Here is a 56,702-nt window from a genome sequence, read left to right on the forward strand (position 1 = left end):
CCAACGACGATACGCCGCCATCCATGTCCAGCAGCACCGCATCGCCCCGCCGCTTCCGCTCCAAGACGCTCACCGCCGCCCTCGCGTTCCTGCTCGGATCGCTCGGCGCGCACCGCTTCTATCTGTACGGTTTTCGCGACGTGTACGGCTGGGCCCACCTGCTCGCGACGATCGTCGGCATCCCGGGCTTCCTCCTGCTCGCCGCAACCCAGCGCAGCGCCGGCCTCGGCTGGTGGCTCGCGCTCCCCGGCGCCATCTCGCTGCTGGCGGCGTTCCTCGCCGCACTCGTCTACGGGCTGCGCCCCGACGAAAAATGGGATGCGCAATTCAACGCGGACACCGGCAAGCACAGCCAGTCGGGCTGGACCGTGATCTTCGTCGTGATCTTCTCGCTGCTGATCGGCGCGTTCCTGTTGATGACCGCACTCGCGCTGTCGTTCCAGACGTACTTCGAATCGCAGGTCGAGGCAGCCAAGCAGATTTCGCAGTAAGCACGACCCATACGGTCGATACGGCATACCGGCGACTGCATGGCTCGCCGGTCAGAACAGGTTCAACTGCATGTCGTCGCGCGGCTTCGCGCCGGCGGCACGAACCGCAACACGCGGCGCCGGCACCGCAGCGGCAGGCGCACCGCTGAACCGCGACAGATCGAGGATGCCGTTCGTGCGTTCGTTCAACCCGAGCCGCTTGACGGCCTGACGGAAGCGCTGCCGCAACAGGTCGGCCCAGATCCCCTCGCCCTTCATCCGTTTCGAGAAATCCGAGTCGTAATCCTTGCCGCCGCGCATGTCGCGCACGCGGTTCATCACGCGCTCCGCACGGTCGGGAAAATGCGCGGCAAGCCAGTGCTTGAACAACGGTGCGACCTCCCACGGCAACCTCAGGATGATGTAGCTCGCGTGCGTCGCCCCGGCTTCCGCGCAGGCCTCCAGCACGCGCTCCATGTCGGGCTCGGTCACGAACGGAATCACCGGTGCAATGCTCACGCCGACCGGCACGCCCGCATCCCGCAGCGCGCGGATCGTGCGCAACCGCCGCGCCGGCGTGGCCGCACGCGGCTCGAGCGTGCGCGCGAGCTCGGCATCGAGCGTCGTGATCGTGACCGCCGCCATCACCTGCCCGCGTTCGGCCATCGGCGCGAGCAGGTCGAGATCGCGCTCGATCAGCGACGATTTCGTGATCGCCGCGAACGGCAGCCCGCGATCGTGCATCACCTGGATCACGCTGCGCGTAATGCGCAGGTCGCGCTCGACCGGCTGGTACGCGTCGGTATTGACGCCGAGCGCGATCGGCTCCGGCACGTAGCGCTTGCGCGAAATCTCGCGCTCGAGCAGTTCGGCTGCGTTCACCTTCGCGTAGATGCGGCTTTCGAAATCGAGCCCCGGCGACAGCCCGAGGTAGCTGTGCGTCGGCCGCGCGAAGCAGTAGATGCAACCGTGCTCGCAGCCGCGATACGGATTGAGCGACACGCTGAACGGAATATCGGGCGACTGATTGTGCGTCAGGATGCTCTTTGCCCGCTCCTCGAAGACCTGCGTACGCAGCGGCGCCGGGAAATCGGCATCGTCGGACTCGTGCGTCCAGCCGTCGTCCACCGCTTCGCGCTGCGCGAGTTCATACCGCCCCTGCAGATTGTCGACCGCGCCGCGCCCCTTGCGGGGCACGGGCGGCGCTACCGGAAATTCGTTGTCGGACCGATCGTCCATGTGCCCACCCATTCGCCTGCACCCAATACTGTACATTTATACAGTATTGGGTGCAGCATGCCAAGGGCGGGATAAAGGGCCCGACAACGGGCGCCGGCGCGTCAGTCGCCGACGGCGATCGTCAGCGTTTCCTTGATTTCTTCCATCACGACATAGCTCTTCGACTGCACGGCGCCGGGCAACTGCAGCAGGATGTCGCCGAGCAGCTTCCGGTAGTCGGCCATCTCGCCGATCCGCGCCTTGATCAGGTAGTCGAAATCGCCGGAGACGAGATGGCATTCGAGCACCTCGTCGATCTTCATCACTTCCCGGCGGAATTGCTCGAACATGTTGCCGCCCTTGTGGCCGAGCGTGATCTCGACGAACACCAGCAGCGCGGCCCCCAATTGCCCCGGGTCGACCCGCGCGTGATAGCCGGTGATCACGCCGTCGCGCTCCATGCGCCGCACGCGCTCGATGCACGGCGTGACAGTCAGCCCGACCTGTTCCGCGAGGTCCTTCATCGCCATCCGGCCGTCGTCCTGGAGCAGTTTCAGGATGCGCCGGTCGAGCTTGTCGAGCGAGCGTACTGGCTGACGTTGCGTTCTCATTTGTTTATGCTGAAAACCAGAAAAATACGATAACAAAAACTGCACATTCGACAATACCATAGCTCAAAAAACTAGATCAGCTAGAGGTTACACGGAGCCGCGGGTGCGCCGGCCTCGACCTGGTCCCTTCCATCTGGAGCAGCTATGCGAGTCGTCATTCTGGGCAGCGGTGTAGTGGGCGTGGCAAGCGCGTATTACCTTGCGCGCGCCGGCCATGAAGTCACTGTGATCGACCGGGAAGCCGGCCCGGCGCAGGAGACGAGCTTCGCGAACGCAGGCCAGATCTCGCCCGGCTATGCCGCGCCGTGGGCCGCGCCCGGCGTGCCGCTGAAGGCCGTCAAGTGGATGTTCGAAAAGCACGCGCCGCTCGCGATTCGCCTCGACGGCACGCGCTTCCAGCTCCAGTGGATGTATCAGATGCTGCGCAACTGCACGGCCGAGCGCTATGCGATCAACAAGGGCCGCATGGTCCGTCTCGCCGAATACAGCCGCGACTGCCTGCAGGCGCTGCGTGCCGATACCGGCATCCAGTACGAAGGCCGCACGGGCGGCACGCTGCAACTGTTCCGCACGCAGCAGCAGCTCGACGGCGCGGCGAAGGACATCGCCGTGCTGCGGGAAGCGAACGTGCCGTTCGAACTGCTGTCGCCGGCCGAACTGAAAAATGCCGAACCGGCGCTCGCCGCCGTCTCGCACAAGCTGACGGGCGGCCTGCGCCTGCCGGGCGACGAAACGGGCGATTGCCAGCTGTTCACGACGCGCCTCGCCGCGCTTGCCGAATCGCTCGGCGTCAAGTTCCGCTACAACACGCCGATCGATGCGCTCGCGATCGCGGGCGGCAAGATCGCCGGCGTGCAGTGCGGCAGCGAGACGGTGCGTGCCGACGCGTACGTCGTCGCGCTCGGCTCGTACTCGACCGGCTTCATCTCGAACCTGATGAAGATTCCCGTCTATCCGCTCAAGGGCTATTCGATCACCGCGCCGATCGTCAACGAAGCCGCCGCGCCCGTGTCGACCGTGCTCGACGAGACCTACAAGATCGCGATCACGCGCTTCGACCAGCGCATCCGCGTCGGCGGCATGGCGGAAATCGTCGGTTTCGACAAGAAGCTGCGCGCGGCGCGTCGCGAAACGCTCGAGATGTGCGTGAACGATCTGTTCCCGGGCGGCGGCGACACGTCGAAGGCCACGTTCTGGACGGGCCTGCGCCCGATGACGCCGGACGGCACGCCGATCGTCGGCCGCACGCCGGTGTCGAACCTGTTCCTGAACACCGGCCACGGCACGCTCGGCTGGACGATGTCGTGCGGCTCGGGCCAACTGCTCGCGGATCTGATCTCGGGCAAGATGCCCGCGATCCAGGCCGACGACCTGTCGGTGCATCGTTACCTGAAGGACGTGCCCGGCCAGACGCGCCCGGCATACGCGTAAATGGGAGCGGCCCGCAGCGATGCGGGCCGCTTGCATCAGCGAGAAAGGCGCCCGAGGGCGCCTTTCTCGTTTCGGCGACTGCGACTGCGAGTGTCGACTCGGCTGGAGGCTTCAGTCGACGTGCGCGTCCTGTCGTCGCGCGGCGGTCAAAATCGACGTTCCTAGTCGTGCATGCGCGACGATACGTTTCGCACGGCACGGTACGATCCGGCCTCTTCCAGACGAACGACGCTCGCTCCTCTTCCGCGACGACACAACAAAAAAGGGGCGCTCGTCGCGCCCCTCTTCTCGTGTGCTTACCGCTGAAGCGTCACGCCGCGTCAGCCGAGCTCGGTCACGAGTTCCGGCACGAGCGCGAACAGGTCGCCGACGAGGCCGTAATCGGCCACGCTGAAGATCGGCGCTTCCGGATCCTTGTTGATCGCGACGATCACCTTCGAATCCTTCATGCCGGCCAGATGCTGGATCGCACCCGAGATGCCGACCGCGATGTACAGCTGCGGCGCGACGATCTTGCCGGTCTGGCCGACCTGGTAGTCGTTCGGCACGTAGCCGGCGTCGACTGCCGCGCGCGATGCGCCGAGCGCCGCCGACAGCTTGTCCGCCAGCGGCTCCAGCACCTTCGTGTAGTTCTCGCCGCTACCCAGACCGCGGCCGCCCGACACGATGATCTTCGCGCTGGTCAGCTCCGGACGGTCCAGCTTCGTCACCTCGCGGCTCACGAACTGCGACTTGCCTGCGTCGGCTGCCGCTTCGATCTTCTCGACCGCCGCGCTGCCGCCTTCGGCCGCAACCGGATCGAAGCCCGTCGCACGCACCGTGATGACCTTGATCGGGTCGCTCGACTGCACCGTCGCGATCGCGTTGCCCGCGTAGATCGGGCGCTCGAACGTGTCGGCCGAATCGACCGCCGTGATGTCCGAAATCTGCGCGACGTCCAGCTTCGCGGCGATACGCGGCGCGATGTTCTTGCCGTACGCGGTGGCCGGCGCGAGGATGTGCGAGTAATCCTTCGCGATGTTCAGCGCGGTCGCCTCGACGTTTTCCGCCAGGCCTTCGGCCAGTTGCGGCGCGTCGGCCAGCAGCACCTTCGACACACCCGCGATCTTCGCTGCCGCGTCGGCCGCCGCTTGCGCGTTGTGGCCCGCGACCAGCACGTGGATGTCGCCGCCAATCTTCGCAGCCGCCGCCACCGTGTTCAGCGTCGCGGCCTTGACCGACGCGTTGTCGTGTTCTGCAATCACCAGAATCGTCATTTCTTTGCGCTCCTTCTTACAGCACCTTGGCTTCGGTCTTCAGCTTCTCGACCAGCGTCTTCACGTCCGGCACCTTCACACCGGCCGCGCGCTTCGGCGGCTCGACCACCTTCAGCGTCTTCAGACGCGGCGCGACGTCCACGCCGAGGTCTTCCGGCTTCACGGTTTCCAGCGGCTTCTTCTTCGCCTTCATGATGTTCGGCAGCGTCACGTAGCGCGGCTCGTTCAGGCGCAGGTCGGTCGTGACCACCGCCGGCAGCGTCAGCGACAGCGTTTCCGCGCCGCCGTCGACTTCACGCGCAACGGTTGCCTTGCCGTCGGCCACCGTCACCTTCGACGCGAACGTCGCTTGCGGCAGACCGGCCAGCGCGGCCAGCATCTGGCCCGTCTGGTTCGAATCGTCGTCGATCGCCTGCTTGCCGAGGATCACCAGTTGCGGCTGCTCCTTGTCGACCAGCGCCTTCAGGATCTTCGCGACGGCCAGCGGCTCGACGCTGTCGTTCGACTCGACGAGGATCGCGCGGTCCGCGCCGATCGCCAGCGCCGTGCGCAGCGTTTCCTGCGCTTGCGTGACGCCCACCGACACCGCGATCACTTCGGTCGCGACGCCTGCTTCCTTCAGCCGCACGGCTTCTTCCACCGCGATTTCGTCGAACGGGTTCATCGACATCTTCACGTTCGCGATGTCGACGCCCGTGTTGTCCGACTTCACGCGGACCTTCACGTTGTAATCGACCACTCTTTTCACTGGCACCAGGATTTTCATGCACACGCTCCAAAGTTACGAATACGACCAGAGGCCATTTTATAGTGAGGCCTCGTGACTGCGCGGCCAGGCGGACCCAACCATCATGGTTGTCGAGGATACCGCTTCTTGGCGACGCGCCAATGATAGCGAACGGTCGTTCTATTTTAAAAGAGAAAAAACCCGGACGCAAAGCCCGGGTTTTCGATCATCGACTCTAATCCCGCCGGGCGTCCGTGCTGCGCCCGTTACCAGGCAGCAATGACCGCGCCGCCGAACTTGCCTTCGATGAACTGCTTCACGTCGGCCGAGTGATACGCGGCAATCAGCTTGGCGACCCACGGCTTGTTCCGGTCCGCTTCGCGGATCGCGAGGATGTTCGCGTACGGGCCGTTCGGGCCCTCGATCGCGATCGCGTCCTGCTTCGGTTTCAACCCCGCTTCCATCGCGTAGTTGGTATTGATCGCGGCCGCGTCGACGTCGCCGAGCGAGCGCGGGATCTGCGCCGCGTCGAGCTCGACGATCTTCAGCTTGCGCGGATTGTCGACGATATCGAGCGGCGTCGCCTTCAGCCCCGCGTCTGCGCGCAGTTTCAGCAGCTCCTGCTTCTGCAGCAACAGCAGCGCGCGGCCGCCGTTGGTCGGATCGTTCGGCACCGCGACGCGCGCGCCCGGCTTCAGTTCGGCGAGCGACTTCAGGCGCTTCGAATAGATGCCCATCGGGAACGTGACGGTGTCCGCGACCTTGATCAGCTTGTAGCCGCGATCCTTCACCTGCGCCTGCAGATACGGATCGTGCTGGTAGCTGTTCGCGTCGAGGTCGCCCGACGCGAGCGCGGCGTTCGGCTGCACGTAATCGGAGAATTCGACGATGCGAATCTCCAGGCCGTTCTTCGCCGCGACCTTCTTCACCACTTCCATGATCTGCGCGTGCGGGCCGCCCGTCACACCCACCTTGATGGTTTCGGCCTGGGCATGCGCGCCCGCGAACAGCGCGGCCGCACCCAGCGCCGCCGCAAACTTCAGCATGAAGCGTCGTTGCATCGTGTCTTCCCCTGTCGAATCGGTTTGGTCTTATTTGTGGCTCAGCCGGCGCACCAGCCAGTCGCCGAACGATTGCACGATCTGCACGAACACGATCAGGATCGCGACGACCGTCCACATCACTTCCGGCAGATAGCGCTGGTAGCCGTAGCGGATCCCGAGATCGCCGAGCCCGCCGCCGCCGATCGCGCCCGCCATCGCCGAATAACCGACCAGCGACACGAACGTGATCGTCAGGCCCGCGACGACGCCCGGCAGCGATTCGGGCAACAGCACCTTGAATACGATCTGCGACGTGGTCGCGCCCATCGACTGCGCGGCCTCGATCAGCCCGCGGTCGACCTCGCGCAGCGCCGTTTCGACGAGACGTGCGATGAACGGCGCGGCCGCGAGCGTCAGCGGCACGACCGCCGCGGCCGTGCCGATCGACGAACCGGTGACGAGCCGCGTGAACGGAATCACCGCGACCAGCAGGATGATGAACGGCGTCGAGCGGACCGCGTTCACGATGCCGCCGAGCACGCGATTCACCGCCAGGTTCTGCAGCACGCCCTGGCGGTCGGTCAGGTAGAGCAGCACGCCGAGCGGCAGGCCGACGAGCGCGCCGACCGCCCCGGAGATGCCGACCATGATCAGCGTCTCCCAGAACGACTGCACGAACATATCGAACATCTCACTCAACATACGAAAGCTCCTCTACCACCACACCTTGCTCGCGCAGGAACGCGAGCGCCTGCCCGACCTTGCCCGGCTCGCCGCCCGCGAGCACCGCGAGCGAACCGAATGCCTGCCCCTGGATCTCGTCGATCTGGCCGTGCAGGATGTTGAAATCGAGTTCGTACCGGCGGATCGTCTCCGACAGGATCGGCTGGTCGACACCCGAGCCCGTGAACGCGAGCCGCAGCAGATGCCCGCTGCCCGTCTTCAGCCGCTCGGCCACGCGCGCCTTCATGGCAGGCGGCAGTTCCTGCGCGATCACGTCGCCGATCAGCGCGCGCGTCACTTCGTGATGCGGCTGCAGGAATACGTCGATCACGCGGCCTTCCTCGACCACGCGCCCCGCGTCGAGCACCGCGACGCGATCGCAGACCTGCTTGATCACTTCCATCTGGTGCGTGATCAGCACGATCGTCAGGCCGAGCTCGCGGTTGATGCGCTTCAGCAGATCGAGGATCGAACGCGTGGTTTCGGGATCGAGCGCGGACGTCGCTTCGTCCGACAGCAGCACCTTCGGCTGGCTCGCCAGCGCGCGGGCGATGCCGACGCGCTGCTTCTGGCCACCGCTGATCTGCGCCGGATAGCGATCCTTCTGCGCGGACAGCCCGACCAGGTCGAGCAGCGGCAACACGGCGGCCTCGATCTCGGCACGGCTCGCGCCGGCCAGCTCGAGCGGCAGCGCGACGTTGTCGAACACCGTGCGCGACGACAGCAGGTTGAAGTGCTGGAAGATCATGCCGATCTCGCGGCGTGCCTCGCGCAGCGCACCGGCCGACAGCAGCATCAGATCGCGCCCGCCGACGACGACGTTGCCTTCGGTCGGCCGCGTGAGCAGGTTGATGGTGCGCACGAGCGTGCTCTTGCCGGCGCCGCTTCGGCCGATGATGCCGAACACCTCGCCTTGCGGGATCGTCAGGTTGACGTTGCGCAACGCTTCGACCCAGCCGCCCGGGCCGGGGAAACGCTGCGAAAGATTGCGTAATTCGATCATGTAAACAAAACGGCGGCCGGCCGGCGAGTTGGCCCGCCAGTCGGCCGCCGATGCATCTGGAATAGCCGGCGATTTTACCGCAAACCCCTCATTCCCCTTAATAATCGATTTCGATCTTTTCATAACCAGACGAAATTAGAGGAGCGCCGCTTCGCCCGCGCGGGAAGGCCGCGACTATGATCGGGAACACACTTGCCAACGAACCGGAGACACGCCCGATGAGCGCCACCACCACGCCGGCCGCCGTACCCGCCGCCACCGCCGGATCGGCGCCGCACATGGGCCGGCTGCGTACCGCGGACGGGCTCGAACTGGCGTCGTACCGCTGGCCGGCCGGCGACGGCAGCGCGCCGCCGCGCGCGACGATCGCGCTGGTGCACGGCCTCGCCGAACACGCGGGCCGCTATGCCGCGCTCGCCGGTCGGCTGAACGCAGCCGGCGTCGACGTGCTTGCGATCGATCTGCGCGGGCATGGCCAGTCGCCCGGCAAACGCGTATGGGTCGAGCGTTTCGACGGCTACCTGAACGATGCGGATGCACTGGTCGCCGAAGCCGCGCGCGGCGATGCGCCGCTGTTCCTGATGGGGCACAGCATGGGCGGCGCGGTCGCGGCGCTCTATGCGATCGAGCGTGCACCGGCTCGCGGCCACGCACTGGCCGGCCTCGTGCTGTCGAGCCCGGCGCTTGCACCGGGGCGCGACGTGCCGCGCTGGATGCTTGCGGTCAGCCGCCTCATCAGCCGTGCGTGGCCCACTTTCCCCGCGATCAAGATCGATGCGGCCCTGCTGTCGCGCGATCCGGCCGTCGTCGCGGCCAATCGCGCCGACCCGCTCGTGCATCACGGCGCCGTGCCCGCACGCACTGGCGCGGAAATCCTCGATGCGATGGCGCGCATCGAGAACGGCCGCGGCGCGCTACGCGTGCCGGTGCTCGTCTATCACGGCACCGAGGACGAGCTGACCGAACCCGATGGCAGCCGCGCGTTCGGCGCGCGTGTGGGCTCGCCCGATCGTACGCTGACGCTGTACGAAGGCGGCTTCCATGAAACGATGAACGATCTCGAACGCGACCGCGTGATCGACGCGCTGATCGCCTGGATTCATGCGCGCGTGCCGGCGCGTTGAGCGCGCCCGGCCCGGCCGGTCAAGCGGAAATCAGATACCGGCCAGCACGCGCAGGTGCGCGACGACGCTGCGCCCGAGCGCGGACAGGTTGTAGCCGCCCTCGAGGCAGCTGACGATACGGCCCAGCGCATGCCGGCGCGCCACGTCGACGATCCGCGCGGTCAGCCATTCGAAGTCGGCTTCGACGAGGCCGAGATTGCCGATGTCGTCCTCGCGATGCGCATCGAAGCCGGCCGACACGAACAGCATCTGCGGCTTGAACGCGTCGAGGCGCGGCAGCCAGAACATGTCGACGGCTTCGCGGATCGCCATGCCGTTGCTGCGTGCCGGCATCGGCAGATTGACCATGTTCGGCGCCTGATGATCGACGCCCGAGAACGGATACAGCGGATGCTGGAAGAAGCTGCACATCAGCACGCGCTCGTCATTCGCGAACGCCGCCTCGGTGCCGTTGCCGTGATGCACGTCGAAATCGATGATCGCGACACGCTCGATGCCATGCACGTCGAGCGCGTGCCGTGCGGCGATCGCGACGTTGTTGAAGAAGCAGAAGCCCATCGCGCGCGCAGGCTCCGCATGGTGGCCGGGCGGACGGACGCCGCAGAACGCATTCGCATAGCGGCCTTCGATCACCGCGTCGGTCGCCGCGATCGCGGCGCCGGCCGCACGCAGTGCCGCGCGCCACGTGTCGCGATTCATCAGCGTGTCGGGATCGATCTCGACGTAACCGTCGACCGGCGTCATGCTCCGGATGTAGTCGATGTGCGCCTGCGTGTGCACACGGCCCAGCGCGACCTCGCTCGCGAACGGCGCGGTTTCGTGCACGATCAGGTCGTCGATGCGGCTCGCAATCAGTTGATCCTGGATCGCCGACAGGCGCGCCGGACATTCCGGATGCCATTCCCCCATCTCGTGCAGCATGCAGTCGGGGTGCGTATAGAAAGCGGTTGCCATAAGCTGTCATCCGCGGCGCACGGTGCGTCGCAGGTCTCCCTCAATGATGTCCATCGTCTGCCGCGAATTCGCCGCTAACTTACCACAACGAGGGCCGACATCGGCCCGGCGCGCCGGATGCGTCGGGTATACTGCGCCGAACACAATCGCCCTGTCCGCCCGCTTCGACATGAATCCCAGCAAGCCTGCCGTCCTTCTCTCCGCGCTGTTTCGCGTTCGCGCTCCGCTCGTCGCCGCTGCCCTCGCCGCGGCCCTCGGCACCGCGCCGGCCGTGGCGCAGACGCAGCCCGCGAAGCCCGCCGGCACGCTCGTCGCCCAGGCCCAGCCGCAGCAGCCGACGCCGCAAGGCCAGACCTTCGAAGAGGAAATCGTTCCGCAGCGTTATGCGAACAACGCGAAGGTCGACGCGTTCATCGACGAGATGGTGAGCCGCAACGGCTTCGATTCGGCGAGCCTGCATGCGCTGTTCTCGCGCATCAGCTACTCGGCGACGGCCGTCAAGCTCGTGAGGCCGGCCCCGTCGCCGACGGTCAAGAACTGGCGCGTCTATCGCTCGCGCTTCATCGAGCCGATCCGCATCAACGCGGGCGTGAAGTTCTGGAAGGCGAACCAGGCCACCCTGCAGCGCGCGTCCGAGCAGTTCGGCGTGCCGCCCGAGGTGATCGTCGGCATCATCGGCGTCGAGACCATCTACGGCCGCTACATGGGCAATTTCCGCGTGCTCGACGCGCTGACGACGCTCACGTTCGACTACCCGGACACGCCGAATCGCGACAGCCGCCAGGCCACGTTCCGCAAGAACCTCGAAGACTTCCTGGTCTGGACCCGCGACAACCAGCTCGACCCCACCACCGTGCTCGGCTCGTACACCGGCGCGATCGGGATTCCGCAGTTCCTGCCGAGCAGCATCCGCGAATATGCGGTCGACTTCGACGGCACGGGTCACGTCGATCTGCGCAGCAGTCCTGTCGATGCGATCGGCAGCGTCGCGAACTACCTGAAGCAGCACGGCTGGGAAACCGACCGCCCGGTGGTCTGGCAGATCACGCCCGATACAGGCAGCCTGGGCATCGCACAGGCCGCCGCCGACGGCCAGCCCGAACCGCACTGGGCGCTGTCGCAACTGCTGCGCGCGGGCATGACGTTGAACGAGCCGACGGTCAACATCACGACCGAAGCCGGCACGCCGGTAACCGTGGTCGATCTGCCGACGCCGGGGCGCGCGACCGAATACATGATTGGCCTGAAGAACTTCTACGTGCTGACGCGCTACAACCGCAGTTTCTTCTACGCGCTCACCGTGTACCAGCTCGGCGAGGCCGTGAAAGCGCAGATGGAAGCGAGCGGTGCGCTGCCACCCGCCGCTGCCCAGACGCAGCCGCAGTAAGCACGGGCCGCCCAAAGAAAAAACGCCGCGGAAGCGGCGTTTTTTATCGATGCGCGAATCGCGCACCCTCTCGCTCAGGCGGGAAACACGCCCGTGGACAGGTAGCGGTCGCCGCGATCGCAGACGATGAACACGATCGTCGCGTTCTCGACCTGACGCGCGATGCGCATCGCGACTTCGCATGCGCCGCCCGACGAAATGCCCGCGAAGATGCCTTCGACCGCCGCGAGCCGGCGCGTCATCGTTTCCGACGCGGCCTGACTCACGTTCTCGACGCGGTCGATGCGGCTGCGATCGAAGATGGTCGGCATGTACGCTTCCGGCCACTTGCGGATGCCGGGAATACGCGAGCCGTCTTCCGGCTGCGCACCGACGATCTCGACCGCCGGATTCTGTTCCTTCAGGTAGCGCGACGTGCCCATGATCGTGCCCGTCGTGCCCATGGCGGACACGAAGTGCGTGATGCGCCCTTCGGTATCGCGCCAGATCTCCGGCCCCGTTCCTTCGTAGTGCGCGACGGGATTGTCGGGGTTGCCGAACTGATCGAGGATCACGCCCTTGCCTTCGCGCTGCATCTGCTCCGCGAGGTCGCGCGCCAGCTCCATCCCGCCCTTCACCGGCGTCAGGATGATTTCGGCGCCATAAGCCGCCATGCTCTGGCGGCGCTCGACCGACAGATCCTCCGGCATGACCAGCACCATCTTGTAGCCGCGGATCGCCGCGGCCATCGCGAGCGCGATGCCCGTGTTGCCGCTCGTCGCCTCGATCAGCGTATCGCCCGGCTTGATGCGCCCGCGCGCCTCGGCCTTGCTGATCATCGACAGCGCCGGGCGATCCTTCACGGAACCGGCCGGATTGTTGCCCTCGAGCTTCGCGAGCACCACGTTGTTGCGGGCACGAATCTCGTCGTCCGGCAGGCGGACCAGTTGCACGAGCGGCGTATTGCCGATCGTGTCTTCGATAGTTTTGTAAGCCATGGATATACCGTGAGTACGAGGCCGATCAATCGGTCGATTGTAAACCAGCACCGGCACGCGCGCCGGCAACCCCATTGCAACGATGGAATACGCGTGCCGCGCGGGTCGCGATCGCCGCGCATGCCGCCCCACGCAAAAAACCCGCGGCATGCCGCGGGAAGCCGTCGCAACGACGGCGACTGAAGGAGCCGTTTGTCGGGTACGCGCGACCCGTTACTTCTGCGCGGTGCGAGCCGGTGCGGCGGCAGGTTTCGCTGCCGCCGGCTTGCCTGCGGCCGACGGCGTCGTGCCCGCGGCGGCCGCCGCCGCGCCGATCGTCAACCCTTCCTGCTGAAGCCGCTCGACGGTATGCCCGCCCATGCCCTTCACGCGCGTGGCGAGATCGTCCGCATTCCTGAACGGCCCGTGTGCGCCGCGCTCGTCGAGAATCGCCTTCGCCCGCGCCGGACCGATGCCCTTGATGCCGACGAGCGCATCCTCGTTCGCCGTGTTGACGTCGACGGCAGCCCAGGCCGACGCCACTGCGCCGAGCATGACCGCTGCGGCAAACCATTTCCTGATCATGTGCTGGATCTCCGAAGTAAAACGGCCGGCGGCTGCCGACCGTGAGACCCAGTCTATCGATGCAACGCGCCGGTTTAAACCTGGCCGGATAGCCAACGGACGTAGCGGTCGACGCCTTCCTGCACGGTCAGGAACGGTGCGTCGTAGCCGGCCGCGCGCAGTTTCGTCTGGTCGGCCTGGGTGAAGCACTGGTACTTGCCGCGCAGCGCATCGGGGAACGGCACGTATTCGATCAACCCCTGCTCGACCTGCTGCGCGAGCGTCAGCGGCGGCTGGTTGTCGAGCGCGCGCAGCGTGTTCACGACCGTCGACGCGATATCGTTGAACGGTTGCGCCCGGCCCGTGCCGAGATTGAAGATGCCCGACTTCTCCGGATGATCGAAGAAGAACAGGTTCACCTTGGTCACGTCCTCGACGGACACGAAATCGCGCGTCTGCTCGCCCGGCGCATAACCGTTGTACTCGCCGAACAGCTTCACCTTGCCTTCGGCGCGGAACTGGTTGAAGTTGTGGAAGGCGACCGACGCCATGCGGCCCTTGTGCGTCTCGCGCGGGCCGTACACGTTGAAATAGCGGAAGCCCGCGATCTGGCTCTTCGCGCTCGGCAGCACGCGGCGGATCACCTGGTCGAACAGGAACTTCGAATAGCCGTACACGTTCAGCGGCGCCTCGACGTCGCGCTCCTCGACGAAACGCGTCGAGCCGCCGTAGATCGCGGCCGACGATGCATACAGGAACTGCGTGCCCCGCGCGAGGCAGGTATCGAGCACCGCGCGGCTGTAGCGGAAGTTGTTGTCCATCATGTAGCGGCCGTCGGTTTCCATCGTGTCCGAACAGGCGCCTTCATGAAATACCGCGCGTACCTTGCCGAAATCGCCGCGCGCGAAGCGTTCGACGAATTCGGTCTTGTCGAGATAATCGTCGATCTCGCAGTCGACGAGATTGCGGAACTTGTCCGCGCGCGTCAGGTTGTCGACCGCGATGATGCGCGTCTCGCCGCGCTCGTTGAGCGCCTTGACGATGTTCGCGCCGATAAAACCGGCCGCGCCGGTGACGATGAGGGTCATGATCGTCCTGCCTGAAAAGTGCGAGCCACTCGTGCGGCGCGCTCGTCGCGCCGCCGAATGCACTCAGTGAAACAGTTCGTCGTAGTCCACCGTGGCCGTGCCGAGCTTGCCGACCACGATGCCTGCCGCGCGATTCGCGAGCACCACGGCGTCGACGAGCGGTACCCCGGCGCCGAGCATCGTCGCGACCGTCGCGATCACGGTGTCACCCGCGCCCGACACGTCGAACACTTCGCGCGCGAGCGCCGGCGCATGCAGTTCGCCGCCCGCGGAAAAGAGCGTCATGCCCTCTTCCGAACGCGTGAGCAGCAACGCGTCGATGCCGAGCTCCGCACGCAGATTCGCGACGCGCGCGCGCAGGTCGTCTTCCGATTTCCACTGCCCGATCACCTCGCGCAGTTCGGCGCGATTCGGCGTGATCAGCGATGCGCCGCGATAGCGTGCCCAGTCGTCGCCCTTCGGGTCGACCAGAACCGCCTTGCCGGCCGCACGCGCCTTCTCGATCATCGTCGTGACGTGGGTGAGGCCGCCTTTCGCGTAATCCGACATCAGCACGACGTCGTGCTGCGGCAGCAGCGCATCGAAGCGCGCGAGCCCCGCGAGCAGCACCTCGTGCGTCGGCATCGCCTCGAAGTCGACGCGCAGCAGCTGCTGCTGGCGCGCGAGCACGCGCAGCTTGATCGTGGTCGGCAAGGCCGGATCGCGCTCGAGATGGGGTGTCACGCCGCTGCTGCCGAGCAGCTCGACGATCCGCTCGCCGGGCTCGTCGCAACCGACCACGCACAGCAGCCCAGCCTGGCCGCCGAGCGTCACGGCATTGCGCGCGACGTTGGCCGCGCCGCCGAGCCGCTCCTCCTGACGCTGCACGTGCACGACCGGCACCGGCGCTTCAGGCGAAATGCGATCGACGTTGCCGAACCAGTAGCGGTCGAGCATCACGTCGCCGACGACGAGCACACGCGAGCGCGCAAGTTGCTCGCGCGGCACCGGAACGATTTCGCGAAGAGTATTCATCGTACGTTAGCCACGGGAGAACGACTGGGGATCGACATACGGCCGGCCGATCGCGTAGTAGTCGATGCCCAGTTCGGCCATCGCGTCCGGCTCGTACAGGTTGCGCCCGTCGAAGATCACCGGCGCCTTGAGTTCGGCCTTCAGGCGCGTGAAATCGGGGCTGCGGAATTCCTTCCACTCGGTCACGATCACGAGTGCGTCCGCGCCCGTGACCGCGACGTCCTGCGTGTCGACGAGATGCAGTCGCGCCAGCACGTCCGCATCGTCGCCGAAATCCAGCGCGAACACGCGCCGCGCTTCGTCGACGGCGACCGGATCGTAGGCGCGCACGGTCGCACCGCGTGCGAGCAGCGCGGCGATCAGGCGGCGGCTGGGCGCCTCGCGCATGTCGTCGGTGTTCGGCTTGAACGCCAGGCCCCAGACCGCGAACTCGCGCCCGGTCAGGTCGGCGCCGAAGCGCTGCTCGATCTTGCCGATCAGCACGTCCTTCTGGGCATGGTTGGCGGCCTCGACGGCCTCCAGGATGCGCAGCGGCTGGCCGTTCTCGCCCGCGGTGCGGATCAGCGCCTGCACGTCCTTCGGGAAGCACGAGCCGCCGTAGCCGACGCCGGCGTACAGGAAGTGATAGCCGATGCGCGGATCGGAGCCGATTCCGCGGCGCACGGCCTCGATGTCGGCGCCGACCTTGTCGGCGAGATTCGACATCTCGTTCATGAACGAGATGCGCGTCGCGAGCATCGCGTTCGCCGCATATTTCGCGAATTCGGCCGAACGCACGTCCATGTAGATCGTGCGCTCGTGGTTGCGGTTGAACGGCGCATAGAGCTTCTTCATCTTCTCGCGCGCGATCGTGCCCGTCTCGTCGTCGTCGACGCCGATGATGATCCGGTCCGGGCGCATGAAGTCCTCGACCGCCGCGCCTTCCTTCAGGAATTCCGGGTTCGACACGACCGAGAAGCGATGCGCGACGCTGCCCGCGAGCCCGCGTGCGGCAAGCGCCTCGTCGACCACGCCGTGCACGCGCCGCGCGGTGCCGACCGGCACCGTCGACTTGTCGACGATCACCTTGAAGCCCGTCATGTGGCGGCCGATGTTGCGCGCGGCCTCGAGCACGTACTGCAGGTCGGCCGAGCCGTCCTCGTCGGGCGGCGTGCCGACCGCGATGAACTGGATCTCGCCGTGCGCGACGCTCGCCTCGATGTCGGTCGAGAAGCGCAGGCGCCCCGCCGTGCGGTTGCGCGCGATGATGTCGAGCAGCCCCGGTTCGTGAATCGGCATCCCGCCGTTGTTCAGGATGTCGATCTTGCGCGGATCGACGTCGAGACAAAAGACGTCGTGACCGATCTCCGCGAGGCAGGCGCCCGTGACGAGGCCGACATAGCCGGTGCCGATGATGGTGATTTTCATAGATGTTCCGGTACTTCCCGGTAATTGACTAACTTGGCCGCCGGGACGAGCCCGGCGGCAACCGCGGCGCGTCGGCTCCGCGTGCCGGGATCAGCCCGGCATCGCAGGTTCGACGCGGCGCGGCGCATAGGTTTCCCAGCCGCTGCATCCGGGGCACTGCCAGTAGAAGAGCCGTGCCCGGAAACCGCAATTCTGGCACGTATACCGTGGCAGATTTTTCGTGCGCTGCTTGATCAGCGCAAGCATCATTTCAAGTTCCTTACGGCGCGGTTCCTCGGCCGCCGCGATCTGCGCATCGAGCAGGTGCAGCATCCCCGACAGGTTCGGCGACTTTTCCATCTGCGTGCGCGCGAGCGTGTGCGCCGCATCCTGGCCGCGCAGCCCCGCGATATGCTGATAGGCGATGTCGAGCAGGTCGTTCGACGGATAACGATCGACGTACCCCATCAGCAGCTCGGCGCCTTCGACGTTCCTGCCGAGCGCGACGTACGCCTTCATCAGCTTGTCGGCCACGAGCGGCAGATAGGCCGGATTCTGCGCTTCGACGCGCTTCCAGTGCTCGATCGCGGCCGCGTGGTCGCCCGCCGCTTCCGCCGCGTCGCCGGACAGAATCGTCGCACGGACGTTCTGCGGATTCACGGTCAGCGCGAGCCGCAGTTGCTCCGCGGCCGCGGCTGCATTCTTGCGCTGCAGTGCGTCCTGCGCGAGTTCGCAGTGAAACTGCGCGATTTCGATGCCGAGCGGCTTGTCGCTCATCGACTCGATACGCTTCGCCGTATCGATCGACTTGTTCCAGTCCTTCTCGATCTCGTAGATCGTCAGCAGCGCCCGCTGTGCGCCGAGCGCGTAGTCGCCGTCCGCGAGCTTGTGGAATGCTTCTTCCGCGCGATCCAGCAAGCCGGCTTTCAGGAAATCCTGGCCCAGTTCGTACAGCGCGTGGTCGCGCTCGTTGACCGGCAGGTCGGTGCGGCTCAGCAGGTTCTGGTGCACGCGGATCGCGCGGTCGGTCTCGCCGCGACGGCGAAACAGGTTGCCGAGCGCGAAGTGCAGCTCGACCGTTTCGGGATCGAGCTTGGCCACCTCGATGAACGCATCGATCGCCTTGTCGGGTTGTTCGTTCAACAGAAAATTCAGGCCGCGAAAATACGAACGCGGCAGGTTGGCACTCTCCGACAGGAGATTCTTCAGGTCATAGCGTGACGCCGCCCAACCGAGCGCGAATGCGACCGGAATCGCGAGCAACCACCAGAAATCCAGATCCATGCGAAATATCGAAGCAGAGACGAAAACCGCGCGATGATCGCGCGGCGTCCGGGTTAAATGACGGGCGGCATCGGCGGCTGGTCGATGACGGCAGGCGTTTCACGCGCCGCGCGCAGATCGCGCTTCAAACGCCCGTTTTCGAGGCGCAGACGAAAGATCGAAGGCAGCGCGGACAGCAGGCCGGCCAGCAGCCCCACGGCGAAGAATGCCAGGCCGATCAGGATCAGCGGCGCTTGCCATGCGTAGCCGGCAACGAAATTCAGCGTCGCGGTTTGCGTATTGGCCAGCGCAAGCACCAGCAGCAGGACGAACACCAATACCCGGATCAGCCAGACGATAAACTTCATGAAGCCCTCTCTTTGTTGAGGTTTGCCGCGGCGCGCGACTCCCCTTCGTCGCACCGAATCGACCCGTATTGTAAAGGAAGCGTTTCCGCGGCTGCGCACATCCTGTGCGCGGCGTTGCGCATCGGTTGCCGGAAATGAAAAAAGCGCCCGCAAGGGGCGCTTTTCTTTTCAGCCTTCGCCGGACAGGTTCCGGGCACACCGAACGACGCTCAACGCTCGTCGTCCGGATCGTCAGCCTTCAGCGGTTCACCGGCGCGGCCGTCGACGCGTTCACGCAATTCCTTGCCAGGTTTGAAGTGCGGCACGAACTTCTCGGGCACCTGCACTTTCTCCCCCGACTTCGGGTTGCGTCCGACGCGCGCCGGGCGACGATTGAGGCCAAAGCTGCCGAAACCCCGAATTTCAATGCGATGCCCTTTCGCCAGGGCGTCGGACATCGCATCGAGCATCGTTTTCACCGCGAAATCCGCATCCTTGAGGACAAGTTGCGGAAATCGCGATGCCAGCTGCGCGACCAACTCGGATTTGGTCATACTTCAGCAGACCTCGTAAGGCTTACTGGTTCTGGCCGTCGAGCTTCGCCTTCAGCAGCGCGCCGAGGTTGGTCGTACCGGTCGCAGCAGCGCTGGAGTCCGACTGCAGGCCACGGATCGCTTCCTGTTGTTCGGCCGAATCCTTCGCCTTGATCGACAGGTTGATGCCGCGCGACTTGCGATCGATGTTGATCACCATCGCGTTGACCTTGTCGCCTTCCTTCAGCACGTTGCGTGCGTCTTCGACGCGATCCTGCGAGATTTCCGACGCGCGCAGGTAGCCTTCGATGTCGCCCGTCAGCGTGATGACCGCACCCTTCGCATCGACCGTCTTCACGACGCCGTCGACGAGCGAGCCCTTGTCGTTCATTGCAACGTAGTTGCTGAACGGGTCGCCTTCGAGCTGCTTGATGCCGAGCGAAATACGCTCCTTCTCGACGTCGATACCGAGCACGATTGCTTCGACTTCGTCGCCCTTCTTGTACTTGCGAACGGCTTCTTCGCCGGCTTCGCTCCACGACAGGTCCGACAGGTGGACCAGGCCGTCGATGCCGCCCGGCAGACCGATGAACACGCCGAAGTCGGTGATCGACTTGATTGCGCCCGTGATCTTGTCGCCCTTCTTGAAGTTGCGGCTGAAGTCATCCCACGGATTCGGCTTGCACTGCTTCATGCCGAGGCTGATACGGCGGCGGTCTTCGTCGATCTCGAGGACCATGACTTCGACTTCGTCGCCCAGCTGGACAACCTTCGACGGCGCGACGTTCTTGTTGGTCCAGTCCATTTCCGACACGTGGACGAGGCCTTCGATGCCCGATTCCACTTCGACGAATGCGCCGTAGTCGGTGATGTTCGTGACCTTGCCGAACAGGCGCGTGCCCGACGGGTAACGGCGCGAGATGCCTTCCCACGGATCGTCGCCCAGTTGCTTGATGCCCAGCGAGACGCGGTTCTTCTCTTGGTCGAACTTGAGGATCTTCGCGGTGACTTCCTGGCCAACCGACAGGACTTCGCTCGGGTGACGCACACGACGCCATGCGATGTCGGTGATGTGCAGCAGGCCGTCGATGCCGCCGAGGTCGACGAACGCGCCGTAATCGGTGATGTTCTTGACCACGCCGTTGACGATCGCGCCTTCCTTCAGCGTCTCGAGCAGCTTCGCGCGCTCTTCGCCTTGCGTTGCTTCGATCACTGCACGACGCGACAGCACGACGTTGTTACGCTTGCGATCGAGCTTGATCACGCGGAACTCGAGCGTCTTGCCTTCGTACGGGGTCGTGTCCTTGACCGGACGCGTGTCGACCAGCGAACCCGGCAGGAACGCGCGGATGCCGTTGACCATCACGGTCATGCCGCCCTTCACCTTGCCGGTGATCGTGCCGGTGACGAGCTCGTTGTTGTCGAGCGCCTTTTCCAGCGACAGCCACGATGCAAGGCGCTTCGCCTTGTCGCGCGACAGGATCGTGTCGCCGTAGCCGTTTTCGAGTGCGTCGATCGCGACGGACACGAAATCGCCCGACTGCACCTCAACCTCGCCCTGATCGTTCAGGAATTCCTCGATCGGAATGTAAGCCTCGGACTTCAGGCCTGCATTGACGACCACGAAGTTGTGGTCGACGCGCACGACTTCGGCGGAAATCACTTCGCCGGCGCGCATGTCTTGGCGGGTCAGCGACTCTTCGAACAGAGCCGCAAAGGATTCGGTATTCGGGGTGGAGGTTTGCAGGTCGGACATAAAAATCTGATTGTGCATGGCTCGCTGTGCCACGCCGGCCGGAATGGCAGGCTGAAAGGGCCAGATCGAAGACCACACGGGGTTAAGGGTTCGAAACACGCTCCGCGCTCAGACGCGGAGCACCTACCGCTGCCCGCCTTCTCAGGCAGGCTGGCCGAGCGCCCGGTACCACTGCAGCACCTGATCGACGGCTTCATCGACCGAAAGTGCCGACGTATCGAGCAGCTTGGCATCTGCCGCAGGCTTCAGCGGCGCGGCCGCGCGATTGCTGTCGCGCGCGTCACGTTCACGAAGATCCCGGAGCAAGTCATCTATATTAGCAGAAAAACCTTTTTGCATCAATTGCTTATGCCGCCTGGTCGCGCGTGCCTCGGCGCTGGCCGTCAGGAACACCTTCAGCACGGCGTCCGGGAAGATCACGGTGCCCATGTCGCGCCCGTCCGCCACGAGGCCCGGCGTCTTGCGGAACGCGCGCTGACGCGCGACGAGCGCGGTGCGCACGGGGCCGTGCACGGCAATGGCCGACGCGCGGTTACCGACCGCTTCGGCACGAATGTCGTTCGACACGTCGACGCCGTCGAGCTGCGCGCAACCTTCGCGGAACGTGATGTGCAGATCGTCGATCAGCTTCACCAGCGCGTCGATGTCCTCCGCCGCGATGCCGTAGCGCACGCTCGCGAGCGCCGCGAGCCGGTACAGCGCGCCGCTGTCGAGCAGGTGGAAGCCGAGGTGGGCGGCGACGAGCGCCGCGACGGTGCCCTTGCCGGAAGCGGTCGGGCCGTCGATCGTGATGACGGGAGTCGGGTGAAAGGGTCGGGTCGATTTCATCGGAACAGTCGGCTCAGGCCTTGGCGAGCGCGGCGAAGCGGTCGAAATAGTCGGGGAACGTCTTGCCGACGCACTTCGGATCGTTGATCCGCACGGGCACGCCGCCCAGACTGACGAGCGAGAAGCACATCGCCATCCGGTGATCGTCGTACGTATCGATCGCCGCGTTCGGCGTGAGCGTTTCCGGCGGCGTGACGACGAGATAGTCGGGGCCTTCCTCGACGATCGCGCCGACCTTGCGCAGCTCGGTCGCCATCGCGGCGATGCGGTCCGTTTCCTTCACGCGCCAGCTCGCGATGTTGCGCAGCGTGCTCGTGCCGCTCGCGAACAGCGCCGCGACCGCGATGGTCATCGCCGCGTCGGGAATCAGGTTGAAGTCCATGTCGATCGGCTCGAGCTTGCCGTGATCGTGGCCGATGCCGCGCACGTCGATCCAGTCGTCGCCCATCGTCACGTTCGCGCCCATCTGCATCAGCGCGTTCGCGAAGCCGACGTCGCCCTGGATGCTCGCCCGTCCCACGCCCTCGACCCGCAGCGGGCCGCCGCCCAGCGCGCCGGCCGCGAGGAAGTACGACGCGGACGACGCGTCGCCCTCGACCATGATCCGCCCCGGCGAGCGGTAGCGGACGCCGGCCGGCACGACGAAGCGCTGCCAGCCGTCGCGCTCGACGGTCACGCCGAAGCGCTCCATCAGCCGGATCGTGATGTCGATGTACGGCTTCGAGATCAGCTCGCCGTCGACTTCGACAACGGTCCGGCCGTCCTTCGCCTTCACGAGCGGCAGCGTCATCAGCAGCGCGGTGAGGAACTGGCTCGACACGTCGCCGCGCACGCGGATCGGCGCATCGACCGAGATCGTCGCGGGCTTGATCCGCAGCGGCGGGTAGCCTTCGTTCAGCTCGTAGTCGATCTGCGCGCCGATCTGGCGCAAGCCGTCGACGAGATCGCCGATCGGCCGCTCGTGCATGCGCGGCACGCCGTGCACGCGGTAGTCGCCGCCGTTCACCGCGAGCGCGGCGGTCAGCGGCCGAACCGCCGTGCCGGCGTTGCCGAGGAACAGGTCGGCCGTCTTCGCGGTGAACGCGCCGCGCGTGCCGGCGACGACACAGGTGTCGCCGTCGCGCGCGAGCTTCACGCCGAGCTTGTCGAGTGCGTCGAGCATCACGCGCGTGTCGTCGGAGTCGAGCAGGTTGGTGATCGTCGTTTCGCCTTCGGCGAGCGCCGCGAGCAGCAGCACGCGGTTCGAAATGCTCTTCGAGCCGGGCAGGCGCACGGTGCCCGATGCGCTGGAGTACGGGCCGAGATCGAGGTAGTCCATGGGAATCGTCCTGTTATTTCTTGACCGGTTCGGCAGCGGGCGTGCCGCCGCGTTCCTGCCATGCCTTGCGCGCGGCGCGCGAGCGCGTGAATACGGCCTCGAGCGCCGCGCCGTCGCCGGCGTCGATCGCTGCGCGCAACCGCGTGAGCACGCGCGTGTAGCCGTCGAGTTCGTCGAGCAGCGCCGCGCGGTTCGCGACGCACACGTCGCGCCACATTTCCGGGTTCGACGCTGCGATGCGCGTGAAATCGCGAAAACCGCCGGCCGCGTACGAGAATTTCAGTTCCGCGTCGGCCTCGCCGAGAATCTGCTCGACGAGCGCGAACGACAGCACGTGCGGCAGATGGCTGATCGACGCGAATACGCGATCGTGCTGTTCGGTGCTCATCGTGCGCACGTCGGCGCCGGTCGCGCGCCACATCGCGTCGATCCGGGCCGCCGCTTCGGGTGCGTTCTCCGGCAGCGGGCACAGCACGACGTTGCGGCCGACGTAGAGGTCGGGCAACGCGGCCTCGACGCCGCTCGACTCGCGCCCGGCGATCGGATGACCGGGCACGAACTGCGCGATCCGCGCGCCGAGCGCGTCGCGCGCAGCCGCGACGACATCGGACTTGGTGCTGCCCGCATCGGTGACGATCGTCGCGCCGTCGAGCCACGGCGCGATGCGCGCGAGCAACGGGCCCGTCTGTGCGACGGGCGCGGCCAGCAAGACGAGATCGGCGCCGGCAAGGGCGTCGCGCACCTGCGCGTCGTCGTCGAGCGCCGCCGCGCGGTCGATCACGCCGAGCGCGCGCGCGCGCTCGACCGACGCACGCGAACGGCCCACGCCGACGATCTCGCCCGCGCCGCCCGGCGCGCGCTCGCGCAGCGCGCGGGCCAGCGATCCGCCGATCAGGCCGACGCCGAAGATGACCAGTTTGTTGAATGCAAAGCCTGACACGACAAGAGCCAAGTTACGCATGCGGAACGATGCCCCGCATGCGGAATTCCAGATTCCGGGCAACGGGCCCGCACCCGGCGCCACCTGCACCGGATACCGCCCGCACCCGCCTTCGGCAGCGCCGACCGGCCTGCCCTGCCCGCCCGGCCGCCACGCCTGCGCAAGCAGGCGATGGGCCGCCGCCCGTCAGCGTGCGCGTGGATACGAACCGAGTATCTTCAGGAACGCGGCCTTCTGGCCGAGTTCCGCCAGCGCGGCCGCCACCGCCGCATCGTCGCGATGCCCTTCGATGTCGATGTAGAAGTAGTACTCCCACGTGCCGACGCGCGCCGGACGCGACTCGAAGCGCGTCATCGACACGCCGTGCCGCGCGAGCGGCTCGAGCAGCTTGAACACGGCGCCCGGCTCGTTCTTCACCGACACGATCAGCGACGTCTGGTCGTGACCGCTCTGGCCGGCCGGCTGCTTGCCGACGATCACGAAGCGCGTGCGGTTGTGCGGATCGTCCTGGATCAGCGAGAACGCGATCTGCAGGCCGTAATGCGCGGCCGCGCGGTCGCCCGCGATCGCGGCGACGGTCGGATCGGCCGCTGCAAGGCGCGCGGCTTCCGCGTTGCTCGCCACGGCCTGCCGCTCGAGCTGCGGCGCATTCGCCGCGAGCCACTGCTGGCATTGCGCGAGCGCCTGCGCATGCGCGCAGACACGCTTCACGCCGTCGAGCGTACCGCTCTGCGTGAGCAGGTTGTGATGGATGGGTAGCGCGAGCTCGCCGCTGATCACCAGTTGGGTCTGCAGCAGCAGGTCGAGCGTGCGCGATACGGCGCCTTCGGTCGAATTCTCGACCGGCGCGATACCGAATGCGGACGCCCCGGCTTCGACCGAGCGGAACACCTCGTCGATCGACGGGCACGGCAGCCCTTCGATCGACTGGCCGAAATACTCGAGCATCGCCTGTTCGCTATACGTGCCGACCGGCCCGAGGAACGCGACGTGGATCGTCTGCTCGAGCGCGCGGCTCGCCGCCATGATCTCGCGCCAGATGGCGCTGATGTGCTCGCCCGCGAGCGGCCCGGCGCTCATGTCCTGCAGCCGCGCGATCACCTGCAGCTCGCGCTCCGGCCGGAACACCGGCGCATTGAAATGCTTCTTGACCTCGCCCACCTCCAGCGCCACCGCGGCGCGCTGGTTCAGGAGCGCGATCAGCTGCGCGTCGATCGCGTCGATGCGGTCGCGCAGCGGTTTCAGGCGGGAATTCAGTTCGTCGTCCATGCGTTTTGCCGTGCTGTTTGAACAGCGCCGCCGTCAGGCGCCGCGCTGCTCGAAATCCTTCATGTACTCGACCAGCGCCTTCACGCCCTCGAGCGGCACCGCGTTGTAGATCGACGCCCGCATGCCGCCGACGGACTTGTGGCCCTTCAGCTGCAGCAGCCCGCGCGCCTTTGCGCCGGCAAGGAAGTCTTCGTTGCGCGTTTCGTCGGCCAGGAAAAACGGCACGTTCATCCGCGAACGTGCTGCCGGCTCGACCTTGTTCAGATAGAAACTGCTCGCGTCGATCGTGTCGTAGAGCAGCTTCGATTTTTCGATATTGCGGGCCTCGATCGCTTCGAGGCCGCCCTGCCGCTTCAGCCACTGGAACACGAGGCCCGCGATGTAGATCGCGTAGGTGGGCGGCGTGTTGTACAGCGAGTTGTTCGCGGCGATGGTCTTCCATTCGAACGCGGACGGGCAGATCGACAGCGCGCGATCGAGCAGATCCTCGCGCACGATCACGACCGTCACGCCGGCCATCCCGATGTTCTTCTGCGCGCCGCCGAACAGCACGCCGTACTTCGCGACGTCCATCGGGCGCGACAGGATGTGCGACGAGACATCGGCGACCAGCGGCACGTCGCCGAGATCGGGGATCTCGAACGTCTCGACACCGTCGATCGTCTCGTTGGTGCACAGATGCACGTAGGCGGGATCGTCCGACAGTTGCCATTCGGCGTGCGCGGGCGCACGCGTGAAGCCGTCCTCCGTCTTGCCGGTCGCGGCCAGATGCGGCGTGCAGAACTTCTTCGCCTCGCCGAACGATTTCTGCGACCACGAACCCGTCACGACGAAGTCGGCCGTCTTGCGCGAGCCGAGCAGGTTCATCGGCACGATCGCGTTTTCCGCGATGCCGCCGCCCTGCAGGAACAGGATCCGGTGGCTCGCCGGCACGCCGAGCAGGTCGCGCAGGTCGGTCAGCGCGGCCTCGTGGATCGACATGAACTCCTTGCCGCGATGGCTCATCTCCATCACGCTCATGCCGCTGCCGTGCCAGTCGAGCATTTCGTCGGCGGCCTGCCGCAGCACTTCCTCGGGCATCGCCGCGGGGCCGGCGGAGAAATTAAAGACGCGCATCGTGAAAACCTCGGGAGGGACGCGACCGGCTCGCCGCCGGCAAAACGCGCCAGAAAAGAAATGGCCGCTTGCGCTCGCGCGCAAACGGCCATTATCGCACTGTCGTCAGGCTCCCGCCAAACCCGGCCGAACGGCCGGGGGCGTGCCCGGACAGCTTACTTGCCCGGCTTGACTGCTGCGACTTCCTTGTCAGCCTGCGTACGCGTTGCCTGGATCGCTTGCGGCATGTACTTCTGCATCAGGCCGTTGACCACGTCGCGGCCGACCTGATCCTGAACCTGGATGAACTTGCGGCCCGTCGGGCTCTTGTAGAACGTCGTCAGATCCTTGATCTCCGACGTGCTGTAGTACTTCGCGTATGCGTCGTACTGAGCCGACATCGCGTCGCTCTGGAACTGTTGCGTGCCGAACACCTTGCCTGCGCCGTCGACCAGCTTCGGCACCGCGTTCTTCTGCAGCGTCGGAACGGCAGCCTGCTTCTGCTTGTCGTTCAGCGACTTGTTTTCCGACAGCGCGTCCGACAGGATCGCCGGCACGAGCTGCTTGGCCTGCATTTCGGCGCTGTTGCCGATTGCCGACACGAGCTTCGGCGCGTCGATCGCGTCGAGCAGATCCTTGATCGCTGCCTTCTTGTCGGCGTCGATCGGCGCAGCTGCCGCCGGAGCAGCCGGTGCGGAATTCGACAGCGCCTGCGCCATCGCGAACGTCGGCACCAGTGCAGCCAGCAGAACCAGTTGCTTGAATTGCTTTTGCATCATCACTCCCTTTTGGAAATATGAATGGTTGCTCGCCGGCCGCGGCGCTTTTCGCCCGCGGCGGCCAGAGTCTCATCCGTTCTTCAGGCTTCGCCGTCCGACGCCTCGTCGGCTTCGCCCTCTCCCTCTTCGGCCTCCGCGACCTGCTGCAGGCCAGAGAGCTTGGTACCCTCATCGAGACTGATGAGTGTAACACCTTGCGTGGCGCGCCCCATCTCGCGTATCTCGGAAACACGGGTGCGAATCAACACACCAGCCGTGGTGATCAGCATGATCTGATCCTCGGCGTCGACGAGCGTGGCAGCCACGACCTTGCCGTTGCGCTCGGACGTCTGGATCGCGATCATGCCCTTCGTGCCGCGGCCGTGACGCGTGTACTCGGTGATCGGCGTGCGCTTGCCGTAGCCGTTCTCGGTCGCGGTGAGCACGGTCTGCTCCTCGCTGCCCGCGACCAGCATCGCGATGACCTGCTGCCCCTCCTCGAGCTGCATGCCGCGCACGCCGCGCGCCTCGCGCCCCATCGGACGCACGTCGTTCTCGTCGAAACGCACGGCCTTGCCGGAGTCGGAGAACAGCATCACGTCGTGCGCGCCGTCGGTGATCGACGCACCGATCAGGTAATCGCCATCGTCGAGGCCGACCGCGATGATGCCCTTCTTCAGCGGGCGGCTGAATGCCTCGAGCGGCGTCTTCTTCACGGTGCCGAGCGACGTCGCCATGAAGATGAACTTGTCGGCCGAGAATTCCTTGACCGGCAGCACGACGTTGATCTTCTCGCCTTCCTGCAGCGGGAACATGTTGACGATCGGGCGGCCTCGCGAGTTGCGCGAGCCCTGCGGCACTTCATAGACCTTGACCCAGTACACGCGGCCGCGGTTCGAGAAGCAGAGGATGTAGTCGTGCGTGTTCGCGATGAAGAGCGTCTCGATCCAGTCGTCTTCCTTCATCTGCGTGGCCTGCTTGCCACGACCGCCGCGCTTCTGCGCGCGGTACTCGGACAGCGGCTGCGACTTCACGTAGCCCGCATGCGACATCGTGACGACCATGTCCTGCGGCGTGATCAGATCCTCGGTGTTCAGCTCGGTCGCGTTCAGCTCGATCTTCGAGCGGCGCGCGTCGCCGAACTCGGCCTTCACCGAGGTCAGCTCCTCGCCGATCATCGTCGTGATCCGCTCGGGGCGCGCGAGGATGTCCAGCAGGTCGGCGATCTGTGCCATCACTTCGCGGTACTCGCCGATGATCTTGTCCTGCTCGAGGCCGGTCAGGCGCTGCAGACGCATCTGCAGGATTTCCTGCGCCTGCGTGTCGGACAGACGGTACAGCCCGTCGGTCTGCATCCCGAACGCCGGGTTCAGGCCTTCCGGACGGTACGCGGAACGGCCGCCGGCCGCCGCGTTCTCGCTCTCGGCGCGCGTCAGCATCTCGCGCACGAGCGACGAATCCCATGGCTTCGCCATCAATTCCTGCTTCGCGATCGGCGGCGTCGGCGCGGCCTTGATGATCGCGATGAACTCGTCGATGTTCGCGAGCGCGACCGCGAGACCTTCGAGCACGTGGCCGCGTTCGCGGGCCTTGCGCAGTTCGTAGATCGTGCGGCGCGTCAGCACTTCGCGTCGATGCGACAGGAAGCACTGCAGGATTTCCTTCAGGTTCAGCAGCTTCGGCTGGCCGTCGACGAGCGCGACCATGTTCATGCCGAACGTGTCCTGAAGCTGCGTCGCCTTGTACAGGTTGTTCAGCACCACTTCCGGCACTTCGCCGCGCTTGAGCTCGATCACGACGCGCATGCCGCTCTTGTCGGACTCGTCGCGGATGTCGGAAATGCCTTCGAGCTTCTTCTCGTTGACGAGCTCGGCGATCCGCTCGAGCAGCGAGCGCTTGTTCACCTGGTACGGCAGCTCGTCGACGATGATCGCCATCCGCTGGCCGCGGTCGATCTCCTCGAAGTGCGTGGCCGCGCGCATCACGACGCGGCCGCGCCCGGTGCGGTAGCCGTCGCGCACGCCGGCGACGCCGTAGATGATGCCGGCCGTCGGGAAGTCCGGCGCCGGGATGATCTCGATCAGCTCGTCGATCGTCGCCTCCGGGTTGCCGAGCAGATGCTGGCACGCGTCGACGACTTCGTTCAGGTTGTGCGGCGGGATGTTGGTCGCCATGCCGACCGCGATGCCGGACGAGCCGTTGATCAGCAGGTTCGGAATACGCGACGGCAGGACCGACGGCTGCGTTTCGTTGCCGTCGTAGTTCGGCTCGAAATCGACCGTTTCCTTGTCGATGTCGGCGAGCAGTTCGTGACCGATCTTCGCCATGCGAATTTCGGTGTAACGCATCGCCGCGGCATTGTCGCCGTCGATCGAGCCGAAGTTGCCCTGCCCGTCGATCAGCATGTAGCGCAGCGAGAAGTCCTGCGCCATCCGCACGATCGTGTCGTAGACCGCGGTATCGCCGTGAGGGTGATATTTACCGATCACGTCACCGACGATACGCGCCGATTTCTTGTACGCGCGGTTCCAGTCGTTGTTCAGTTCGTGCATCGCGAACAATACGCGTCGGTGCACGGGCTTCAGGCCATCGCGGACATCCGGAAGGGCACGTCCGACGATCACGCTCATCGCGTAATCGAGATACGAACGGCGCATTTCCTCCTCGAGGGAGGTGGGCAGGGTCTCTTTGGCGAATTGATCCATGTATCCGTATCGTTTCGGAGCGAAGACGGCGAACGCCTTTCGCGTGGGCGCTGCAAGCGCAACGCAACGCGAGATTCTAACATGCGCCCATCAGCCGCCAATCCGCTCCCCCTCTATATGTGAACAGCAAAAATCGCGGCCGCGGCGAATCGGCCGAAATCGCACGCGATCCCATCCGCCCTCCTTCATGCGCGCGAGTAAACGACGGCGTGCATTTCGTGCGATTTCCCGGCCACGCTCTTGACAATTTCTAAAAGTTACGGCAGGGCGGTGTTGCGCATGCACCACAAAGTTGAAGCGATCTTGGGGTGGGGAGGATTTTTTTTCGTAGGAAGGGAACGATATGGCAAAATGCCAACGCACTGAAAGTTAGACGCTGCTCGAAGTCTACACAGAGCGGTGCCGCGTTTTTTGTGCCGCACCAATGTTATACTTCGAGCAATGTATGACTTGTCACCGTCAACAGGCTCGCAGTAAACCTGCGGTAATCTCAATTTCGAGAGGAGAAATATGAATAAACTTTCAAAGCTCGCGTTCATTGCAGCTACCGCAGTTATGGCTGCATCCGCTTCGGCACAGTCGGTGCCGGCGTCGCGTCAAGCCGTCAATGACAACTGGGTGAACGGCACGGGCGAATGGGTGTGGATGAACGGCACGAACGAGCTCTGCTGGCGTGACGCGTTCTGGACGCCGGCCACCGCCAACGCCAAGTGCGATGGCGCACTGGTCGCCCAGGCACCGCAGCCGCCGGTCGCTCCGGTCGCTCCGGCCATCACGAGCCAGAAGATCACGTATCAAGCCGACGCACTGTTCGACTTCGACAAGGCAACGCTCAAGCCGCTGGGCAAGCAAAAGCTGGACGAACTGGCTTCGAAGATCGAAGGCATGAACACGGAAGTGGTCGTCGCAACGGGCTACACGGACCGTATCGGTTCGGACAAGTACAACGACCGTCTGTCGCTGCGCCGCGCGCAAGCCGTGAAGTCGTACCTGGTCAGCAAGGGTGTGCCGGCCAACAAGATCTACACGGAAGGCAAGGGCAAGCGCAACCCGGTTACGACTGGCTGCAACCAGAAGAACCGCAAGCAACTCATCGCCTGCCTCGCACCGGATCGCCGCGTGGAAGTCGAAGTGGTTGGTACGCAGCAAGTGCAGAAGACGACCGTTCCGGCAAACTAAGCCGCGGTTCTCGACTGCTTCAAAGCCCCGCCCCGGCGGGGCTTTTTCATTGACGCGCCGTCCAGGCGCTCGCTGGCCTCGCCGTCCGCCCGCTTATATACTCGGGGCTGACGCACCGAAGCATCGCCCTCCTCTCGTAGCCCGTTTGCCGACATGACCAACGCCGATCCGCACGAACTCCAGAAATTCAGCGACCTCGCCCACCGGTGGTGGGATCCGAATGCCGAATTCAAACCGCTGCACGACCTGAACCCGGTCCGGCTCGGCTGGATCGACGCGCATGCGCACCTGGCCGGCAAGCGCGCACTCGACATCGGCTGCGGCGGCGGCATCCTGTCCGAATCGATGGCCGGGCTCGGCGCCCAGGTGAAAGGCATCGACCTGTCGACCGAAGCGCTCGGCGTTGCCGACCTGCACAGCCTCGAAAGCGGCATTTCGGTCGATTACGAGGCGATCGCCGCCGAAGCGATCGCCGCGCGCGAACCGGGCACCTACGACGTCGTCACGTGCATGGAAATGCTCGAGCACGTGCCGTCGCCCGGCGACATCGTGGCCGCGTGCGCGACGCTCGTGAAGCCGGGCGGCTGGGTGTTCTTCTCGACGCTGAACCGCAACCTGAAGTCTTACCTGTTCGCGGTGATCGGCGCGGAATACATCGCACAAATGCTGCCGAAGGGCACGCACGATTACGCGCGCTTCATCCGCCCGTCGGAACTGGCTAGCTTCGTGCGTGCAACGGATCTGCACATCGTCGAGCTCAAGGGCATCACGTATCACCCGATCGGCAAGCGCTTCGCGCTGTCGAACGACACCGACATCAACTACCTCGTCGCGTGCCGCCGCGGCGCGTGACCTTCCGACCGGCATGACGACTCCCCTTTCGACCGCGCGGATCCCAGACGAACCGCGCCTGCTGCACTGCGATGCGGTCCTGTTCGATCTGGACGGCACGCTCGCCGACACGGCACCCGATCTCGCGGCAGCCGTCAACAAGATGCAGCGCGAGCGCGGCCTGCCCGAAACGTCGCTCGACGTGTTGCGGCCGCTGGCCTCGGCGGGCGCCCGCGGCCTGCTCGGCGGCGCGTTCGGCATCGATCCGCACACGCCCGGCTACGAAGCGATGCGCGACGAATTTCTGGTCAACTACGCGACCGATCTCTGCGTGCAGACGACGCTGTTTCCCGGCATCGGCGACGTGCTCGACGAACTCGATGCGCGCGGCGTGCGCTGGGGCATCGTCACGAACAAGGCGATGCGGCTCACGGCGCCGCTCGTCGAGCTGCTCGGTCTCGCGCCGCGCGCCGCCTGCGTCGTCGGGGGCGACACAACGCCGCACTCGAAGCCGCATCCGGCCCCACTGCTGCATGCGGCCGGCCAGTTGACGCTCGCGCCCGCGCGCATCGTCTACGTCGGCGACGACCTGCGCGACATTCAGGCCGGCAGCGCCGCCGGCATGGCCACCGTGGCAGCCGCGTACGGCTATTGCGGCGACGGCATCGCGCCGGCCGACTGGCAGGCCCAGCACCTCGTCGACACGACGCAGGAACTGCGGGACCTGCTGCGCGATGTTGGGCTATAATGGTCGATCTTACCGCGGGGGCGACCTGGTTTCGACAGGGGTTGTGAAGCGGCTAGGGCATGTCGAGGACCCGTCACCTCGTTAATCAATGGGAAAATCGTAACTGCAAACGACGAAACGTTCGCACTGGCAGCCTAAGGGCCGCCGTCCTCTGCCTAGTTCACTGACGGGCTAGTGTCGCAAGACCGGTAGCAATACCGCCAGAGGTCATTTACGTCAGTTAAGCTCTGTCGGCGTCGCGACGCCAGGGTCGAAAATCTAGCGAATCGCCGTAGTGCAGCGTGTTCGTCCGCGTCGCTGCGGTTAAATCAAAAGACTGGACTAAACATGTAGAACTAGTCGTGGAGCGCTTCTGGACGCGGGTTCGATTCCCGCCGCCTCCACCAAATTCCGCGCTCGTCGCACGAACCCCGCATGACGCAAGTCTGCGGGGTTTTTTGTTGCCGGCGAAACGCACGCCCGGCGCCTTCCGAAAAAGCGCCCAGCCACGGATGGGTCGTGCGGAATGCCGCCGATGTTCGGCGGCAGGAGGTGACGGATGTTCTGCTACGCGCGCTCCATCCGTGACGGATGTTCGGCCGCGCCCGCGCCATCATCGGCTGCGCCGGGCAGCGACCGGCCCGACGGCTGGCGTCGGGCACGACGCAGCGCAGCGCCCGCGCCGGCCCACACCGGGCGATATGCGGCTTAGCTGCCGCGATACAGCGACTTCATTTCTTCCGCGCTGGCCGGGCGCACGCCCATTGCGCGCGAACCCGACGCCGATGCGCCCTGTGCCTGCGCACCGTAGCCGCTGGCGTCGGCGCCTTGAGCTTGCGCCAACGCACTGCGCTGCTGCTCCGCGATACGGGCCGTTGCGGCCTGGATCGCTTCCGGATAGTGCGGATCTTCGCCGCGGGCGGAGTTGTAACCGGCCTGCTGGAGTTGAACCAGTTCGGCACGGACCTGCGCTCGCGTGATCGTCGAACCCGACTGGGCGAACGAAACGACCGGAGCAACGAGAGCGGCAGCAACGACAACGGCTTGAACGAGCGACTTCATGATGACCTACCTCCAGATTTGTCTGATTCGGCGGTGAACACCCTTGATCAGCGCCGACAAATCGAAGTTTATGTAGGTGGATGCTTAAGAATAAGGCAGGTTTCAGGAAGACATCCTTCCTGATTTACGGGTTAACCCTAGATTTCTGTCGGGACGGGAATGCGGGCGAACGGCCGCTTCGCCCGTCCCGTCTTGCGTGAAGAGCCGCCGAAAAGCACGAGCCCCGCGAAGCGGGAGGCTTCGCGGGGCTCGAATAGAGGTGCGGAATCAGACGGAACGTCTGCTGCAGTCCGTCAGTTGCTCAAACCGCCGCACAAAAGGCAAGCGCCCCACCCGGGCGCAGACATGCCGCCGGCCCGTTACCGGGTATCCAGCGGGCACTTCAGGTTGCAGCCGTTCGGATCGCCCAGATCACCCTTGCGACGCAATGCCGACTTCTTGCCGCTCTGGTATTTCTCCGACGGCGTCGATGCCGCGAACGGCATCTGCGGATGTTCGTTCAGGCGGAACTGTTCGCTCAGGATGCCGCCGGGCACCCCCGGGGAATTCTGCGCGAACGCAAACGGCGAAGCGACGGCCAGCAGCCCCGCGGTCAACGCTGCCGCGGCAAGGGGAACGGAAAATTTCATGGCGGGATGACGCCTGAACGGCGTGCTTGTTGGAACGTTGATCAAGCGGCAAGCGTAGCGCAATTCCCCCACTGCTGCAGCGCGGCGCGATCGCATCTTCGTTACCGGGAATTGCCGTCCGGGCCGCTCGCGTCGTCGCTGCCGGCCAGCCCGGTCGCGATGCGCTCCAGCGCGCCGCACGCGGCCGGATCGTAGCCGTCGAGATGCGCGACGCGCTCGACGAAGCGTGCGTCACGCAGGAGTGCCAGCACATCGGCGAGCGGCCGCACATCGAGCCGAGCGCGTTCGCATGCGAAGTAATAGTCCTCGTCGACGACCGGGATGAAGTCGAGCCCGAAATGATGGGCGGCCGGCTCGACGCCGAAACCGAGATCGGCCATTCCGCTCGCGACGAACGCCGCGATCGCCGAATGCGTGAGTTCGGCCGACGCATAGCCGTCGATACGCTCCGGATCGATGCCGATCGCGCGCAATGCGAGATCCAGCAACATGCGCGTGCCCGATCCCGGCTGGCGGTTGACGAAGCGGATGTCGTTGCGTGCCAGATCCGCCAGCCCGCGTACCTGCTTCGGGTTGCCGCGCGGGACGAACAGCCCCTGCTGGCGGCGCGTCAGGTGGATCAGCACGTGGCGCGTGTCGTCGAGCCACGGCCGGTAGATTTGCGCGCACTGCGCGCGAAACGCGCCGCGCGGCAAATGGAAGCCGGCGAGGTCGCATTCGCCGCGCGCGAGCGCCTGCACGGCCTCGACGCTCTCGCGATACTTGATGTCGACGGCCGCCTGCGCATCGACGAGCGCGGAAACGAGCGTCGCGACCGCGTAACCGTGCGACGCATGGATGCGCACGGCGCCGTCGCGCTGCGCGAGCCGCCGGTTCAGTTCACTGGCCACCTCGGCCGCCAGCGTGCGCAGGTTCCCGTCGAGGCGGCTGCGCGCCAGACGCTGCGCATCGACGACCGCCTGCCCGAGCGCCGACAACGTCGACCCCTTGCCGCGCGCGGTTTCGATCAATTCCCCGCCGATGCACGACTCCAGCGCGCGCAGCATGCCCCACGCGTGCCGGTACGACAGCCCCTTGGCTTGCGCGGCCTGCGCGATGCTGCCCGTATCGGCCACGAGCTCCAGCAGCGGAGCGACGTCGGAGAGGCTGGCCGAACGGCCTTCCGTGTCGCGTACGGTCAGATACGCGTCGCATTCGATTCGAATCAATTATGCACTCCGATTTCCTATTGCGACCACGAAATCTTCCGCTTATCGTTGGTCAAAATCAATCAGAACGAAGTCCCACGTGCGCACTATATGAATTTCGAGCGCATATGAGACTTTGGAGGAGCATAACCGATGTCCCCGAATTCCCCTGCGCCCGATGCGCTCGTCGAGCGCCATGCGCGCGCCGGCCGGTCGCTCGTCGCGATCCTGCACGCGATCCAGGACGACGCGGGCTACGTGCCGCAGGGCTGCGTCGCGCCGCTCGCCAAAGCGCTGAACCTGTCGCGCGCGGAAGTGCACGGCGTCCTGACCTACTACCATCATTTCCGCACCGCGCCGCCCGCCCGCGTGACGATCCAGATGTGCCGCGCCGAAGCGTGCCGCAGCATGGGCTGCGAAACGCTCGCCGCCCACGCGGAAGCCCGCACGGGCTGCCGGTTCGACGCCGCGCACGGCGATGCCGCCGCCGCAACCCACACGCCGGACGACGTCGCGCTCGAATCGGTTTACTGCCTCGGGCTGTGCGCGCAATCGCCGTCGATGACGGTCAACGGGGTGCTCCACGCAAAGGTCACGCCGGAGAAGTTCGACGCACTGCTGGCCGACGCGGTCGCCCACACGCCGGAGGCCGCATGACGACCCGCATCTACGTACCGCGCGATTCGTCCGCGCTGGCACTCGGCGCCGACGCGCTCGCCGCCGCGATCATGGCCGAGGCCGAACGGCGCGGCGTCGCGATCGAGATGGTTCGCAACGGTTCGCGCGGGCTGCTGTGGCTCGAGCCGCTCGTCGAAGTCGGAACGGCCGCGGGCCGCGTCGGCTATGCCAACCTGTCGGCCGCCGACGTGCCGGCCCTGTTCGACGCCAACTGGCTCGAAGGCGGCACGCATCCGAGCGGCGTCGGCCTCGTCGACGCGCTGCCCTATCTGGCGCGCCAGCAGCGGCTCACGTTCGCGCGCATCGGCCTGACCGATCCGTTGTCGATCGACGACTACCTGCAACACGACGGCCTCGCCGGCCTGAAGAACGCACTGGCGCTCGACGGCGACGCCGCATGCGAAGCGCTGATCGAGTCGGGGCTGCGCGGCCGCGGTGGCGCGGCGTTCCCGGCCGGCATCAAGTGGCGTACCGTGCGGCAAGCACGCGCCGCGCAGAAATACATCGTCTGCAACGCGGACGAAGGCGATTCGGGCACGTTCTCCGACCGCCTGCTGATGGAATGCGATCCGTACTGCCTGATCGAAGGGATGATCATCGCCGGTATCGCCACCGGCGCGACGGTCGGCTACATCTACGTACGCAGCGAATACCCGCACGCGATCGCCGTGCTCGAAGCCGCGATCGTCCGCGCGCGTGAAGCCGGCTGGCTCGGCGAACACGTGCTCGGCTCCCCGCATGCGTTCGAGCTGCACGTCGCGAAAGGCGCGGGCTCGTACGTCTGCGGCGAGGAAACGGCGCTGCTCGAATCGCTCGAGGGCAAGCGCGGCGTCGTGCGCGCGAAGCCGCCGCTGCCCGCGCTCGCCGGCCTGTTCGGCCAGCCGACCGTGATCAACAACGTGATCACGCTCGCGACGGCGCCGGTGATCTTCGCGCGCGGCGCCGCGTTCTATCGCGACTACGGGATGGGCCGCTCGCGCGGCACGCTGCCGTTCCAGCTGGCAGGCAACATCCGTTACGGCGGCCTCGTCGAGCTCGCGTTCGGCGTCACGCTGCGCGAGCTGCTGTTCGACTTCGGCGGCGGCACGGCCAGTGGCCGGCCTGCGCGCGCCGCGCAGGTCGGCGGCCCGCTCGGCACCTACCTGCCCGACCACCAGTGGGACGTGCCGCTCGACTACGAGGCGTACACGGCGATCGGCGCGGTCGTCGGCCACGGCGGCATCGTGCTGCACGACGACACGTCGAATCTCGCCGAGCTGGCCGAATACGCGATGAAGTTCTGCGCGATCGAATCGTGCGGCAAGTGCACGCCGTGCCGGATCGGTTCGACGCGCGGCGTCGAGACGATCGCGCGCATTCGCCACGGCGATACATCGGAGCGGCAGGTCACGCTGTTGCGCGACCTGTGCGACACGATGTTGGCCGGTTCGCTGTGCGCGATGGGCGGGATGACGCCGTACCCGGTGCTGTCCGCGCTCGATCATTTCCCCGAAGATTTCGGACTCGCCGCGGGCAAGGATGCCGCGTCGGGCCCGGTCAAGGCTGCGGCCTGACCCAGAAGGAGCCCTGCATGTCCCTCGACACGAACAACGTCCGCCAAGGCGGCTGCGGCTCGGGCCAATGCGCGTGCAAGAGCGCCGCACAGGCGCGCGCCCGCGATCCGTTCGACGATACCGACTACGGCACACCTCAACGGTATGCCGATACCGACGTCACGCTCGAAATCGACGGCCAGCCGGTCACGGTGCCGGCCGGCACGTCGGTGATGCGCGCGGCGATCGAAGCCGGCGTCAACGTCCCGAAGCTCTGCGCGACCGATTCGCTCGAACCGTTCGGCTCGTGCCGGCTGTGCCTCGTCGAGATCGAGGGCCGGCGCGGCTATCCGGCGTCGTGCACGACGCCGGCCGAAGCCGGCATGAAGGTGCGCACGCAGTCGGACCGGCTGCAGTCGCTGCGCCGCAACGTGATGGAGCTGTACATCTCCGACCACCCGCTCGACTGCCTCACCTGCCCGGCCAACGGCGACTGCGAGCTGCAGGACATGGCGGGCGTGGTCGGCCTGCGCGAAGTGCGCTACGGTTTCGACGGCGCGAATCACCTGAAGGACACCAAGGACGAATCGAACCCGTACTTCACCTACGACCCGTCGAAATGCATCGTCTGTAACCGCTGCGTGCGCGCCTGCGAGGAAACGCAGGGCACGTTCGCGCTGACGATCACCGCGCGCGGCTTCGAATCACGCGTCGCCGCGGGCGAAAGCGAATCGTTCATGGCGTCGGAGTGCGTGTCGTGCGGCGCCTGCGTCGCCGCATGCCCGACGGCCACGCTGCAGGAAAAATCCGTCGTGCAGCTCGGGCAGGCCGAACACTCGGTCGTCACGACCTGCGCATACTGCGGCGTCGGCTGCTCGTTCAAGGCGGAGATGAAGGGCACGCAGGTCGTGCGCATGACGCCGCACAAGAACGGTCTCGCGAACGAAGGCCACGCATGCGTGAAGGGGCGCTTCGCGTGGGGCTATGCGACGCACAAGGACCGCATCACGAAGCCGATGATCCGCGAGAAGATCACCGACCCGTGGCGCGAAGTGAGCTGGGACGAAGCCCTCACCTACGCGGCGACGCAATTCCGCAAGCTGCAGCAGAAGTACGGCCGCGATTCGATCGGCGGCATCACGTCGTCGCGCTGCACGAACGAGGAAACCTATCTCGTGCAGAAGCTCGTGCGCGCCGCGTTCGGCAACAACAACGTCGATACCTGCGCACGCGTGTGCCACTCGCCGACCGGCTATGGCCTCAAGACGACGCTCGGCGAATCGGCCGGCACGCAGACGTTCGCATCGGTCGGCCAGGCCGACGTGATCGTCGTGATGGGCGCGAACCCGACCGAGGGCCACCCGGTGTTCGGCTCGCGGCTGAAGCGGCGCGTTCGCGAAGGCGCGAAGCTGATCGTGATCGACCCGCGCCGCATCGAGGTCGTCGACGGCCCGCACGTGAAGGCCACGCACCATCTGCAGCTGCGTCCGGGCACCAACGTCGCGATCGTCAATGCACTGGCGCACGTGATCGTCACCGAAGGGCTGGTGGCCGACGCATTCGTCGCCGAGCGCTGCGAGACGCGCGCGTTCGAGCAATGGCGCGACTTCGTCGCGCAGGCCGACAATTCGCCCGAGGCGACAGCGGACGTGACGGGCGTGCCGGCCGAGCTGGTCCGCGAGGCCGCGCGCCTGTACGCGACGGGCGGCAACGCCGCGATCTATTACGGGCTGGGCGTCACCGAACACGCTCAGGGCTCGACGACGGTGATGGGCATCGCGAATCTCGCGATGGCGACCGGCAACGTCGGCCGCGAAGGCGTCGGCGTCAATCCGCTGCGCGGCCAGAACAACGTGCAGGGTTCGTGCGACATGGGCTCGTTCCCGCACGAACTGCCCGGCTACCGCCACATCGGCGACGAAGTCGTGCGCGCGCAGTTCGAGCAGGCGTGGTCGGCCACGCTGCAGCCGGAGCCCGGACTGCGCATCCCGAACATGTTCGACGCTGCGCTCGACGGCAGCTTCAAGGGGCTTTACTGCCAGGGCGAGGACATCGTCCAGTCGGACCCGAACACGCAGCATGTCGCGGCCGCGCTGTCGGCGATGGAATGCATCGTCGTGCAGGACATCTTCCTGAACGAAACCGCGAAATACGCGCACGTGCTGCTGCCGGGCTCGACGTTCCTCGAGAAGGACGGCACGTTCACGAACGCGGAACGCCGGATCTCGCGCGTGCGCAAGGTGATGCCGCCGCTCGCGGGCTACGCGGACTGGGAAGTCACGCTGCTGCTGTCGCAGGCACTCGGCTACGACATGCATTACACGCATCCGTCGGAAATCATGGACGAGATCGCGCGGCTCACGCCGACCTTCTCGGGCGTGTCGTACGACAAGCTCGACGCGCTCGGCAGCATCCAGTGGCCGTGCAACGAACAGGCGCCCGAAGGCACGCCGACCATGCACATCGACACGTTCGTGCGCGGCAAGGGGCGGTTCGTGATCACGAAGTTCATTCCGACGCAGGAGAAGGTCACGCAGCGCTATCCGCTGATCCTGACGACGGGCCGCATCCTGTCGCAATACAACGTCGGCGCGCAGACGCGCCGGACCGAAAACGTCCGGTGGCACGAGGAGGATCGCCTCGAGATCCATCCGCACGACGCACAGGATCGCGGGATCCGCTCCGGCGACTGGGTCGGCATCGAATCGCGCGCGGGGCAGACGGTGCTGCGCGCGCTCGTGACGGAGCGCATGCAGCCGGGCGTCGTGTACACCACGTTCCACTTTCCCGAATCGGGCGCGAACGTGATCACGACGGACAGCTCCGACTGGGCGACGAACTGCCCCGAATACAAGGTGACGGCCGTGCAGGTGATGCCGGTTGCGCAGCCGTCCGACTGGCAGCGCGCGTATGCGCGCTTCAACTCGGAGCAGCTCGACCTGCTCGAGCGCCGCGCCGCCGCGCCAGCCGCCGTGACGACAGGCAAGTGAGGCCGCAATGAACAACGACCACCTGATCGACATGGCCAACCAGATCGGCGCATTCTTCGAATCGATGCCCGATCGCGACGAAGCGCTGACCGGAATCGCCGAGCATATCCGGCGCTTCTGGGAACCGCGGATGCGACGCGCGTTTCTCGCCGCGCTCGACGATCCGTCGAGCGAAGCCGGGCAACGCGCGATGCCGATCGTGCGCGATGCGATCGCCGCGCATCGCGCGTCGCTCGTGCCTGCCGCGGCGCCCGCCTGAGCGCGCGGCTACGCGGACACCGACAGGCCCGCGAACCAGCTTTCGCAGTGGCGCAGCAACGCGTTGGCGTCGGTCGCCGTGCGCCCCCGCGCGGCGACATAGCCGTCGGGCCGCAGCAGATAGAACGACGGCCGCGAGCGGCCGTATTCCTGCGCGAGCCCTGCCGCCCCGTCGCCCTCGGCATCGGCGACGCGCCACACGCGCACCGCTTCCGGCATGATCCGTTCGAGCCCCTGCACGAGCACCTGCGCATCGGCCGGGATCGGCGGCACCTCGCCGGCGTCGGTATCCACCGGCTCTTCCAGCAGCAACAGCGTGAAACTCGCCGGATCGTGAAGATCGTATAGCCGCGCCGCGCCGGGCGCCCGACCGAGCGGCCCGTCGAGCACGTGCACGAGCGCATCGGGCGCGCGCTCGCCCGCGCGCGGGCCGCCGTCGAGCACGCGCTCGAGCGTGAGCGGGCTCTTCCGGTACTGCACGCCGAGCTCGCTCACCGTGCGCCGGAGCGCGTCGCGCAGCGGCCCGAACGACGCCAGCAGCGGCACGACATGATCGCGCAGCAGCTTCATCGCACCGCGCTCGGCTTCGACGACCTGCGTGACGAAACCGGTCTGCCGCAACACGTCGCGCTCGATCGGATGGCGCTCCGCGTGATAGGTGTCGAGCAACCGCTCGGGCGCGCCCGCGCCGAGGACGCGCGCGAGCTTCCAGCCGAGGTTGAACGCCTCCTGGATGCCGGTGTTCATGCCCTGCGCGCCGGCCGGGCTGTGGACGTGCGCGGCGTCGCCCGCGAAGAACACGCGGCCATGACGCAGCCGGCCGACCATCCGGCTGTGCAGGTGGAAATAGGACGACCACGCGAGATCGCTTGGCGAGATCGATGCGCCGACGCGCGCACGAATGATCGCATCGCATTCCGCGAGCGACGGCGCCGCTGCGTCGGGCGACGCGTCGCCGCCGGGCGGCCGGTCCGCCACGAGCCGGTAACGGCCGCCTCCCATCGGAAACAGGCCCGCGATTCCGGAGGGCGTCGTGAACAGGTGGATCTCCTCGTCCGGCCAGTCGGGTATCGCCGCGAAATCGGCCAGCAGGAAAGTCTGTTCGAACGCATGCCCGGCAAAGCCGAGGCCGAGGAGATGCCTGACCGTGCTGTGCGCGCCGTCGGCGGCAATCAGGTATGACGGGGTGAACGACTCGTCGCGGCCGTCGGCGCAGCGCAGCGTCACGTCGAGCGACGTGCCGCCCGCGTCGCATGCGGTCAGCGCCGTACCGCGTTCGACGGTCACGCCCATTCCGGCCAGATGTTCGGCGAGCAGCCGCTCGGTGATGCTCTGGTCGAGAAACATCAGATACGGATAGCGCGTTCGCAGCGGATCGAAATCGAGCCGTGCGATCACGCGGCCGTCGGCATGCAGCTCGGCCGCATGCGCGCGATGGCCGAGCGCGAGAAACGGTTCGACCGCACGATGCTGCTCCAGCAGTTCGAGCGTGCGCGCCTGGATGCCGATCGCACGCGAAAACGGCGCCGGCGCGACGAGACGATCGATGATGCGCACCGGCACGCGGGCCCGCGCGAGGCTCATCGCCGCGGCAAGGCCGGTCGGCCCCGCGCCGACGATCAGCACGGGCGGGATATCGGACAGTGTGTCAGCCATGAGACCCTCGATGACACGCGACTCTGCAAGTCTACGCCGCTCCGCGTCACGGGGCCATATGCCAACCGGCCGATCCGCGACCCCGCCGCGCGGTGTGGGAAAATACGCGCTTTCCGCTCGTTTTCGCGTCATGGATTCCGTATTCGACCAGGCATACGCCGCACACCGCGCGGGTCGCCTCGCCGAGGCCGAGCACGGCTATCGCAACGCGCTCGCCTCCAACCCCGCCGACGCCGACGCGCTGCACCTGTTCGGCGTGCTGCGGCATCAGCAGGGCCAGCACGCCGAGGCAGCCGATCTCGTCGGCCGCGCCGTCGCATTGCGTCCGAACGATGCCGCGCTGCAGCTCAATCTCGGCAACGCGCTGAAAGCGCTCGGCCGGCTCGACGAAGCGATCGACCGCTTTCGCAACGCGCTGACGCTTGCACCCGAATTTCCGCTCGCGCACTACAACCTCGGCAACGCCTATGCGGCGGTGCAGCGTCACGACGATGCGATCGACGCTTTCGGCCGCGCGCTGCGGCTCACGCCCGACGACGCATCGATCCACAACAATCTCGGCAACGCGCTGAACGCGCTCGGCCGCCACGACGACGCGCTCGCCGCGTTCGGTCGCGCGCTCGAGCTCCGGCCCGGGCATGCGGGCGCGCACAACAACCTCGGGATGGCACTGAGCGCGATGGGCCGCGCCGACGATGCGATCGCGCACTTCCAGGCCGCGATCGCCGCGCAGCCGCGGTTCGTCGCCGCGCATTTCAATCTCGGCAACACGTTCGATGCGGTCGGCCGGCATGCCGAGGCGGCCGCGGCATTCGAAGCCGCGCTCGCGCTGCACCCGCCGTTTCCGCTCGCGCTGTTCGGGCTCGCGAACGCACTCTGCGCGCAGGCGCGCCACCGCGACGCGCTGCCGTACTACGAACGCGCCGTCGGGCTCGATCCGTCGTTCGGGCTCGCATGGCTGAATCTCGGCAACGCGCATCACGCGCTCGGCGCGCACGAGATGGCGCTGCGCGCATTCGACCAGGCGCTGCGCGTCGCGCCCGATCTCACGCTCGCGCGGCTGCATCGCGCGGTCACGCTGCTGACGCTGCGCGACTTCGCGCGCGGCCTGCCCGCCTACGAAGCGCGCCACGAGACGCCCGGCGCGACGCCGCTCGGCGCGCTGCCGCGCTGGCAGGGCGAGCCGATTGCGGCGCGTACGCTGCTGATCCGCGCGGAACAGGGGTTCGGCGACACGCTGCAGTTCGTCCGCTTCGTGCCGCTGGCCCGCGCCCGCTGCGCGCGCGTCGTGCTCGAAGTCCAGCCGGAACTCGTCGCGCTGCTGACGCCGGCCGCGTCGCGCTGGCGCGTGACGCTCGTCGCGCAAGGCGCCGCGAAGCTGCCTGCCGCGGACGTCGCCTGCACGCTGATGAGCCTGCCGTTCCTGCTCGGGCTTCAACCGGAAGACATCGTCGGCTCGCGCTACCTCGATGCGCCCGACGGCGCCGGGCGGCGCTTTCGCGGCTCGCTCGGCGGGCAGTCGAAGCGCAAGTTCGGCCTGGCGTGGTCGGGGCGCCGGCAGGCACAGGAAAACCGCTCGATGCCGTTCGACGCGCTCGCGCCGCTGCTCGCGCTGCCGGACATCGACTGGATCGTGCTGCAGCCCGCGCTGGACGATGACGAACGGGCGCGCGTCGACGCGCATCCGCGCGTGCATCGTCTCGACGGCCGGCTGAACGACTTTGCCGATACGGCCGCGCTGATCGAGCGGCTCGACGGCGTCGTCACAATCGACACGGCTGTCGCGCACCTCGCGGGCGCACTCGGCAAGCCGCTGTGGGTCATGCTGCCGTTCGCACCCGACTGGCGCTGGTTCACCGGCGGCGACTGCCCGTGGTATGCGCAGGCCAGGATCGCCCGCCAGCCTGCGCCGGGCGCATGGCCCGACGTGGCGGCCGCGGTGGCCGACATGCTGCGCGAGGCATGACCGCAAACGAAGAAGGGAGCGCATTGCGCCCCCTTCTTCGATGCGACGCGCGGCCGACGCCGCGCGACATCCCGGCCGCCGTTAGGCCGACTTGTACTGGTTGCGCGCGTCGGCGGTGCGGTAGAGCACGAGCGTCGCGATCAAGCCGCAGATCGCGGCCACACTCAACCACAGCCCCGGCGCCGCCTTGTTGCCCGTCTGGTGGATCAGCAGCGTCGAGATCGCCGGCGTGAAGCCGCCGATCGTCGTTGCCAGGCTGTATGCGAGCGAGAAGCCGGCCGTACGCACGTCGACCGGCATCACTTCGGTCAGCGCGACGACCATCGCCCCGTTGTACGACGCGTACAGGAACGACAGCCACAGCTCGACCGCGAGCAGCCGCAGGAACGACGGATCGCCGACGAGCCACAGCACGGCCGGGTAAGCCGACAGCAGCGTCAGCACGGTGAACGCGATCAGCACCGGGCGGCGGCCGATGCGATCGGACAGCGCACCGGACAGCGGCAGCCACACGAGGTTCGAGATCCCGACACAGACGGTCACGACAAGCGCGTCGAGCGACGACAGGTGCAGCACTTCCTTGCCGAAGGTCGGCGTGTAGGCGGTAATCATGTAGAACGACACCGTCGTCATGATCACCATCCCCATGCCGGCCACCACGACACCCCAGTTGTCGAGCATCGAGCGCATGATCTCGCCCATCGTCGGGCGATGGCGCTTCGCGAGAAATTCGTCGGTCTCCTTCAGCGAACGGCGGATCAGGAACAGGAACGGCACGATCAGGCAGCCGATGAGGAACGGAATGCGCCAGCCCCACGCGGTCATTTCCTCGACCGGCAGCGCGCGGTTCAGCACGACGCCGACGAACGCGGCGAACACGACGGCCACCTGCTGGCTGCCCGACTGCCACGACGTATAGAACCCCTTGTGGCCCTTCGTCGCGATCTCCGACAGATAGACCGACACGCCGCCGAGTTCGACGCCCGCCGAGAAGCCTTGCAACAACCGGCCGAGCAGCACGAGCACCGGCGCGAGCACGCCGATCGTCGCATAGCCCGGTATCGCGGCCACCGTGAGCGTGCCGATCGCCATCAGCCCGAGCGTCAGGATCAGCCCCTTGCGGCGGCCGTGATGGTCGATATACGCGCCGAGCACGATCGCACCGACCGGCCGCATCAGGAAGCCCGCGCCGAATACCGACAGCGACAGCATCAGCGACGCGAAGGCGTTGCCGCTCGGAAAGTACGTTTTCGCGATGGCCGACGCGTAATACCCGTAGACCATGAAGTCGTACATTTCCAGGAAGTTGCCGCTGACGACCCGGAAGACGGTGCGGACTTTCGATTCCTGCGCGATGGCAGGGGACGCGGTGGACATGTTTTCTCGCTCAGCTCGGATGGCGCGAATACCGCGCCGCATGAATCCGACGATGCACGACGCGCCGGGTCGGGCCGGCGCGCACGGACATCGCTGCCCGCCGGCGGCACGGCGCGTAACGGCGCGCCACCGGCATGATTCGTGAATCATGCCACGCCAGGCCGACATTTGCCTTGTGGCGCCCTGTCATGGCCGTCGCGGTATCCGCCTCGTACACGTCGCCCCGCAATGGGCACAAGAATCAGATCAATCTGATCGACCTGCGTTCGCCTGCTGACCACAATGTCACGATTTGCGACGACATTTCCTCGCCGCTCCGGCACGGTCACCCGTGTCGCACGGCGGCCCCCCTTCATGACCCCATCGCCCCTCGTCCCGGTCGAAGGCGCGCTCGCCCGCCCACGCGCCACTCCGCTCGATCACATCCCGCCGTTCGGCCGCGAATGGCGATTCCCCGGTGCGCCCGGCGCACGGCCCGGCAGGAACTGCCTCGCGACACTGACCACGTCCTGCATCGATGTCGACCGGCCACACCGCACGTGCCAATGGCAACCACTGCCCGCGGCGGCATCGCTGCCGGCTTCGGCCGGGGTGGCTGTCACGCCGGCCGCGGCGGCCGCCCGTCGCGTGCCGGATCCCGCGCGCCGCCCTCGCGACCGGCGCGCGATGTACGCCGTCTGCTGGAGCATCGGCGCGCTCGGCATCATTGGCTGGCTGATCGGCGCGTACGCTCCGCCTGTGGGTCGCGGTCCTGCGTACGCGCTTCAAGCGTCCGGCGGCGCGGCACAACCTGCTACGTCGACGCACGTCATGCCGCAGCGCAACGTGGCGACACCTGTCGCGAACACGGTTGGATCGCCGCCAGCCACGCATCGCGTCGCGCTTCGCCCGGCGCCGCGCCACCTGCGAGCGACGGCCGACGTACGGCACGCCCCCCCTGCCTCGCCACGTCGAGCAACCAGCCAACGCACGACGAAGGCACCGCCCCGCACACCGGTCGTGCCGCGGCTCGCCGCCCATCCGCCGATCCAGCGCGGCGCGATCCACGCCGGCACACGCGATCGGCTCGCTCCGCCGCCGCGCATGGCAGACACCCGCGATACCCGCGCCTCGCTCGACGATCCGGCCACGTTGATTGCCATGACAAACGCGCTGCGCGCCACGCAGCCGGCGCGCCCGGCGTCCCCGCCCGCGGCCGGTTTCGACTGGACGTCGCAACTGTCGCACCGTCGCGTGACCGACGTGCCGGAAGCGGTCCCGCACTGACGCACGCGCAAATAAAAAACCCGGCGAAGATCGCTTCGCCGGGTTTGCGCTCGTCTCGCTGCGTCCGTTCGACGAATCGTTACTTGTGCGCGGGCAGCCCCGTCTCGGTCTGCTTCTCGAGTTGCCGCACCTGCTCCTGCAGATCGCGCAACTGCAACTGCGCGGCCCGCTTCTCGACCTGCAGCGCCTGGGCCTGCTCCTGCGCCGACTTCTGCCGCTGCGTGACTTCGGCCTGCTGGCTGCGCGCGACGCTCAAGTCGGCCTGCAACTGCTGCGCCCGATTCGCCTGCAGCGCGATCACGCGTTCGAGAAATGCCTTCTGCGCCTGCAGCTCGGTCCGGCGGATCTCGATATCGGCGAGCTGCGCCGTCTGCTGGACGAAGTTCGCGTACACCATCTCCGCGCGATTCTTTTCCTGCGAACGGATCACGCGCCACAGATTCTTGTCCTGGAACAGCGCGACGTAGTACGTCATCTCGCGCGGATCGAACATCAGGCTCGCGCCGTAGCTGCCGTTGTAGGTCGTGCGCATCTCGACGATCCGGCCGTCGTGCAGCATCTGCGTCAGCTCGGCGACGTTGCCTTGCGCGGCGGCGTCCGTCGCGGCCGTGGCCGATGCCGCCGGCGACGCGCCGCCGCTCAGGCTCGTGACCGCCGGACGCGTACCGGCGGCAGGTGCGGTCGCATCGTCGGACCAGGCCGCGCCCGCTTGCGCGCAGGCAGCCAGTGCAACGATCCACGTTGCGCATCGTGCAGGGGAAAAGTTTCGGAAAGCCAACGTCAGACTCCGGCGAACGAATCGGAACTCGCGATTATCGTTCAAAACGAAACGGCCGCATCTCGAATTAATCGGGATGCGGCCGGCCTTCGTGCGACGCGAAAAATACAGCGTGCTACAGACGCGTTTCGCGCGCCGCGCGCAGGAACGCGTCGAGCAGCGGCGTGCAGTCGAGCAGTTCCGAGCCGCCCGCGCGATGGAACTCCGGATGCCACTGCACGCCGACGACGAACGGCGAACGCCGGTGGCGAATGCCTTCGATGATCCCGTCGCCGGCCGACACGGCCTCGATGTTCAGATCGCGGCCGAGATCGCGAATCGCCTGGTGGTGTATCGAGTTGACGATCGCTTCGCTGCGCCCCGGGAACATGCTCGCGAGCGTCGACGAGTCGGGGAAGCGGATCGCGTGACGATGCTGGTCGTAATGCTCGCTCACGTGCGCGTTCGCGGTCGGCACGTCGGTGGCGATGTCCTGGTACAGCGAGCCGCCGAACGCGACGTTGATCAGTTGGCAGCCGCGACACACGCCGAGCACGGGTTTGCCGGACTCGACGAATTCGTGCAGCAGTTCGAGCTCGTACATGTCGCGCACGCGATCGCCCGGCCATTCGGGGCGCGCATCCGACGCCGCGTAGGTCTGCGGCGACACGTCGGCGCCGCCTTGCAGCAGCAGGCCGTCGAGATGCTTCGCGTAGTCGCGCAGGCGAATGTTGCTCGGATGGATCATGCCTTGATGGCCGACGGTCGGAATCATGAACACGAGCACGTCGCGCGACATCACCCAGTGGGCGATCGATTCCTCGAGATACTGCAGCGTCTTGCCGCGCAGCCCCTTCGCGCCGGGCTCCGGATGGAAGATCCGCGCCGACACGCCGATGCGCAGCGTGCGCTGCGTGATCCGCTGGCCGGCGCGGTCGAACAGCCGCCGCGCGCGCGCCGCGACGATCCGGCCGAACACCGACCACGGCGTGTCGCTCTGTTTCAGATAGGCCGGCGGCGCATTCTGCGCGTTCGCGGGCGGCGGCCGCGGCGTGTCGAAATCGGGCGGTGCGCCGAATCCGGGCGGCGGCACGCCTGGCTTCGGCGGCACGGCCGCGGCAGCGCCGTCACCGACGGCGCCCGCCGCACCGGGCGCACCCGGCTCGGATGCGGCCGTGACGGGCGACGCGCCGTCGTCGGCGACATTCTCCGCGGCGGCCTGCGTGGCCGGCGCATCGGGCGTTTTCGCCGGATCGGGACGGGGGGAATCGGAAGAAGCGGAAGAGGTGCCGGGCAGACCGGCCGGGGAAGGCGTGTTTTCGCTCATGACGATGGTCTGATGCGTCGCTCGCGCGTAGGGATAGACGAGGATTCATTATGCTTCAGTGCACGATCGCGCGGCAAACCTGCAACATCCTGTCGATATTGTTGCAAGTCGGTGGCAAGTCGCGCGGGGAGCGGCCGAGTCGCGAGCCGGCCTCGCATCGACCATACTGGACGCCACTGATATATCACAATAATATCCAGAGATCGCCCACGCTTCCCGAGCATCCGCACCATGATCGCGCCCCTTCCGGCCCCGGCCGCGCCGCCCGCATGAGTACGCTGACCGACGTCACCCGCGATCGCCCCACCGCGTCTCCGGCCAGCCTCGCCGACCGCGCGTACGCGCTGATCCAGCGCGACATCATCACGATGCGCCTGAAGCCGGGCGCCGCGCTCAACGAAGCCGATCTCGTCGCACGTACGGGGATCGGCCGCACGCCGGTGCATCAGGCCGTGCATCGGCTCGTGCTCGAAGGGTTGCTGTCCGTGATGCCGCGCAAGGGCTTGATGGTGCAGCCGCTGTCGCTCGACGACATCGTCGCGGTGATCGACGTGCGGCGCATCAACGAAGCCCACTGCGCCGAATTGGCCGCGCGCCATGCGACGCCCGACGATCTCGCGCGCCTGGCCGCGCTGCTCGACGACGGGCAGGCCTGCGTCGATACGCACGACGTCGAGGGCATGATGGAGCTCGACCGCGCGTTTCATCAGACGATCGCCGCGGCCGCGCGCAACGCGGTGCTCGCCGACATCCTGCGCGCGTTGCACGAGCGTTCGTTGCGCTTCTGGTTCGTCACGCTGTCCGAACCGCACCATCTCGCCGACGTCCAGCACGAGCACCGCGCGCTGTTCGATCGGCTGTCCGCACGCGACGCCGCCGGCGCGCGCGCAGCCGTCGAACGCCATATCGATTCGTTCCGCTCCACGCTTCTTCAACATCTTCGCCCCTGAGCCGCCATGACCACTTTCACGCCGTTCCCCCCGCTCGCCCAGCTCGCCGCCGACCTCGCCGCCGGCCGGACCACGAGCCGCGCGCTCGTCGACACCGCGCTCGACCGGATCGCCGATCCGTCGGGCCAGGGCGCCGTCGTCTTCACCGAAGTCGATGCGGACAACGCACGCGCGGCCGCCGACGCACACGACCGGCTGCGCGCCGCGGGCACCGTGCTGTCGCCGCTCGCGGGCATTCCCGTATCGGTCAAGGATCTGTTCGACGTCGCGGGCCAGGTCACGCGCGCGGGTTCGCGCGTACTCGACGACGCGCCGGCCGCGCGCACCGATGCGGTCGCGGTCGCCCGGCTCAAGCGCGCGGGTGCGGTGCTGGTCGGCCGCACCAACATGAGCGAGTTCGCGTTCTCGGGGCTCGGGCTGAATCCGCACTTCGGCAACCCGCGCTCGCCGTACCACCGCGACGTGCCGGGCGATGCGCGGATTTCGGGCGGCTCGTCGTCGGGTGCGGCCGCATCGGTCGCCGACGGGATGGCGGCGGTCGCGCTCGGCACCGACACCGGCGGCTCGATCCGCATTCCGGCCGCGCTGTGCGGGCTGACGGGCTTCAAGCCGACCGCGAGCCGAATCCCGACGCAAGGCGCCGTGCCGCTGTCGACGACGCTCGACTCGTTCGGCCCGATCGGCCTGACGGTCGCGTGCTGCGCGCTCGTCGACCGGATGCTCGCGGGGCTCGAGCCGCACGTGCCGGCCGCCCGGCCGCTCGAAGGCGTGCGGCTCGGCGTGCTGACGAACTACGTGACGGACGGCGTCGATGCCGACGTCGCGGCCGCGCTCGACACCGCGCTCAAGCATCTCGAAGCCGCCGGCGCGATCGTCACCGAAGTGCGCTTCCCCGCGCTCGACCGGCTGCCGGAGATCAACCGTTTCGGCTTCTCGCCGATCGAAGCGTACGCATGGCATCGCCCGCTGCTCGCCACGCATCGCGACCAGTACGACCCGCGCGTGCTGACGCGGATCATGAAGGGCGAGCCCGCGACGGCGGCCGACTATCTCGACCTACTCGCCGCCCGCGCCGCGATGCTCGACGAAGCCGCGCACACGGTCTGGTCGCGCTTCGATGCGCTCGTCGCGCCGACGGTGCCGGTGGTGCCGCCGCGCATCGCCGAACTCGAAACGGACGACGACGCGTTCACGCGCACCAACGCGCTGATCCTGCGCAACCCGAGCGCGTTCAACTTCCTCGATGCGTGCGGGCTGTCGCTGCCGTGCCATCCGCGCGACGCGGCGCCGGTCGGCCTGATGCTCGCGGCGGCGCCGCATCGCGACGACGCGCTGCTTGCGATCGGCCAGTCGGTCGAGGCCGTGCTGAACACGATCCGCTGACCTCGCCAGCCGAGGGCAGGCCGATCGCAGGCGGCCCGCGCGCGGTGCGGCAGGCTGCCGCACGCGCGCCGTCAGTTTCGTGCCAGATCATTCGCGCTAAAATCGCCCGATTGTTTTCCGGACCGACCGACGAGGAACCCCGCCGACATGAACGACTACACGCTTGCGCTACGCCGCGAACGCCGCCTGCTGATGCTGCTCGGATGGGTGTGCATCGCCCTGCTGGCCGGCGCGCTGTACCTGCAGTACGCGAAGAACGAAGACCCGTGCCCGCTGTGCATCATCCAGCGCTACTTCTTCTGCGCGATCGGGATCTTCGCGTTCCTGGCCACGGGAATCCGCAGCTGGCGCGGCGTCTGGGCGCTCGAACTGCTGATCGCGCTCGCCGCGGCCGGCGGTGTCGGCACGGCCGCGCGGCACCTGTCGATCCAGATGAATCCGGGCTTCAGTTGCGGCTTCGACACGCTGCAGCCGATCGTCGACAGCCTGCCGCCCGCGCAGTGGTTCCCCGGCATGTTCAAGGTCGCCGGGCTGTGCGAGACCGTCTACCCGCCGATCTTCGGCATCCTGCTGCCCGGCTGGGCGCTGATCGGCTTCGCCGCGATCCTGATCGCGGCCATCGCGAGCCTCTGGCGCCATCGCCGCAAGCTCGCGAGCTGACCGGGCGGCCGTTTTGCCGGCCCACGATCCGCGCGGCCCGACCGAGTGGGCCGCGCGCAGCCGGCGAGTCGCCACCCGGCCGCGGCCGACGCCTGCACCGGCCCTGCTCGCTCATCGCGCGTAAACACTTACTCCGCCGCCGCCCCGATTTCCGGGCCGGCATGCGTCGCGCGATCGCCGCGCCCCCGCCCCGTCACGCGTGCGTTTCGGCCCGACGTGCATGCGTCGGTGCCCCGATCCCGCGCGGCCGGCCTATGATCGACATGATCGCCGCCTGATAGCCCGGATCACCGCCCGGCCATGTTCCCGCCGCGTGGCGATGCTATCTTCGGGACTGGATGGCGATCTACGTGCGCGAGGCCAGGCGGTCTCACCGCTCCCTGCGTAACGCGCGCCCGATCCGCAATGTCGACTGGATTCATCATGACAACGCAAACCATCCGCATCCGTCACCCTCATGGCGTCCGCGCGTCCGGCGGCGCCGTTCGCGCACGCCGTCAGTGCCCTGCCGTCGCACCGCATCGGCCGTGCAGCCGGCCTGCCCCGCTCCCGTCCGCCCTCGTTGCCGCCGCGCCCGCCAGCCCGCGCCGCGTGTCGTGCCGCGTCGTCCCGAACGGAGCGTGCTGATGGAAGCCTGGCTCGGCGATCTGCAGCAACTGCTCGCGCACGGCGAAGCGGCCGTGCTCGTGACGGTCGCGCACACCGACGGCTCCGCGCCGCGCGAAGCCGGCACCAAGATGTTGGTCACGCGCGACACGGCACGCCATACGATCGGCGGCGGTCATCTGGAATGGAAGGCGATCGAGATCGCGCGGCACCTGCTGAAGGACGGCGCGCACGTGCCGCACGCACGCCGGCTCGAGCGGCTCGCGCTCGGCCCGAGTCTCGGCCAGTGCTGCGGCGGCGCCGTGGTGCTCGCGTTCGAGCGGCTCGACGTCGGCGATCTCGGCTGGATCATGTCGCTCGCGAAGCGCGTCGCGGCCGGCGCCGCGACCGTCCGTAGCGTATCATTCGGCCCCTCGCCGGGCGCGCCGCTGTTGAGCGAGCCCGAATCGGAAGCCGCGCGCGCCGACTGCCTGCTGTGGGAAACCGGCGGCGTATCGCTGATGACCGAAACGATCGCGCCGTATGCGTTCCCCGTCATGCTGTTCGGCGCGGGACACATCGGCACCGCGCTCGTGAAGGTGCTGGCGACGCTGCCGTGCCAGGTACGCTGGATCGACGGGCCCGATGCGGCGTTCCCGCCGGCCGACGCGCTCGCCGGCATCGGGAACCTCGCGATCGACGCGGCCGCTTCCCCGGCGGACGCGGTCGAAGCAGCGCCGCCGCAGTCCTACTTCGTCGTGATGACGCACGACCACGCACTCGATTTCGTGCTGGCCGAGCGCATCCTGCGACGCGGCGACTATGCATACTTCGGAATGACCGGCTCGCACACGAAACGCGTGCAGTTCGATCATCGCCTCGCCGCGATCGGCATCGACCCGGCCCAGGTCGCGCGGATGCGCTGCCCGATCGGCGTCGAAGGCATCGTCGACAAGGCGCCCGAAGTGATCGCGATCTCGGTGGCCGCGCAGTTGCTGCAGGCCGTCGAGGCGAATACGTCCGCGCAGGCTTCCCCTACCTACTGACCGACCAAGAACGACGCCATGACCCCGACATTCAAGGACAAGATTGCCCGCGCGCCGAAAGCGGAGCTGCACATCCATATCGAAGGCTCGCTCGAGCCCGAACTGATCTTCGCGCTCGCGCAGCGCAACGGCGTGAAGCTCGCCTACGATTCGATCGATGCGCTGCGCGCCGCGTACGCGTTCACCGACCTGCAATCGTTCCTCGACATCTACTACGCCGGCGCGAGCGTGCTGCTGACCGAGCAGGATTTCCACGACATGACGGCCGCGTACTGCGAACGCGCGCTCGCCGACAACGTCGTCCACACCGAACTGTTCTTCGACCCGCAGACGCACACCGAGCGCGGCGTGCCGATCGAGACGGTCGTCGCGGGCATCGAGCGCGCAGTCGCCGACGCCGAACGACGCGGGCTGTCGAGCAAATTGATCCTCTGCTTCCTGCGCCACCTGTCCGAAGAAGACGCGCTCGCGACGTTCGAATCCGCATTGCCGCTGTTCGAACGCTATCGTCATCGCCTGATCGGCGTGGGTCTCGATTCGTCCGAACTCGGCCATCCGCCGACGAAGTTCGCACGCGTGTTCGAGAAGGCGCGCGCGCTCGGCCTGAAGCTCGTCGCGCACGCCGGCGAGGAAGGCCCGCCCGCGTACATTTACGAAGCGCTCGACGTGCTGAAGGTCGACCGGGTCGATCACGGCGTGCGCAGCATCGAGGATGCGGCGCTCGTCGAACGCCTCGCGAAAACGCGCACGGCGCTCACCGTCTGCCCGCTGTCGAACCTGAAGCTGTGCGTGTTCGACGACATGGCGAAGCACACGCTGAAGGCACTGCTCGACCGCGGCGTGGCGGTGACGATCAACTCCGACGATCCGGCCTATTTCGGCGGCTACGTCAATGAAAACTACTTCGCGACGGCCGAAGGGCTGCAACTCACGGATGCCGAAGTCCACGCGGTGATCCGCAACGGCTTCGAGGCCTCGTTCATCGAACCGGCGCAGCGCGACGCACTGTACGCGCGCCTCGATGCGTACTGGCAGGCCGCGTGACGGCCCGCATCGAGGAACGCTAGACAGATGAAACACGGCAACGGCATCCGCATCGCGATCACCGGTTCGGCCCGGCGCCGGGCCGGCCGCCTGCTTGCATGCGGAGCGACGGCTCGGCGCGCCGCCGCACGCACGCGCCGGCCGTCGCGGCTTGCCGTGCCGTTCGCCGCCGCGCCGGTTGCCGGCGCAACGGTCGCAACGGTCGCGAGGTGCGCGGGCAACCACTCGCTGGCGGCTTCGGCCGCCACGTTCGCCCGCGCCGTCGCTTCCGGCCGTGCCGCACGTCGCGTGCCGCCTCCGCTCGCGAAGCACCGTCCCGCCGCGATGCGGCGTCGATCGCTTTCTTCTGTTCGCCTTACCTTGATGCAGGACCCTTCGTCATGACGCAAACCGCTTTCCGTTCCCAACTGCTGACCTTCAACGGCGACCCGGCGCAATCGAGCCAGGCCGCGAACTACGAGACCGACGGGCTCCTGATCGTCGACGACGGCAAGGTCGTCGCGGCCGGCCCGTATGCGCCGCTCGCCGCGACGCTCGCGCGCGACGCGGTGGTCCACGACCTGCGCGACAAGCTGATCGTGCCCGGCTTCATCGACACGCACATCCACTATCCGCAGACGGACATGATCGCGTCGCCGGCGCCGGGCCTGTTGCCGTGGCTCGACAAATACACGTTCCCGACCGAGCGCCGGTTCGGCGACCCCGAGCATGCACGCGAAGTCGCCGAGTTCTTCGTCGACGAACTGCTCGCGTGCGGCACGACGAGCGCGCTCGTCTACTGCACGGTGCACAAGCAGTCGGCCGACGCGCTGTTCGCGGCGAGCGACGCACGCGACCTGCGGATGATCGCGGGCAAGGTGCTGATGGACCGCAACTGCCCCGAATTCCTGCGCGACACCGCGCAATCGGGTTACGACGACAGCGCCGAGCTGATCGACCGCTGGCACGGCAAGGGCCGCCAGATGTACGCGCTCACGCCGCGCTTCGCGCCGACGTCGACCGAGGCGCAGCTCGAGGCGTGCAGCGAACTCGCGCGCCGCCATCCGGACGTGTTCGTGCAGAGCCACGTCGCGGAAAACGTCGACGAGGTGAAATGGGTGGCCGAACTGTTCCCCGGCCACCGCAGCTATCTCGACATCTACGACCGCTACGGGCTGCTGCGTCCGCGCGCGGTGTACGGCCACTGCATCCACCTCGACGACGAGGATCGCCGCCGGATGGCCGAGACGCGCACCGTCGTCGCGCACTGCCCGACGTCGAACTTCTTCCTCGGCAGCGGGCTGTTCGATTTCGACAAGGCCGGCGAATACGACGTGCCCGTCACGCTCGCGACCGACGTCGGCGGCGGCACGTCGTTCTCGATGCTGCAGACGATGAACGAGGCGCACAAGGTCGCGCGGCTGTCGGGCCATCACCTGAGCGCCACGCGGATGTTCTGGCTCGCGACGGCCGGCGCCGCGCAGGCGCTCGACCTCGCGGACACGGTCGGCACGCTCCAGCCGCGCACCGAAGCCGACTTCGTCGTGCTCGACCCGCAGGCGACGCCGCTGCTCGCGCGCCGCACGAAGCGCGCGGAGTCGCTCGAGGAGCTGCTGTTCGCGTTCGCGCTGCTCGGCGACGACCGCGCGGTGTACCGCACCTATGCGGCCGGCGAACTCGTGCACGAGCGCGGCGCCGCTCGCCGCCCAGCCGCCGCGTAACGCCCCGCCGGTACTCCGTTCCGGCAGCGCGGATCCGATTGCCGCGCATGCCGGCAATCGGATCCGCTGCGGCCCGCCGCACGGCGGCCGGGCCGCTTTCCCGCGTGCAATGCGCCGTGCTAGAATTCGCCGCTCATTGGGGAGT

At 67.0% G+C, this 56,702-nt stretch carries 51 protein-coding genes, 1 other RNA gene and 1 riboswitch (1 of these 53 cut by a window edge); of the genes, 21 read left to right on the top strand and 31 right to left on the bottom strand.

Annotated elements, in window-relative coordinates; all coding sequences use genetic code 11:
- Positions 1-23: 23 nt before the first annotated feature.
- Positions 24-491 carry an NINE protein gene (locus HWX09_RS04140; protein ID WP_027783881.1) on the top strand — a complete coding sequence of 156 codons (468 nt, stop codon included), beginning with the start codon at positions 24-26 and terminating at the stop codon, positions 489-491.
- A gap of 51 nt (positions 492-542) precedes the next feature.
- On the opposite strand, the gene HWX09_RS04145 is transcribed toward HWX09_RS04140, so the two are convergent.
- Positions 543-1,721 carry a PA0069 family radical SAM protein gene (locus tag HWX09_RS04145; protein WP_027783880.1) on the bottom strand — a complete coding sequence of 393 codons (1,179 nt, stop codon included), beginning with the start codon at positions 1,719-1,721 and terminating at the stop codon, positions 543-545.
- A gap of 89 nt (positions 1,722-1,810) precedes the next feature.
- On the bottom strand, positions 1,811-2,299 hold the full coding sequence (locus HWX09_RS04150; RefSeq protein ID WP_027783879.1) for an Lrp/AsnC ligand binding domain-containing protein: 489 nt from the start codon (positions 2,297-2,299) through the stop codon (positions 1,811-1,813).
- A 144-nt stretch (positions 2,300-2,443) separates the two neighbouring features.
- Here HWX09_RS04150 and HWX09_RS04155 point away from each other — a divergent pair, with 144 nt between their 5' ends.
- Positions 2,444-3,730 (top strand): D-amino acid dehydrogenase, encoded by a 1,287-nt coding sequence (locus HWX09_RS04155; protein ID WP_027783878.1) that lies wholly within the window; start codon positions 2,444-2,446, stop codon positions 3,728-3,730.
- Positions 3,731-4,050: 320 nt separating this feature from the next.
- Here the strand turns inward: HWX09_RS04155 and HWX09_RS04160 are convergent, their stop codons facing one another.
- From HWX09_RS04160 to HWX09_RS04180, 5 genes are all read right to left on the bottom strand, one after another.
- Positions 4,051-4,986: an electron transfer flavoprotein subunit alpha/FixB family protein gene (locus tag HWX09_RS04160; RefSeq protein ID WP_027783877.1), complete on the bottom strand. Its 936-nt coding sequence runs from the start codon at positions 4,984-4,986 to the stop codon at positions 4,051-4,053.
- 16 nt (positions 4,987-5,002) lie between these two features.
- Positions 5,003-5,752, bottom strand: a complete 750-nt coding sequence (locus HWX09_RS04165) for an electron transfer flavoprotein subunit beta/FixA family protein (RefSeq protein ID WP_006496532.1) — start codon at positions 5,750-5,752, stop codon at positions 5,003-5,005.
- Between the two features lie 227 nt (positions 5,753-5,979).
- The gene (locus tag HWX09_RS04170; RefSeq protein WP_027783876.1) at positions 5,980-6,774 is read right to left on the bottom strand and encodes a MetQ/NlpA family ABC transporter substrate-binding protein; all 795 of its coding nucleotides are present in this window, start codon (positions 6,772-6,774) and stop codon (positions 5,980-5,982) included.
- A 30-nt stretch (positions 6,775-6,804) separates the two neighbouring features.
- Positions 6,805-7,458, bottom strand: a complete 654-nt coding sequence (locus HWX09_RS04175) for a methionine ABC transporter permease (RefSeq protein WP_006486982.1) — start codon at positions 7,456-7,458, stop codon at positions 6,805-6,807.
- On the bottom strand, positions 7,448-8,482 hold the full coding sequence (locus HWX09_RS04180; RefSeq protein ID WP_027783875.1) for a methionine ABC transporter ATP-binding protein: 1,035 nt from the start codon (positions 8,480-8,482) through the stop codon (positions 7,448-7,450). Before HWX09_RS04180 ends, HWX09_RS04175 begins: the two co-directional genes overlap by 11 nt.
- 218 nt (positions 8,483-8,700) lie before the next feature.
- Between HWX09_RS04180 and HWX09_RS04185 the strand changes: the two genes are divergently transcribed.
- Positions 8,701-9,606: an alpha/beta hydrolase gene (locus tag HWX09_RS04185; RefSeq protein WP_027783874.1), complete on the top strand. Its 906-nt coding sequence runs from the start codon at positions 8,701-8,703 to the stop codon at positions 9,604-9,606.
- A gap of 30 nt (positions 9,607-9,636) precedes the next feature.
- Here HWX09_RS04185 and HWX09_RS04190 read toward each other — a convergent pair whose 3' ends face one another.
- Complete coding sequence (locus tag HWX09_RS04190; protein WP_027783873.1) at positions 9,637-10,560, bottom strand: histone deacetylase family protein; 924 nt, start codon at positions 10,558-10,560, stop codon at positions 9,637-9,639.
- Positions 10,561-10,603: 43 nt separating this feature from the next.
- Between HWX09_RS04190 and mltB the strand changes: the two genes are divergently transcribed.
- Complete coding sequence (mltB, locus tag HWX09_RS04195; protein ID WP_080681323.1) at positions 10,604-11,947, top strand: lytic murein transglycosylase B; 1,344 nt, start codon at positions 10,604-10,606, stop codon at positions 11,945-11,947.
- Between the two features lie 74 nt (positions 11,948-12,021).
- Here mltB and cysM read toward each other — a convergent pair whose 3' ends face one another.
- From cysM to gyrA, 16 genes are all read right to left on the bottom strand, one after another.
- Positions 12,022-12,924 (bottom strand): cysteine synthase CysM, encoded by a 903-nt coding sequence (gene cysM, locus HWX09_RS04200; RefSeq protein WP_027783871.1) that lies wholly within the window; start codon positions 12,922-12,924, stop codon positions 12,022-12,024.
- 213 nt (positions 12,925-13,137) lie between these two features.
- A complete protein-coding gene (locus tag HWX09_RS04205) occupies positions 13,138-13,488 on the bottom strand; it encodes a helix-hairpin-helix domain-containing protein (protein WP_027783870.1) in 351 nt (116 codons plus the stop codon).
- Positions 13,489-13,562: 74 nt separating this feature from the next.
- Positions 13,563-14,555: an ADP-glyceromanno-heptose 6-epimerase gene (gene rfaD / locus HWX09_RS04210; protein WP_027783869.1), complete on the bottom strand. Its 993-nt coding sequence runs from the start codon at positions 14,553-14,555 to the stop codon at positions 13,563-13,565.
- A gap of 63 nt (positions 14,556-14,618) precedes the next feature.
- Positions 14,619-15,569 (bottom strand): D-glycero-beta-D-manno-heptose-7-phosphate kinase, encoded by a 951-nt coding sequence (rfaE1, locus tag HWX09_RS04215; protein WP_051421387.1) that lies wholly within the window; start codon positions 15,567-15,569, stop codon positions 14,619-14,621.
- A gap of 6 nt (positions 15,570-15,575) precedes the next feature.
- Positions 15,576-16,976, bottom strand: a complete 1,401-nt coding sequence (locus tag HWX09_RS04220) for a UDP-glucose/GDP-mannose dehydrogenase family protein (RefSeq protein WP_027783868.1) — start codon at positions 16,974-16,976, stop codon at positions 15,576-15,578.
- A gap of 90 nt (positions 16,977-17,066) precedes the next feature.
- The gene (lapB, locus tag HWX09_RS04225; RefSeq protein ID WP_027783867.1) at positions 17,067-18,239 is read right to left on the bottom strand and encodes a lipopolysaccharide assembly protein LapB; all 1,173 of its coding nucleotides are present in this window, start codon (positions 18,237-18,239) and stop codon (positions 17,067-17,069) included.
- A gap of 53 nt (positions 18,240-18,292) precedes the next feature.
- Positions 18,293-18,586, bottom strand: coding sequence for a LapA family protein (locus HWX09_RS04230; protein WP_012328123.1), 294 nt, complete (start codon positions 18,584-18,586; stop codon positions 18,293-18,295).
- Positions 18,587-18,795: 209 nt separating this feature from the next.
- Positions 18,796-19,119, bottom strand: a complete 324-nt coding sequence (locus HWX09_RS04235) for an integration host factor subunit beta (RefSeq protein WP_006486894.1) — start codon at positions 19,117-19,119, stop codon at positions 18,796-18,798.
- Between the two features lie 22 nt (positions 19,120-19,141).
- Positions 19,142-20,872, bottom strand: a complete 1,731-nt coding sequence (rpsA, locus tag HWX09_RS04240; RefSeq protein WP_306427307.1) for a 30S ribosomal protein S1 — start codon at positions 20,870-20,872, stop codon at positions 19,142-19,144.
- A 123-nt stretch (positions 20,873-20,995) separates the two neighbouring features.
- Positions 20,996-21,682 carry a (d)CMP kinase gene (cmk, locus tag HWX09_RS04245; protein WP_006476573.1) on the bottom strand — a complete coding sequence of 229 codons (687 nt, stop codon included), beginning with the start codon at positions 21,680-21,682 and terminating at the stop codon, positions 20,996-20,998.
- A 13-nt stretch (positions 21,683-21,695) separates the two neighbouring features.
- Positions 21,696-23,000: a 3-phosphoshikimate 1-carboxyvinyltransferase gene (aroA, locus tag HWX09_RS04250; RefSeq protein WP_027783865.1), complete on the bottom strand. Its 1,305-nt coding sequence runs from the start codon at positions 22,998-23,000 to the stop codon at positions 21,696-21,698.
- Positions 23,001-23,013: 13 nt separating this feature from the next.
- Entirely contained in the window at positions 23,014-23,940 is a 927-nt protein-coding gene (locus tag HWX09_RS04255) for a prephenate dehydrogenase/arogenate dehydrogenase family protein (protein ID WP_027783864.1), read from the bottom strand.
- Between the two features lie 186 nt (positions 23,941-24,126).
- The gene (gene pheA, locus HWX09_RS04260) at positions 24,127-25,209 is read right to left on the bottom strand and encodes a prephenate dehydratase (RefSeq protein WP_027783863.1); all 1,083 of its coding nucleotides are present in this window, start codon (positions 25,207-25,209) and stop codon (positions 24,127-24,129) included.
- Between the two features lie 33 nt (positions 25,210-25,242).
- On the bottom strand, positions 25,243-26,325 hold the full coding sequence (gene serC, locus HWX09_RS04265) for a 3-phosphoserine/phosphohydroxythreonine transaminase (RefSeq protein WP_027783862.1): 1,083 nt from the start codon (positions 26,323-26,325) through the stop codon (positions 25,243-25,245).
- A gap of 155 nt (positions 26,326-26,480) precedes the next feature.
- The gene (locus tag HWX09_RS04270) at positions 26,481-27,080 is read right to left on the bottom strand and encodes a DUF2059 domain-containing protein (protein ID WP_027783861.1); all 600 of its coding nucleotides are present in this window, start codon (positions 27,078-27,080) and stop codon (positions 26,481-26,483) included.
- An 83-nt stretch (positions 27,081-27,163) separates the two neighbouring features.
- Positions 27,164-29,767 (bottom strand): DNA gyrase subunit A, encoded by a 2,604-nt coding sequence (gene gyrA, locus HWX09_RS04275; protein WP_027783860.1) that lies wholly within the window; start codon positions 29,765-29,767, stop codon positions 27,164-27,166.
- Between the two features lie 510 nt (positions 29,768-30,277).
- Here gyrA and ompA point away from each other — a divergent pair.
- The 4 genes from ompA (at position 30,278) to ssrA (ending at position 32,911) form a co-directional block, all read left to right on the top strand.
- A complete protein-coding gene (ompA, locus tag HWX09_RS04280) occupies positions 30,278-30,946 on the top strand; it encodes an outer membrane protein OmpA (RefSeq protein ID WP_006476579.1) in 669 nt (222 codons plus the stop codon).
- Between the two features lie 153 nt (positions 30,947-31,099).
- Positions 31,100-31,798, top strand: a complete 699-nt coding sequence (ubiG, locus tag HWX09_RS04285) for a bifunctional 2-polyprenyl-6-hydroxyphenol methylase/3-demethylubiquinol 3-O-methyltransferase UbiG (protein ID WP_027783859.1) — start codon at positions 31,100-31,102, stop codon at positions 31,796-31,798.
- Positions 31,799-31,811: 13 nt separating this feature from the next.
- Positions 31,812-32,525, top strand: a complete 714-nt coding sequence (gph, locus tag HWX09_RS04290) for a phosphoglycolate phosphatase (protein ID WP_027783858.1) — start codon at positions 31,812-31,814, stop codon at positions 32,523-32,525.
- A gap of 16 nt (positions 32,526-32,541) precedes the next feature.
- Positions 32,542-32,911, top strand: a transfer-messenger RNA (tmRNA) gene (gene ssrA / locus HWX09_RS04295).
- Between the two features lie 301 nt (positions 32,912-33,212).
- Here the strand turns inward: ssrA and HWX09_RS04300 are convergent.
- The 3 genes from HWX09_RS04300 to HWX09_RS04310 all read right to left on the bottom strand — a co-directional run bounded on the left by HWX09_RS04300 (position 33,213) and on the right by HWX09_RS04310 (position 35,403).
- Positions 33,213-33,566 carry a DUF4148 domain-containing protein gene (locus HWX09_RS04300; RefSeq protein WP_027783857.1) on the bottom strand — a complete coding sequence of 118 codons (354 nt, stop codon included), beginning with the start codon at positions 33,564-33,566 and terminating at the stop codon, positions 33,213-33,215.
- A 359-nt stretch (positions 33,567-33,925) separates the two neighbouring features.
- Entirely contained in the window at positions 33,926-34,195 is a 270-nt protein-coding gene (locus HWX09_RS04305; RefSeq protein ID WP_027783856.1) for a hypothetical protein, read from the bottom strand.
- A gap of 101 nt (positions 34,196-34,296) precedes the next feature.
- Positions 34,297-35,403 carry a substrate-binding domain-containing protein gene (locus HWX09_RS04310; protein ID WP_027783855.1) on the bottom strand — a complete coding sequence of 369 codons (1,107 nt, stop codon included), beginning with the start codon at positions 35,401-35,403 and terminating at the stop codon, positions 34,297-34,299.
- Positions 35,404-35,535: 132 nt separating this feature from the next.
- On the opposite strand from HWX09_RS04310, the gene HWX09_RS04315 reads away from it, so the two are divergent.
- The 4 genes from HWX09_RS04315 to HWX09_RS04330 are packed head-to-tail and all read left to right on the top strand — an operon-like array spanning position 35,536 to position 40,841.
- Positions 35,536-36,039 (top strand): NAD(P)H-dependent oxidoreductase subunit E, encoded by a 504-nt coding sequence (locus HWX09_RS04315; RefSeq protein ID WP_027783854.1) that lies wholly within the window; start codon positions 35,536-35,538, stop codon positions 36,037-36,039.
- Positions 36,036-37,613, top strand: coding sequence for a formate dehydrogenase beta subunit (locus HWX09_RS04320; protein WP_027783853.1), 1,578 nt, complete (start codon positions 36,036-36,038; stop codon positions 37,611-37,613). The genes HWX09_RS04315 and HWX09_RS04320 overlap by 4 nt, the downstream gene beginning before the upstream one ends.
- Before the next feature lie 17 nt (positions 37,614-37,630).
- A complete protein-coding gene (gene fdhF, locus HWX09_RS04325; protein ID WP_027783852.1) occupies positions 37,631-40,582 on the top strand; it encodes a formate dehydrogenase subunit alpha in 2,952 nt (983 codons plus the stop codon).
- 7 nt (positions 40,583-40,589) lie between these two features.
- Positions 40,590-40,841 (top strand): formate dehydrogenase subunit delta, encoded by a 252-nt coding sequence (locus tag HWX09_RS04330; RefSeq protein WP_027783851.1) that lies wholly within the window; start codon positions 40,590-40,592, stop codon positions 40,839-40,841.
- Positions 40,842-40,849: 8 nt separating this feature from the next.
- Here the strand turns inward: HWX09_RS04330 and HWX09_RS04335 are convergent, their stop codons facing one another.
- Positions 40,850-42,496, bottom strand: coding sequence for an FAD-dependent monooxygenase (locus HWX09_RS04335; protein WP_027783850.1), 1,647 nt, complete (start codon positions 42,494-42,496; stop codon positions 40,850-40,852).
- Between the two features lie 58 nt (positions 42,497-42,554).
- Between HWX09_RS04335 and HWX09_RS04340 the strand changes: the two genes are divergently transcribed.
- Complete coding sequence (locus tag HWX09_RS04340) at positions 42,555-44,462, top strand: tetratricopeptide repeat protein (RefSeq protein ID WP_027783849.1); 1,908 nt, start codon at positions 42,555-42,557, stop codon at positions 44,460-44,462.
- A gap of 81 nt (positions 44,463-44,543) precedes the next feature.
- On the opposite strand, the gene HWX09_RS04345 is transcribed toward HWX09_RS04340, so the two are convergent.
- Positions 44,544-45,839 (bottom strand): MFS transporter, encoded by a 1,296-nt coding sequence (locus tag HWX09_RS04345; protein WP_027783848.1) that lies wholly within the window; start codon positions 45,837-45,839, stop codon positions 44,544-44,546.
- A 354-nt stretch (positions 45,840-46,193) separates the two neighbouring features.
- On the opposite strand from HWX09_RS04345, the gene HWX09_RS04350 reads away from it, so the two are divergent.
- Positions 46,194-47,105, top strand: coding sequence for a hypothetical protein (locus HWX09_RS04350; RefSeq protein WP_175888557.1), 912 nt, complete (start codon positions 46,194-46,196; stop codon positions 47,103-47,105).
- 79 nt (positions 47,106-47,184) lie between these two features.
- Here the strand turns inward: HWX09_RS04350 and HWX09_RS04355 are convergent, their stop codons facing one another.
- Together HWX09_RS04355 and HWX09_RS04360 are read right to left on the bottom strand one after the other, a co-directional pair.
- Positions 47,185-47,883, bottom strand: coding sequence for a DUF2968 domain-containing protein (locus HWX09_RS04355; protein WP_027783846.1), 699 nt, complete (start codon positions 47,881-47,883; stop codon positions 47,185-47,187).
- Positions 47,884-47,998: 115 nt separating this feature from the next.
- Positions 47,999-49,189 carry a type 1 glutamine amidotransferase gene (locus tag HWX09_RS04360; RefSeq protein WP_027783845.1) on the bottom strand — a complete coding sequence of 397 codons (1,191 nt, stop codon included), beginning with the start codon at positions 49,187-49,189 and terminating at the stop codon, positions 47,999-48,001.
- A gap of 269 nt (positions 49,190-49,458) precedes the next feature.
- On the opposite strand from HWX09_RS04360, the gene HWX09_RS04365 reads away from it, so the two are divergent.
- The 7 genes from HWX09_RS04365 to guaD all read left to right on the top strand — a co-directional run bounded on the left by HWX09_RS04365 (position 49,459) and on the right by guaD (position 56,557).
- Positions 49,459-50,139: a GntR family transcriptional regulator gene (locus tag HWX09_RS04365; protein WP_027783844.1), complete on the top strand. Its 681-nt coding sequence runs from the start codon at positions 49,459-49,461 to the stop codon at positions 50,137-50,139.
- A 6-nt stretch (positions 50,140-50,145) separates the two neighbouring features.
- Positions 50,146-51,522: an amidase gene (locus tag HWX09_RS04370; RefSeq protein ID WP_027783843.1), complete on the top strand. Its 1,377-nt coding sequence runs from the start codon at positions 50,146-50,148 to the stop codon at positions 51,520-51,522.
- 147 nt (positions 51,523-51,669) lie between these two features.
- Complete coding sequence (locus HWX09_RS04375) at positions 51,670-52,182, top strand: disulfide bond formation protein B (protein WP_027783842.1); 513 nt, start codon at positions 51,670-51,672, stop codon at positions 52,180-52,182.
- Between the two features lie 626 nt (positions 52,183-52,808).
- The gene (xdhC, locus tag HWX09_RS04380) at positions 52,809-53,813 is read left to right on the top strand and encodes a xanthine dehydrogenase accessory protein XdhC (RefSeq protein ID WP_027783841.1); all 1,005 of its coding nucleotides are present in this window, start codon (positions 52,809-52,811) and stop codon (positions 53,811-53,813) included.
- 18 nt (positions 53,814-53,831) lie between these two features.
- A complete protein-coding gene (locus HWX09_RS04385; protein ID WP_027783840.1) occupies positions 53,832-54,857 on the top strand; it encodes an adenosine deaminase in 1,026 nt (341 codons plus the stop codon).
- 27 nt (positions 54,858-54,884) lie between these two features.
- Entirely contained in the window at positions 54,885-55,241 is a 357-nt protein-coding gene (locus HWX09_RS04390; RefSeq protein ID WP_080681322.1) for a hypothetical protein, read from the top strand.
- Entirely contained in the window at positions 55,238-56,557 is a 1,320-nt protein-coding gene (gene guaD, locus HWX09_RS04395) for a guanine deaminase (protein ID WP_027783839.1), read from the top strand. Before HWX09_RS04390 ends, guaD begins: the two co-directional genes overlap by 4 nt.
- Before the next feature lie 126 nt (positions 56,558-56,683).
- Positions 56,684-56,702, top strand: a riboswitch (yybP-ykoY riboswitch); it runs 156 nt beyond the window's last position.

The organism is Burkholderia sp. BCC1208 (genome assembly GCF_902833095.1).
GTDB lineage: Bacteria > Pseudomonadota > Gammaproteobacteria > Burkholderiales > Burkholderiaceae > Burkholderia.

Coding starts and splice junctions, on each gene's coding strand:
- HWX09_RS04140 (WP_027783881.1), top strand. CDS start 24: ATGTCCAGCAGCACCGCATCGCCCCGCCGCTTCCGCTCCAAGACGCTC.
- HWX09_RS04145 (WP_027783880.1), bottom strand. CDS start 1,721: ATGGGTGGGCACATGGACGATCGGTCCGACAACGAATTTCCGGTAGCG.
- HWX09_RS04150 (WP_027783879.1), bottom strand. CDS start 2,299: ATGAGAACGCAACGTCAGCCAGTACGCTCGCTCGACAAGCTCGACCGG.
- HWX09_RS04155 (WP_027783878.1), top strand. CDS start 2,444: ATGCGAGTCGTCATTCTGGGCAGCGGTGTAGTGGGCGTGGCAAGCGCG.
- HWX09_RS04160 (WP_027783877.1), bottom strand. CDS start 4,986: ATGACGATTCTGGTGATTGCAGAACACGACAACGCGTCGGTCAAGGCC.
- HWX09_RS04165 (WP_006496532.1), bottom strand. CDS start 5,752: ATGAAAATCCTGGTGCCAGTGAAAAGAGTGGTCGATTACAACGTGAAG.
- HWX09_RS04170 (WP_027783876.1), bottom strand. CDS start 6,774: ATGCAACGACGCTTCATGCTGAAGTTTGCGGCGGCGCTGGGTGCGGCC.
- HWX09_RS04175 (WP_006486982.1), bottom strand. CDS start 7,458: ATGTTGAGTGAGATGTTCGATATGTTCGTGCAGTCGTTCTGGGAGACG.
- HWX09_RS04180 (WP_027783875.1), bottom strand. CDS start 8,482: ATGATCGAATTACGCAATCTTTCGCAGCGTTTCCCCGGCCCGGGCGGC.
- HWX09_RS04185 (WP_027783874.1), top strand. CDS start 8,701: ATGAGCGCCACCACCACGCCGGCCGCCGTACCCGCCGCCACCGCCGGA.
- HWX09_RS04190 (WP_027783873.1), bottom strand. CDS start 10,560: ATGGCAACCGCTTTCTATACGCACCCCGACTGCATGCTGCACGAGATG.
- mltB (WP_080681323.1), top strand. CDS start 10,604: ATGATGTCCATCGTCTGCCGCGAATTCGCCGCTAACTTACCACAACGA.
- cysM (WP_027783871.1), bottom strand. CDS start 12,924: ATGGCTTACAAAACTATCGAAGACACGATCGGCAATACGCCGCTCGTG.
- HWX09_RS04205 (WP_027783870.1), bottom strand. CDS start 13,488: ATGATCAGGAAATGGTTTGCCGCAGCGGTCATGCTCGGCGCAGTGGCG.
- rfaD (WP_027783869.1), bottom strand. CDS start 14,555: ATGACCCTCATCGTCACCGGCGCGGCCGGTTTTATCGGCGCGAACATC.
- rfaE1 (WP_051421387.1), bottom strand. CDS start 15,569: ATGAATACTCTTCGCGAAATCGTTCCGGTGCCGCGCGAGCAACTTGCG.
- HWX09_RS04220 (WP_027783868.1), bottom strand. CDS start 16,976: ATGAAAATCACCATCATCGGCACCGGCTATGTCGGCCTCGTCACGGGC.
- lapB (WP_027783867.1), bottom strand. CDS start 18,239: ATGGATCTGGATTTCTGGTGGTTGCTCGCGATTCCGGTCGCATTCGCG.
- HWX09_RS04230 (WP_012328123.1), bottom strand. CDS start 18,586: ATGAAGTTTATCGTCTGGCTGATCCGGGTATTGGTGTTCGTCCTGCTG.
- HWX09_RS04235 (WP_006486894.1), bottom strand. CDS start 19,119: ATGACCAAATCCGAGTTGGTCGCGCAGCTGGCATCGCGATTTCCGCAA.
- rpsA (WP_306427307.1), bottom strand. CDS start 20,872: ATGCACAATCAGATTTTTATGTCCGACCTGCAAACCTCCACCCCGAAT.
- cmk (WP_006476573.1), bottom strand. CDS start 21,682: ATGAAATCGACCCGACCCTTTCACCCGACTCCCGTCATCACGATCGAC.
- aroA (WP_027783865.1), bottom strand. CDS start 23,000: ATGGACTACCTCGATCTCGGCCCGTACTCCAGCGCATCGGGCACCGTG.
- pheA (WP_027783863.1), bottom strand. CDS start 25,209: ATGGACGACGAACTGAATTCCCGCCTGAAACCGCTGCGCGACCGCATC.
- serC (WP_027783862.1), bottom strand. CDS start 26,325: ATGCGCGTCTTTAATTTCTCCGCCGGCCCCGCGGCGATGCCCGAGGAA.
- HWX09_RS04270 (WP_027783861.1), bottom strand. CDS start 27,080: ATGCAAAAGCAATTCAAGCAACTGGTTCTGCTGGCTGCACTGGTGCCG.
- gyrA (WP_027783860.1), bottom strand. CDS start 29,767: ATGGATCAATTCGCCAAAGAGACCCTGCCCACCTCCCTCGAGGAGGAA.
- ompA (WP_006476579.1), top strand. CDS start 30,278: ATGAATAAACTTTCAAAGCTCGCGTTCATTGCAGCTACCGCAGTTATG.
- ubiG (WP_027783859.1), top strand. CDS start 31,100: ATGACCAACGCCGATCCGCACGAACTCCAGAAATTCAGCGACCTCGCC.
- gph (WP_027783858.1), top strand. CDS start 31,812: ATGACGACTCCCCTTTCGACCGCGCGGATCCCAGACGAACCGCGCCTG.
- HWX09_RS04300 (WP_027783857.1), bottom strand. CDS start 33,566: ATGAAGTCGCTCGTTCAAGCCGTTGTCGTTGCTGCCGCTCTCGTTGCT.
- HWX09_RS04305 (WP_027783856.1), bottom strand. CDS start 34,195: ATGAAATTTTCCGTTCCCCTTGCCGCGGCAGCGTTGACCGCGGGGCTG.
- HWX09_RS04315 (WP_027783854.1), top strand. CDS start 35,536: ATGTCCCCGAATTCCCCTGCGCCCGATGCGCTCGTCGAGCGCCATGCG.
- HWX09_RS04320 (WP_027783853.1), top strand. CDS start 36,036: ATGACGACCCGCATCTACGTACCGCGCGATTCGTCCGCGCTGGCACTC.
- fdhF (WP_027783852.1), top strand. CDS start 37,631: ATGTCCCTCGACACGAACAACGTCCGCCAAGGCGGCTGCGGCTCGGGC.
- HWX09_RS04330 (WP_027783851.1), top strand. CDS start 40,590: ATGAACAACGACCACCTGATCGACATGGCCAACCAGATCGGCGCATTC.
- HWX09_RS04335 (WP_027783850.1), bottom strand. CDS start 42,496: ATGGCTGACACACTGTCCGATATCCCGCCCGTGCTGATCGTCGGCGCG.
- HWX09_RS04340 (WP_027783849.1), top strand. CDS start 42,555: ATGCCAACCGGCCGATCCGCGACCCCGCCGCGCGGTGTGGGAAAATAC.
- HWX09_RS04345 (WP_027783848.1), bottom strand. CDS start 45,839: ATGTCCACCGCGTCCCCTGCCATCGCGCAGGAATCGAAAGTCCGCACC.
- HWX09_RS04350 (WP_175888557.1), top strand. CDS start 46,194: ATGACCCCATCGCCCCTCGTCCCGGTCGAAGGCGCGCTCGCCCGCCCA.
- HWX09_RS04360 (WP_027783845.1), bottom strand. CDS start 49,189: ATGAGCGAAAACACGCCTTCCCCGGCCGGTCTGCCCGGCACCTCTTCC.
- HWX09_RS04365 (WP_027783844.1), top strand. CDS start 49,459: ATGAGTACGCTGACCGACGTCACCCGCGATCGCCCCACCGCGTCTCCG.
- HWX09_RS04370 (WP_027783843.1), top strand. CDS start 50,146: ATGACCACTTTCACGCCGTTCCCCCCGCTCGCCCAGCTCGCCGCCGAC.
- HWX09_RS04375 (WP_027783842.1), top strand. CDS start 51,670: ATGAACGACTACACGCTTGCGCTACGCCGCGAACGCCGCCTGCTGATG.
- xdhC (WP_027783841.1), top strand. CDS start 52,809: ATGGAAGCCTGGCTCGGCGATCTGCAGCAACTGCTCGCGCACGGCGAA.
- HWX09_RS04385 (WP_027783840.1), top strand. CDS start 53,832: ATGACCCCGACATTCAAGGACAAGATTGCCCGCGCGCCGAAAGCGGAG.
- HWX09_RS04390 (WP_080681322.1), top strand. CDS start 54,885: ATGAAACACGGCAACGGCATCCGCATCGCGATCACCGGTTCGGCCCGG.
- guaD (WP_027783839.1), top strand. CDS start 55,238: ATGACGCAAACCGCTTTCCGTTCCCAACTGCTGACCTTCAACGGCGAC.